This is a genomic window from Pseudomonas gingeri (assembly GCF_013385635.1).
Classification (GTDB): Bacteria; Pseudomonadota; Gammaproteobacteria; order Pseudomonadales; family Pseudomonadaceae; genus Aquipseudomonas; species Aquipseudomonas gingeri_A.
Window position 1 is genome coordinate 282,141 of the sequence record NZ_JACAPR010000008.1, and the last position, 52,182, is coordinate 334,322.

The window sequence follows — 52,182 nt, forward strand, 5'->3', positions numbered from 1 at the left end:
GGCGTCCGACCACCACCATGCTGATGGCGCCACAGATATAGGGAATGGCCGTCAGCAAGCCGATCATCACCGGGCTCTGGGTGCCCGCACTGCGAATCAGCTGCGGCGCCCAGAAATTCAAGCCGTAGGAAGCGACCTGGATCAGGAAGTAGATCAGCCCCAGGGTCAGGAACCCGGGAATGCGCAGCGCCGCCAGCAACGAACTGCCGCCCTGGTGCGGCTCATGCTGGGCGATGCGACTCGACAGCAAGGTTTTCTCCGCCGGCGTCAACCAGTGGGCATCGTCGATACGGTCCTTGAGCAGGGTCAGCACCAGCAAGCCGAGGCCGATACAGGGCAGGCCACCGAGCAGGAACAACCAGTGCCAGCCGCGCATCTGCAACACCCCGTCGAGGTGCTCCAGCACCAGCCCGGAGAACGGCGCGCCCACCAGGCCGGCAAATGCCGAGGCGAGAAACAGCATTGAGGTGATACGCCCGCGATAATGCTGGGGAAACCACAAGGTCAGGTAATACAGCACACCCGGGGCGAAACCGGCCTCCATCGCACCAATGACAAAGCGCAGCGCATAGAACTGCCACTCGCTGTTGACGAAGACCATCGCTGCCGTCGCCAGGCCCCAGGACATCATGATCCGGGCGATCCAGCGGCGGGCGCCGACCTTGTAGAGCATCATGTTGCTGGGCACTTCGAACAGTACATAGCCGACCACGAACAGCCCCGCGCCCAACCCGTAGGCGGTATCGCTGAGGCTCAGGTCAGCCTGCAACTGGAACTTGGCGAAGCTGATATTGATCCGGTCGAAGAAGGCGAACAGGTAACAGACCATGATCAGCGGCATCAGTCGCCAGGCGACCTTGCTGACCAGGGCTTTTTCGGCATTGTGCATAACGGCGGGGCTCGCGCCCGCCTCCAGGACATTAAGGCTCATGGTGTTTCTCCAGGCGGACTGCCCGTGGGTGTCCGATTGTTTTTGTTGTCTGGGAATAGCAGTCTGAAGCGGGTGTTGTTATGACCCGGCGCTGAAGTCCGGCAGCGGATGCAGATCGCAATTGCGCCCGGCCTTGGCCACCTGGCCGGGCAGTTCGTGTCCGAGCAAGGCCGGCAGGCGGCGGGAGATCGCCAGCAGTGCCGGCAGGTCGATACCGGTGTCGATACCCATCTCGTCGCACAGGTTGACCAGGTCCTCGGTGCAGATATTGCCCGAAGCTCCAGGGGCGAAAGGACAGCCGCCGAGCCCGCCGACCGCCGCGTCGAAACGCCGGGCACCGGCTTCATAGGCGGCCAGCACGTTGCACAGGCCCAGGCCACGGGTGTTGTGGAAATGCAAGGTCAACGCCGCGGCCGGCAGGCGGTCGAGCACACGCTTGACCAGCCGCTCGACCTGACGTGGATTGGCCATGCCGGTGGTGTCGGCCAGGGTGATGCCCTGCATGCCCATTTCCAGGTAGGTATCGACGATCTGCAGCACGCGATCTTCGTCGATGGTCCCCTCGAACGGGCAACCGAAGGTGGTGGCGATACTCGCGTTCAGCAGTACCGACTCGCCGCGAACCCGCTCGATGACCGTAGCGAAGGCCGTCAGCGAGGCCTCGCAGCTCATGCGCATATTGGCCCGGTTGTGGCTCTGGCTGGCGGACATCACCAGGTTCAGCTCATCGGCGCCGGCCGCCAGGGCGCGCTCGGCGCCTTTCAGGTTCGGTATCAGCGCCACGTAGATCACACCCGCCTGGCGGCGAATGCCACGGAAGACCTCTTCGCCGTCACGCAGCGCCGGAATCGCCTTGGGCGAGACAAAGGAGCCGCCTTCGATCCGCGAGAAACCGACCAGCGAGAGCTCGTCGATCAAGGCGATCTTGTCGACGGTTTCGACCCAGCTCGGTTCGATCTGCAAACCGTCGCGGGGCGAGACTTCCTGGACCACCAGGCGTTCGGAAAAATCGCGGATCATTGCACCACCCCTTCGGCTTTCAGGCGTTCGATATCGGCCCCGCTCAACCCCAGGCCCTCGAGAATGTCATGGGTATGCTGGCCAAGGCCCGGCCCCTGCCAGTTGACCCCGCCCGGAGTCTCGGAGAGTTTCGGCACGATGCCCGGCATCTTCACCCGGGTTCCGCCGGGCAATTGGGCGTCGAGCAACATGTCCCGCGCCTGGTAATGGGGATCGGCGACGATATCGGCGACGGAATAGATCCGCCCGGCCGGCACCTCGGCGTCCTGCAAGGCCAGCAGCACCTCGTCGATCGGCAGGCTGCTGGTCCAGTGGGTGATCGCCGCATCCAGCAATCCGCTTTGTGCTGCCCGACCATCGTTGTGGGCGAACTGCGGCGCCTCGCCCAGGTCGGGACGGCCGATCACATTCATCAGGCGCTTGTAGATCGGATCGCTGTTGCCGGCGATCACCACATAGGCGCCGTCGGCGGTCAGGTAGGTGTTGGACGGTGCGATGCCTGGCAAGGCACCGCCCGTGCGCTCACGGACATGGCCGAGCAGATCGTATTCCGGCACCAGGCTTTCCATCACATTGAACACGCTTTCGGCCAGGGAGACATCGACCACCTGCCCTTCGCCCTGGCCGGTCTTGACCCGCAACAGCGACATCAGCGCGCCGATGACGCCGTGCAACGAGGCCAGGGAGTCACCGAGGCTGACCCCGACCCGCGCCGGCGGCGATCCGGGCGTGCCGGTGGTGTAGCGAATCCCGCCCATGGCTTCGCCGATGGCGCCGAATCCGGGACGGTCGCGATAGGGACCGGTCTGGCCGTAGCCGGAAATGCGTACCAGGGTCAGCTTGGGATTGAGCGCGTGCAGCACGTCCCAACCGAGGCCGAGTTTTTCCAGGGCGCCGGGGCGCAGGTTTTCGATCAGCACATCGGCGTCGGTCGCCAGTTGCTTGACCAGTTCAATGCCTTGCGCCGACTTGAGGTTCAGCGCCAGGGATTTCTTGTTCCGCGATTGCAGGTACCACCAGAGCGAGGTGCCTTCATGGAGCTTTCGCCACTTGCGAAGCGGATCGCCCTGGCCGATGGATTCGATCTTGATCACCTCGGCGCCGAACTCGCCGAGCATGCGCGCCGCGAAAGGCGCCGCAATCAGCGTGCCGATCTCGATCACCTTGATTCCGCTCAGGGGAGCAGTCATCACCGGTACCTCACTTTCTTGGAATTTGTAACCAAGGCTAGTGGAGCAGCGGGTGCGGAATCCAACCTTCACTCGGCAAGCTTCGTTCGCGAAACGCGAAAGCTCAGCATTACGAAAGCCCGTAACAGGAAAGCTCAGACCGGCGCTTTCAGGTGTTCGAACAGCAGGCGGCTCACCGGCGACAATACCGCCTCGTCGCGGGCGACCAGGATCAGGCTGCGCGCGGACCATTCGTCATTGAGCGGCACGGCGTGCAAACCCAGGGCGCGGCCGAACAGCTCATAGGCTTTCAGCGGCAGGATGCCGATGCCCATGTTCGCCTGGACCATCCGGCACATGGCATCGAAGCCCGGCACATGGATCCGCAGGCGCAGCACCTTGCCTGCCGCACGGGCCGCCGCATGGGTACGCATATTGATCGAACTGGCCGAATGCAGGCCGACATGATCGCTGTCCAGGGTATCGGCGAACGCCAGCTCCCGCCGCTGCGCCAGCGGATGATCGGGCAGCATCAGCACCACCAGCCGGTCGTGCCGGTAGAGCACACTGGGCAGACCCCGTACATCGGTGTCGCAGGAACAGACACCGAGATCGGCCACGCCATCCAGCACGCCCTGTACCACGCCGTTGCTGGGGCGCTCCTCGAGGTCGACCTTCACTTGCGGATGGCGTTCGGAGAAGTCCCGCAGGTCTTCCGGCAGGAACTGGATGATCGCCGAGAGATTGGCCAGCATACGCACATAACCGCGCACGCCCTGGGTGTGTTCACCCAGCTCCAGGCCCATTTTCTCGACGTTGAACAACATCTGCCGGGCGTGGTGCAGCAGGGTTTCCCCCGCTGGCGTCAGCGCCATGCCCTTGGCCTGGCGCACGAACAGACCGATACCCAGCGCCTCTTCCAGCTCCATCAGGCGCTTGCTTGCCGCCGACACGGCGATGGCCTCGCGGGCCGCCGCGCGGGTCAGGGTGCCTTCTTCGTGCACGGCGACAAACAATTGCAGAGTGATCAGGTCCAGGCGACGGATCAGGCTTTTTTGCAGCATGGCGAACTCGGCGGCAGCTCAATCGAAGTACCGAGGATATCGCCCTTTCAGCCCCGTGCTGAGAGTTGATTGATCGCCCGCGGATCGAGGATCGCTTGCGGTGCGCCATGGCGGGCCACCGCCAGCATCGCCCGGCCCACGGTTTCGGTGGTCTGGATGGTGTCCGGCCACAACCGCCGCAGCAGGCTGATCAGCGGTCCGGCAAGGCTGTAGACCGTCTGGTACAACGGGGTCTTGGAGCGCACGCCGTGCAACGGCTGGATCGCTCCGGGGCGCATCAGGTACACCGCTTTGAACGGCAGCCGTTGCAAGGCGTTCTCGGTGCGGCCCTTGACCCGGGCCCACATGCTGCGGCCCTTTTCACTGCTGTCGGTGCCCGCGCCGGTGACATAGACAAACGTCATCTGCGGGTTGAGCCGCGACAAAGTCGCGGCAGCCTCCATCGTCAGGTCGTAGGTCACCCGGGTGTACTGCGCCTCGTCCAGGCCCAGCGCCGAAACACCGAGGCAGAAGAAGCAGGCATCGAACCCCTGTAACTCGGCCTCGATGCCGTGGTAGTCGAACAGGTCGGCATGCACCACCTGGCTGAGTTTGCCATCGACCTGGCTCACCGGCGTACGACCGATGACCCGGACCTGCCGTACATCATCGGCCAGCAGGCATTCACGCAAGACACCCTGACCGACCATGCCGGTCGCACCGAACAACAGAATCTTCATGGATGACCTCTCAGTGGGTGGGAAACGCTGGCAGCTCTGCCGGTGCACTGTAGTCGGCGGCACGGCTGACCTCCAGCCAGCGCTCGCCGGCCTCGGCACGCGCGGTCTCGGCCTGCGTGCAGTACTGCAGCGCGTCGACGCCGATCAACAGGTGCAGCGGCAGTTGTTCGTGATAGGCCAGTTTGAGCAGTATCTGTGCGATACGATCGGGATCGCTCGGCTCGTTGCCGGCATAGGCGCCGAGTAACTCCTTGATCGCGCCGACGCTCGGTGCGTAATCGTCGATGATCGACGGAGTGCCCTGCCCGGCGCGCACCGCCCAGTTGGTACGCATGCCGCCCGGTTCGATGGCACAGACCTTGATCCCCAGCGGCGCCACTTCCTGCGCCACCACCTCGGTGAAACCGCCCACCGCCCACTTCGCCGCCTGATAGGCGCTGAGCCCTGCCATGCCCAGGCGTCCGCCCACGGAGGAAATCTGCAGGATGTGCCCGCTGCGTTGCGCGCGCATCACCGGCAAGGCCGCCCGGGTCACGTTGACCACACCGAAGAAATTGGTCTCGACCTCGGCACGAAAGGCCTCGGCGTCGGTCTGCTCGAAAGGTGCGAGATGCCCGTAGCCGGCATTGTTGACCAGCACATCGAGACGCCCGAACGTATCGACCGCGACCTGCACCGCCGCTTGCGCCGCCGCCGCGTCGGTGACATCCAAGGCCACCAGCCGCACCTGGTCGCCATACCGCGCCACCAGGTCGTCCAGGCGCTGCGGATCGCGCGCCGTCGCCACCAGGCGCTCCCCTGCCGCCAGCACCGCCTCGGCGATATTGCGGCCCAGGCCGCTGGCACTTCCGGTAATCAACCAGACTTTGGACATTATCGTACTCCTGCTCTACGTTGGGATTGATTATGAGTGAGCACTCACTCATTAATTATACAAAGAAAAGCCTGCGCCTACTCCTTGGCGGTGGCACTCCAGAACGCCTGGAAACCGGTCTCGGCATAACGTTCGGCCTGATCGGGTTCGCGGCGGATGAAATCGATGGTGGTATCGGCCAGGGCGCCCATGATCGCCGCGACAAAGGCCGCCGGCTGATCGCGGAACAGACCGCTGGCAATACTCTCCTGCATCATCGCGTTGACCTCGCCGAAGTCCTGCATGCCCAGCAGCTTGCTCTGCTCGGTGACCTGCGCGGACATCCCGAGCAAGGCCACCACCTTGCGCTTGCGCGGCTCGGCCACGCCCCAGTCGACATAACTCTGCCAGGCATGCCGGGCACGCTTCTTCACCGTTTCCGTGCGCGGGTAGCCGGGCATCATCACGTCGCGCAATTCGGCCTTGAGGTGCAGGTAGAGTTCGTTGAGCAACACGTCCTTGGAACTGAAGTAGTTGAACAGCGTGCCTTCGGCGACACCGGCGAGCCGGGCGATCTTCAGCGTCGGACAACCCAGGCCCTGCTCGGCGAACACCTCGATGGCGGCGCTGAGAATGGCATTGCGTTTGTCGGTGCTTTTCGGACGGGCCATGGATCGGAGAACGCTCGGGCAATAAGTGAGTAATCACTCAATTAAGCCTGTGAAGGTTTTTATTTGCAAGTGCCAAAGAGATGAACGGTGTTTGCGCCCGGCAGTGCGCGCACCCAGTCACTGATGCCGGTGGCTGCTAGGGCCTCTTCGCGGGCAAGCCCGCTCCTACAGTTGATCGCGTGCATCAGAGCGATACGATCCCCTGTGGGAGCGGGCTTGCCCGCGAAAAACCTTGCAGGCTAGAACGCGCTACGGAAGATCTCTTCGATCTGCCGCTGATCCGCCGCCCGCGGGTTGGTCAGGCCACAGGCATCCTTCAGGGCATTGGCCGCCAGCAGCGGAATATCCTGCAACTTGGCCCCCAACTCACGCAGACCGGCGGGGATCTCGACATCCCTGGCCAGGCTGCGGATCGCCACGATAGCCGCCTGGGCGCCCTCTTCCGCGCTCAACCCCGCGACATCCGCCCCCAGCGCCCGCGCCACATCGCCCAGCCGTCGCGGACAAACCGCGGCGTTGAAGATCTGCACATGGGGCAACAGCACCGCATTGCAGACACCGTGGGGCAAGTCATAGAAACCGCCCAACTGGTGCGCCATGGCATGGACGAAACCCAGGGAGGCATTGTTGAACGCCATGCCCGCCAGGAACTGTGCATAGGCCATGTTTTCCCGGGCCTTCAGGTCACTGCCGTCACGCACCGCCAGGCGCAGGTTGGCGCTGATCAACTCGATGGCCTTGATCGCACAGGCATCGGTGATCGGCGTGGCCGCCGTCGAGACATAGGCTTCCACCGCATGGGTCAGGGCATCCATGCCGGTGGCCGCGGTCAACCCCTTGGGCATGGCGACCATCAGTGCCGGATCGTTGACCGACAGCAGCGGCGTGACATTGCGGTCGACGATGGCCATTTTCACGTGTCGCGACTCATCGGTGATGATGCAGAAGCGGGTCATTTCGCTGGCCGTACCGGCGGTGGTGTTGATCGCGATCAGCGGCAGTTGCGGCTTGGCCGACTGGTCGACACCTTCGTAGTCGCGGATATGCCCGCCGTTGGTGGCGCACAGGGCGATGCCCTTGGCACAGTCATGGGGCGAACCGCCGCCCAGGGACACGACGAAATCACACTCACCCGCCTTCAAGGCAGCCAGCCCCTTCTCGACGTTATCGATGCTCGGATTGGGCTTGGCGCCGTCGAAGATCAGCGAATCGATGTCCTGCATCGCCAGCAATTCGGCGATCCGCGTCGCCACGCCCGCCTTCGCCAGCCCGGCATCGGTCACGATCAGCGCCTTGCGAAAACCGTAGTTGCGGATGGCATCCATCGCTTCGTCCAGACAGTCGATGCCCATGATATTCACGGCGGGAATGAAAAATGTGCTGCTCATGACGAGTCCTCTTGGCGTTGACGGAGCCTACCTGCCCCACGAAGCCCAGAGCATCGACCGGTTATCCGTGAGCGTTGTTGATCTGGCTCAACGCCAGCTCGTGATAAAGTCGCCGCCTGTCCACCTTCTGCCTTGAGACGACGAATAGCGATTATGGAATTCCAGGAATTTGACGCCGAACTTGAAGACTGGAACGCCCTGCGCGCCGAGATCCCGTTCAGCGGGTTGCTGATCGGCAACGGCGCGAGCCTGGCGGTATGGCCAAAGTTCTCCTACGACTCGCTGTTCGAGAAAGCCCAGAGCACCCGCAACCGTCCCCTGGGCTTGAGTGAACTCGCGGTGTTCAAGGCCCTGGACACCAGCAACTTCGAACAGGTGCTCAGTGCGCTGAAGAGCACTATCAAGGTCAATGCCGCCCTGACCATCAATTCGTCGTCACCGCGCAATCGCTACTTCGCGATCAAGGAAGCGCTGATTCATGCGGTGCGCTCGGTGCACATCCCGTGGAAATTCGTCGAACCCGGCAGCCTCGCGCGGATCAACGCCGAACTGGGCAACTACCAGACGCTCTACTCCACCAACTACGACCTGCTCAACTACTGGGCGATCATGCAGGCACCGCAACCGTTCAAGGACCTGTTCTGGAACGACGACGCAACCTTCGATCTGGGCAATACCCAAACCCAGGGCACGCGCATCCTTTACCTGCACGGCGGCCTGCACCTGGTGAAGAACCTCGATGGCAGCACGCGCAAGCTGTTGTCTTCGGAAAGCACCCTGCTGGGCAGCTTCGCGATCAACACCCTCGGCGATGTGCCGCTGTTCGTCAGCGAAGGCAGTGCCGAAGACAAGCTCAAGGCGATCCGCAACTCGGACTATCTGGCGTATTGCTACGGGCAACTGAGCGAGCACCAGGGCGCCTTGTGCGTGTTCGGCCACGACCTCGGCGAGCAGGACCGGCACATCGTCCAGGCCCTGCACGACGCCCGCATCAAGACCCTGGCGATCTCGATCCATCCGCGCAGCAAGGCGTTCATCCAGCACCAGAAACGGCGCTTCGCGAAACTGTTCGTCGGCCACGATGTGACCTTGCGTTTCTTCGACGCCAAGAGCCACCCGCTGGGCACCCCGGAATTACTGGTCACCCCCGAAGAATAAGGCACACCACGTCCCTCTGTGGTGAGCGGGCTTGCCCGCGCTGGAGCGCGAAGCGGCCCTGAAACCAGCAACCTCATGGTGTCAGGTGGATTGAGTCGCAGGTTTTACGACTGCTTCGCAGCCGAGCGCGGGCAAGCCCGCTCGCCACAGAGCTCGGGGCGATCACAGGATCACTCCTCGGCGCTGTGCACCACCACCAGCAACTCGGCCTGCTGCTCGCCCACCGAGCGCAGGCGATGGGGTTTCTGCGCGTTGAAGTGCAGCGCATCGCCGCGCTCGAGAATCACCCGTTCGGTCATGAAGTCCACCTCGACGCGGCCTTCATGGACGAACAGGAATTCTTCGCCGAGGTGCTCCTTGAAACGCTTGTCGGTGAACTCCCTGGGCGGATAGATGATGAACGGCAGCAAGGTGCGCTCGCTGACCTGATGGGCCAGCACCGCATAACCCGGCGCCCGCGCATCGGTCCCCAGGGACTGGCGCTGCTCACGGCGCACCAGGCTGTAGCTGTCGAGGCTGACGCTGTCCTCGCTGAACAATTCCTCGACCTTGACGTTCAACGCCTTGGCCAGTTTCAACGCGGCCGCAATCGACGGCGTGTTCAAGCCGCGCTCGACCTTCGACAGGTAACTCTTGGTCATGCCGGATTTCGCGGCCAATGCCTCAAGGGTTACACCAAGTTTTTTTCTCAATAATTTCAAACGGATAGACATGCGCAGCGATTAATCCAGCAGAAAGCCAGCGAATTCGTCTTGCTAATGACACTTTGTGTCATATAGCCTCTTAAGTGTCATCCGCATTCCCACCCACCACCTTGCGAGCAACGGAGGGTTGGCGGATCCGACGTCCCCGACACGACACAGGACCCCGATATGGCCAAGACATTAGCACTGCCCAAGGACCAGTTGGTCAAGCAGGCCCTGACCCAGATGCAGAACACCCTGGCGGATAATACGTGGACTGACCGGCAAAAGCTGGCCCTGACCTGCCGCATCCTCTTCGAGAACGGCCACGACTCGGGCCTGGCCGGGCAGATCACCGCGCGCGGGCCGCAGCCCGGCACCTACTACACCCAGCAACTGGGCCTGGGGTTCGATGAGATCAGTGCCAGCAACCTGCTGCTGGTCAACGAAGACCTGGAAGTCCTCGAAGGCCAGGGCATGCCCAACCCGGCCAACCGTTTCCACAGCTGGGTCTACCGCGCCCGGCCGGATGTGAACTGCATCATCCACACCCATCCGACCCACGTCGCCGCGCTGTCGATGCTTGAAGTACCGCTGGCGGTCTCGCATATGGACCTCTGCCCGCTCTACGAGGACTGTGCGTTTCTCGAAGCCTGGCCCGGCGTACCGGTGGGCAACGAGGAAGGTGAAATCATCAGTGCCGCCCTCGGTGACAAACGGGCAATCCTGCTTTCCCACCATGGACAACTCTCCACCGGCGCGAGCATCGAGGAGGCCTGTGTCATCGCCCAACTGATCGAGCGCGCGGCCAGGTTGCAGTTGCTGGCCATGGCCGCCGGCACGATCAAGCCGATCCTCCCGGAACTGGGTCGCGAAGCCCATGACTGGATCTCCCGGCCCAAGCGCCACGCCACGGCCTTCAACTACTACGTGCGGCAGAACCTGCGTCAGCACGCCGACTGCCTGAACTGATCGTCCCTGCCCGATAACCCGCCCTCAATCCCGGAGCCCCACATGACTACCCCTGCTCTCCACGGCATCATCGGCTACCCCGTCACGCCCTTTACCGCCGATGGCGAACACCTCGATCTCGACGCGCTGGGACGTGGCATCGACCGCCTGATCGAAGGCGGCGTACACGCCATCGCCCCCCTGGGCAGCGCCGGTGAAGGCGCCTACCTCAGCGATACCGAGTGGGACGCCGTGGCCGAATTCAGCCTGGCCCATATCGCCGGGCGCGTCCCCAGCGTGGTCAGCGTGTCCGACCTGACCACCGCCAAGGCCGTGCGCCGCGCCCGTTTCGCCGAGGCCAAGGGGGCCGATGCGGTGATGGTGCTGCCGACGTCCTACTGGAAACTCGGCGAAGGGGAAATCCTCGCCCACTACCAGGCCATCGGTGCCCGCATCGGCGTGCCGATCATGCTCTACAACAACCCGGCCACCAGCGGCACCGATATGTCGGTGGAACTGATCCTGCGGATCGTGCGTACGGTGGAGAACGTGACCATGGTCAAGGAGAGCACCGGCGATATCCAGCGCATGCACAAGCTGCAACTGCTCGGCGAAGGCCAGGTGCCGTTCTACAACGGCTGCAATCCGCTGGCGCTGGAAGCCTTCAGCGCCGGCGCGGTGGGCTGGTGCACGGCCGCGGCGAACCTGATCCCGCGGCTCAACGGCGCGCTGTACCAGGCGGTGCTGGACAACGACCTGCAACAGGCCCGTGCCCTGTTCTACCGACAACTGCCGTTGCTGGAGTTCATCCTCAAGGGCGGCTTGCCGGCCACGGTCAAGGCCGGGCTGCGCCTGACCGGGCTGGAAGCGGGCGAGCCACGCCTGCCGGTGGCACCGTTGAATGACGCCGGCCTGCGGTCGTTGCAAGGGATGCTGGAGACCCTGCGCGCCGCCTGAACGACATCGCCAACCGAGACTCCACGCGCCCCCCCTACCCGGTCGTTCCCACGCTACGCGTGGGGATGCCTCACCGGAGTCTCCGCGTCCGCTTTTGTGACGCCGAGCGTCACGGACTGCATTACCACGCGGAGCGTGGGAACGATCAACTTCGCCCGTTCATCGTGACCGGACCCGCATCTATGTCTGCTGGTCGACGGGTTGTGCCGCTGGTGTACGCAGCAAGCCACTGACCAACGCCCAGCCGGCCAGCACCACCAGGGCGAGGAACAGCATCACCGCGCGGTAACCGTGGATAAAGGCACCTTGCACGTCGTCCAGCGGTTGTCCGGAAAAGCCGTGGTAGATGCCCACGCCGACCGCCAGGCCGAGGCCGCCGCCGACATTGTGCAGGGTCATCAGCGACCCCATCGCCACCGACGATACGCCTTGCGGTACCGAGGAGATGCCCAGCACCGTGGACGGACCGAGGATACTGGCCCAGCCCAGCCCCATGATGACGAAGGCCGCCAGCAGGTAAGGCAGCGAGGTCTGGCGATCGAAGCCGGCCTGCAACAGCGCCGACAACAGGAACAACAGCAGGCCGGACTTGATCAGCAGGGCCGGACCCTTGCGGTCCACCAGCCGCCCCACCAGCGGCGACAGCAGCGCCACGCCGAGGGTGGTCGGCAGCAACAGCAGGCCGCTGGCCTGCACGCTTTCACCACGCACCAGCGCCAGGTACAGCGGCATCACGAAGAACGCCACGCAATAGAACACCGCCAGGGTGAAACTGGCGACCACGCCGGCGACAAAGCGTCGATTGGCGAACAGTTGCAGGTCGATGATCGGTGCCGCGACACGTTGCTCCACCCGGACAAAGGCCGTCAGCGCCAGCACCGCCAGCGCAATCAGGCCCAGGGTCAACGGCGCACTCCAGCCCCAGGCGGCGCCCTGGACAATCACCAGTACCAGGCTCGGCAAGCCGACCAGCAGCAGTGCCGCCCCCAGCCAGTCGAGCCGCGCACCCGCCTCTTCCGAGCGCGACTCCTTGACGCTGAAGCTGCAGATTCCCAGGCTCAGCAGGACAAACGGCACATTGATCAGGAAGATCCATTGCCAGCCGAAGGCACTGGTGATCAGTCCGCCCAGCACCGGCCCCGCCGCCAGCCCGACGCCGTTGACGCCGAACAGCACACCAAAGGCCTTGCCCTGTTCGGCACTGTCGAAGGTATTGGCGACAATAGCCCCCGAGGCGGTGTAGAGCACCGCGCAGGCCAGGCCCTGGGCGATCCGGGCGGCGATCAGGGCATCGATGCCGACCGCCAGCCCGGCGCCGAGGGAGGCCAGCCCGAACACGCTCAGGCCGATAAACAGCACGCGCTTGCGCCCATGCAGATCGGCCAGCCGACCGACCAGCACCATGAAACTCGACAGCGCCAGGATAAAACCGTTGATCACCCATTGCAGGCTGTCGACCGACGCACCGAGGTCGGCCTGCAAGGCCGGCAGCGCGGTGTTGACGATGGTGAAATCGACACAGCCGAGAAAACTGGCAATGCTCACCCCGAGCAATGCCCACCATTTGCGTTGCTGTTGCGCAAAAACGCCCATGGGGAAACTCCTTTTTTCAATTGAATATCACTCGTAAGGATCGTTCCCACGCTCCAGCGTGGGAACGCCTCGCTGGACGCTCCGCGTCCGTTTTTTGTGCCGCGGAGCGTCACGGGCTGCGTGCCCACGCGGAGCGTGGGCACGATCACCCATATCGGGGTGGCCGCACTGACCTCTTCGCGGGCAAGCCCGCTCCCACAAATTGTCGGTCGTGTGTGGGAGCGGGCTTGCCCGCGAAAGCGATGCGACAGGCAGCACAAAACCTCAGATGGCAATCGCCCCACTGGACCAGTTCGGATGCACGATGCCCGGCAAGGTGAACGGAATCGGGATCCCGCGCTTCTTGAACTTGAGCGGCAACCAGCGCACCCGGTCCGGGCTGTGGGGGGTGATCAGCAGGTCGCGACTGGTGGCCATCGCGGCCGTCATCTGCTGCGGGTACAGCACATAGTGATAGCCCTCGTCCGCCCACAACGGCAGGATGATCGGGATCTCTTCGAGGATGTATTCCCGGCACTGGGCCGCGGCCTTCTCGATATCGGCGTGTTCATCGCGCAAGCGCAGGCGGTCGGTAAATACCGCGATGGTTTCCTCGATGGCCAGGCGCAGTTCCTCGCGACTCTGGTACACCTCGTTCAATTGCTGGCGCAGTTCGGCATAACGGTCGCTGGCCAGCTCCTGGTTCCAGCGCGTCACGTGGTACGGCACCCGCAGGCCGTCGAGGATCCCCTGGTTGCGCACCAACCAGGCATCGCCATCGCGGATCGACGCCGACAGCGCCTCTCCCGGTGACTTGCCGTGCTTGTTATGGCGTTGCAGGGTGTCAGCCACCACCACCTTCACGTGGCTGAAACCCGACTGGTTGATCAGGTGGATGGTCGAGCGCAGCTTCTGGTCTTCGTGGTACTCCTGGCCGACGCTGACCGCCAGCACCACGCGCTTGCCGTCGAACTCGTGGTCTTCGCCACCCTTGTTGAAATACGCCTTGAGGTTGATCTCTTGCACAGTGCTCATGGGATTAGCTCCAGTAGGCCAAAGGCTGGTGTTCGCCGTAGTAACCGATAAAGACGCCGAGGGTGACGCGGGTGCTGGTGGCCGAAGGGCGCACCGCATGGATCAGTCGCGGGTTGAGCAGGATCAGGTCGCCGGGTTCGGGCTTGATCACGAAGTCCGGCGGCGGCAACAGGTGGCGCTCGATGCCATAGGCCCGTTCGCCACGCAGGCGCTGGTACTCCTGCTCATCGGGTTCGATGCCCCAGATCTCCAGTTCACCGCCGTCGTCGGGGATCTGCAGGTAGATATTGGTCGAGAGCTGGCTCAGCAACTGCCGGCCATGACCGGACGGGGTGTTGCGCTCCAGGTCGTCGGTGTGGGGCGTGAGGTCGACGCCGCTGCCCTGGAAACGGGCGATCCCGACAAAGCACTTCTGCCCTTGCACCTGCAAGAGATGCGCGCCGCTCGGCCAGACCTCGTCCAGCAGCAGGCGCAGTTCGTCGATGGGCGAGGCCAGCGGGCGGAACAGGTTGCGGATCCTGCGGATATTCGGCAACGCCAGCGCGTGGTACTCGGCGCGGCTCTGTTCATCCTGGATCTCGATGTAGGCCTTGCCGACCCGGACGAACTCGCGCTGCTCGCTGAACGCACTCCTGAGGTCCTCCTGATAAAGCTTGTCGCGGGCCAGTTGCAAGGTGTCCGGCGGGCAGAAGCCCTTGAGCTGGACCCCGTAGGAACGTTTCTCCACGACATCGAGGATATGTCGTGCTTCAAGCTGATCGGCAGTGGTCACGGTAAACATGAAAACTCCTTCAATTCCCTGAAAGTGATGGACTGTGCACAGCAGTGTTGAAGCGTTGATCGAAATGCTCGTCGGCCTTGAATACGGCCTGGATGACGCCCTCTTCCCGATACAGGTCGGCGGTGTGTTGCACGTCGTCGATCACCGCCGGCCCGACATCGATGCGATGGGCCAGGGCGAAGCGGTTGGAACGTTCGTGGATTTCCAGCGGCAGGCCGCTGTAGCCGGCCTGGATCGCGGAAAAGGCTGCTTGGTGGGCGTTGGCCCAGTCGTAGGCCCGGGCCAGGCGCCGCAGGAAGTCGTCGATCTGCGCCGGCTTGTCGCGGATCGCCGTGTCGTTGGCCACCAGCAACATATGCCCGGCGAACAGCCCGGCACCGCTGACCAGCACCCGCGTGCCACCCTCCAGCTGGACCATGCTGGTGTACGGGTCCCAGGTCGACCAGGCATCGGCATCGCCGTTGGCCAGCAGGGTTCGCGACTCGCCCGGGGCGAGGAAGATGAACTGCGCATCGTGCCCGTGCAGCCCCACTGAACGCAGTGCCGCCAGGGCCAGGAAATGACCGATGGAACCGCGGGTGGTGGTGATGCGCCGGCCCTTGAGATCGGCGGCCTGCTTGAGCGGTGAATCGTCCTTGACCACGATGGCCACGGCGGTCGGGGTGACATTGACCTTGATCACCCCGACGGTTTTCAGCGGCGCACCGGCGGCCGCGGCAAACACAAAGGGCGCGTCGCCCAGGCTGCCGATGTCCACCGCGCCGGCCGCGAGGGCTTCGGCGGTGGGCGCGGCGGCGGCGAACGAGGCAAACTCGATCGGGTACGGCAGGTTGTCCAGCTCACCGGCGGCCTGCAGGAGGATCTTCAGCGACTGCTTCTGGCTGGAGACCCGCAACGGCTCGGCGGCCTGGGCACTTATGCACAGCAACAACACCAGAAAAACACCGCACCGCTGTAGGAGCCGGCTTGCCGGCGATGACAACCGTTCAGGCGATGCAGGACTCACCGGCCTCATCGCCGGCAAGCCGGCTCCCACACGGACAGGGGTGACATCGATGTGCAGGTTCATCACTCAAAACGCCAGGCTGATGCGGCTGTAGTAGTACCCGCCACCCAGTCCGTACGGCGAGAACATGCCGTACTCATAGGTGCCGGCCCAGGCCTTGAGGCCGATCTTGTCCGGGTACACGTCGAACAGGTTGTTCGCCCCCACCGCCACCGTCAGGTTCTGGGTGACGTCATAGGCCACATCCAGGTCGGTGATCCACTTGGCACTGTAGGTACGGTCGTCGGCCGGGTTGTTGGCGCCCTCGGTGTATTCGCCGAAACGGGTGAACTGCAGATTGGTGGTCCAGTCGCCGATCTTGTAGTTGCCGGACAGGATCCATTTGTCCTTGGGCGTGGCCTTGGTCAGGTCCAGTTGCTGCTGGCGGTCGAACAGCACGTACTGCGAGCCGAGACTGGCCAGCGCCGCCGGGGTGTCGGCGAGGCTGCGGATGGTGGTCTTGTTGCGGTTGTAGGCCACGCTCCATTTCGCCGAGCCGTATTCGCCGAAGGACTGGCTGTAGTCCGCCACCAGGTCGACGCCCTTGGTCCGGGTGTCGGCGGCATTGGCGTAGTACTGCCCGGCCAGGTTCGGCGACAGGCCGTTGTTGACCAGGATCTGCGACACCGCCGGGCCCTTGAGGATGCCGGTCTGGAGGATCCGCTTGTCGATATCGATCAGGTAGAAATCCGCCGTCAGCCGCAACCGCTCCGCCGGTTCGGCGGTAAAGCCGAGGCTGTAGTTGCGCGAGGTTTCCGGTTCCAGGTCCTTGGCGCCCAGGGCTCGCCCCTCGGGCGAATCCGGACGCATCTGCTTGGTCCGCACGTTGGTGGTCGTGCCGCTGGAAAACTGGGTGACGGTGCTGGTGGTGGAGAACACGCTCTGGGCCAGGGACGGCGCCCGGAAGCCGTTGCTGACCGCTGCCCGCACCGCATAGCCGGGGAGGAACTCATAACGGGTGGTGAGCTTGCCGCTGGCCGTCTCGCCCACGCCCAGGTTGTATTTCTCATAACGCGCCGCCGCGCCCACGTACCACTTGGGCGTGACATTCAGGCCCAGGTCGACATAGGCCGCATCGCTGTGGCGCTGCAATGAATAGGCGTCTTCCGGTGTGGTGCCGTTGACCGAAAACAGCCCCGGGTCCGGCACCTTGCCGGCAAACGGCCCGGTGGTCGGCACATAGCTGCCGAAGTTGTAGGAGTTCGGCTCACCGGCTTCCAGGGCGTACTTCTCCCAGCGGTGCTCGACACCGAACGAGGTTTCCAGCGGGCTGCTCCAACCGATATCCAGGGCCCGGCTGAAATCCAGGTTGGTGGTCCACTGGTCGAAGATCAGGTTGCCCAGGTGGAAGTCATGCTGACCGTAGGGACCGTTGGAAATATTCAGGTTGTTGGCTGTGTCGAGAACCGCGCGGTCCTTGCCATAGGTGCTGCTCAGGTCCCAGTCCCAGTTACCGACCAGGCCCTTGGCACCACCGGCGAACTGGAAGTCCACCTCGTGGATCTCGCGCCGGGCCTGGCCGCCATTGGGGTACGGCGCATCGGGAACGCCCGCCAGGCTGGTGATATCGGTGGGCTTGCGATGGCCCAGGTCCTTGTTGCTGTTGCGGTAGCTGAGGGTGGAAAACGAATACAGCTTGAGGTCGTCCTGCAGCGGCAGTTCCAGGTTGTAGGCCAGGCTGCTGGTGCGGTCGCGGCCCAGGCCGTACTCCCCCCCCCAGCCATGCCGGTTGCTTTCGCGGGGATCGGGCGAGCCGTCCGGTTGGTTGAAATACAACTGGCCGCTGGCCGCGGCCGCCCGTTCGTAAGGCTCCTGGACCTTGCCGTCGAAGGAGAGGTTGAAAAAGCCGCCGCTCTCTCCCAGCTTCGAACCCCAGTTGGCCGCTTCGTGTCCGGTGGTGCCGTCGCCGTCATAGTATTGGCCCAGGCTGGTATCGGAGGTCAGGCCCTCGGCATTGCGCTTGAGGATGATATTGATCACCCCGGCAATCGCGTCCGAGCCGTACTGCGCCGCCGCCCCGTCGCGCAGCACCTCGATACGCTCGATGGAAGCCGTGGGAATCAGGTCAAGGTCCACCGGCACCGAGGCGTTGCCGACCCGCGCGCCGTTGTTGATCAACGCCGAATTGTGGCGGCGCTTGCCGTTGACCAGGATCAGCACCTGATCGCCACCGAGGCCGCGCATGCTCACACCACGGACCAGGAACGCGGTGCCGCCGCCGTTGATGGTCGGTACGTTGAACGACGGCAACAGGCGACCGAGCATTTCCTTCAGGCCGTTCTGGCCAATGGTGCGCAACTGCTCGCTGCTGATCACATCGATCGGGGCCGGGCTGTCGGTGACCGTGCGTTGCTGGCTGCCGCGCACACCGGTGACCACCACGGTACCGAGGGTCTCGTCGGCGGCGAACAGCGCCTGGGACGTGGCGAGGCTGAGCAGGGCGGCACTGAACGGGGCCGCGAGCCGGGTATTGCCAAAAGTAGAAGCCATGACTCGAATATCCTTCCTGTGGACCGGCTCAACGCGCCTTGGCGGCAACGGTTTCGACTTCGATCAGGGCGCCGGGCAACACCAGTCCGGCCACCTGCACCGTGGTGCGGGCCGGCTTCAGCGGTTGCTTTTCCGTGCCGAAGAACTCCCGGAAGGCGGTCTGCAGGCCGTCGAAATCCAGCTTGCCGCCCAGCGCCGGATCGCCCACCAGGTAGATGCGCAACTGCACCACATCGCCCAGGCCGAGCCCCTGGCCGGCGAGGATCGTCTCAACCTTGCGCAGCACCGCCCGGGCCTGGGTCTCGGTGTTGCCGACGGCATGCACCTGGTCCTTGGCGGCCTTGGGGTCGACGGGATCGGGCAGCAACCCGGAGAGGTAGGTGACCTCGGCATTGGCCGGCAGGGTCACCGATTGCAGGATCGGCGAATTGGGATAGGTCGACGGCACTCGCTGGATCGAGGCGGCCTGGGCGCTGCTCGCGGCGAAAAGGATCCCCAACCCCAACAGGGTTTTCTTGAAAAACATACGGACACTCCAAGGTTTTTTTATGCCGGCCTCGGATGTCCGCTACCCGGCAAATCGATGTGGCTGTTTTAGTGAGAGCGCGGCTTTTTCAGGCCGTTTGCTTGATGGGCGAGCGTTGGGCCCGCTCGAAGAGATGGCGGACCACACGCCGTGCCGCGCCGGCGGCGGCTTCCTGCCAGATACCGACCCCGCTGTGGGCCAGGCCGTCGCTGGTCAGGTAGACCCGGCCCTGGGCCTGGTTGAGCAGGCTGTAGTCCGGATCGGCCACTTCATGGTTGATCCACGGGCCGAGGTTGTAGGGAATCTTCGCCCAGGCAATCGCCAGCGGCTTGCGCAGTTCATGGCCGTGGCCGGGGTGCAGCAACTCCACCGCCTGGCGTGACAGGGCAATCTGTTCGTCCAGGCTTTTCTCGCCGAAGCGGCGGGCGGTTTCGCCGTTGTTGTAGGCCGCCACCAACACGCCTTCGGCCTGGTTGAAACCGCCGCTGGGGTACCACAGGCCGGAGGCCTCCTGGTTGATGAAGGACAGTCCGCCGTAGATCTGGTAATCGCTTTCCCAGAAGCGCCGAGACTGCCAGGCGACCTTGTTGGCATAGCCGAACTGCACTGCGGCAATCGCCTGCCGCACCGGCTGGGTGAGGTTGTTCTCGACCTTGGCCAGCAACGGCAGCGGCAAGGCGCTGATCACATAGTCGGCGCGCAACGAGTGGCTGTGGCCGCTGCGCCGGTCGAGGTAACCGACCTCGACAAAATCCGCCTGGTTGTCAATCGAACGCACCTCGACACCCAGGCGCAACTCCGCCTTCAGGTGCCGCTCGAACGCCTTGGGGATCCGGTCCATGCCGCCCACCGGCTGGAACATGGTCGGGGAAAACTCCGGGTATTCGTCGATCATCAGCGCCGTGGTCAACGCCGGGTTGAGCAGGGTCTGCAACGGCAAGGGGTCGCGCTTCTGCGCCAATTGATCGCCCGCTCCCGGCCAGACCTTGTAGCCGGAGCGCGCCGAGCCGAGGTATTCGAGCTTGTCCGAGAGGTCGCCCCAGGTCTTGAGGAAACTCAGCAGGTTGCTGCGGTCCGCCGGGCTGAGTTCCTGATCGAGGGCGTGACGATTGACCGCCTTGGCCAGCAGCTCGGAAAAGTGCCCGCGGCTGTCGTTGACCGCCTGGCGGATCTGAATGGTCGGCGCGTTCAGGTCGGGGCGCACCAGGGCATTGCGGCTGGTATTGACCAGCACTTCCAGCTCGACCCCCAGCTCGCGGCAGTAGCCGAGCATCAGTTGATGGTGGCTGGGCAGGCGGCCGGGGCCGGCATTGAGGTAGAAGCCTTTGTCGAAGTCGGCAACCTGCACGCTGCCATCGGTGTACTCGACACGATCGCCGTGGCGCACGGTCCAGTTGCGTCCGCCGACGCGTTCACGGGCTTCGAGCAGGGTTACCTTGAACCCGGCCTTCTTCAGCTCGAAAGCGCTGACCAGGCCACCGATGCCGGCACCGATCACGATCACGCTGGCGCCCTTGCCGACGGCGGCGGTAGGCAAGGCCGCGTAGTTCTCTTCGCCGGCCGTTGCCTGTTGGTTCACACCGAACAGGCCCATCACCGCCGTTGCTGCCTGCAGGCCGCCCACGGCGGCCACACGGGCAATCAGTTGTCTTCTGGTCAACGGCATGCAAGCGCTCCCTGCCTGTGTGGTGGATAGTTCATTCCGTTATAGCCCGATGAAACATTCAGTTACTTCGGTCTATGGATGCCATCCTAGAGAGCGGAACTTAATAAGAGAAATACATTTTAGGTATATGCAAATATTACTTTGTTTCATATTTTATGACGGTGATATTGCATGAAATGCATAACCTATCGATCACCGCCGGCCTGGGCCCGGCCCAGTACCCGCAACAGATTGCCGCCCCAGATATTCTCCAGGTCCCGTTCGCCATAGCCCGCCGCCAGCAGCCGCGTGGTGATCTTCGGCAACTGCGAGACATCCGCCAGCCCCTCGACCCCGCCGCCGCCGTCCCAATCGGCGCCGATGCCGACATGCTCCGGGCCGACCACCGCGAGGATATGCAACAGGTGCTTCATGTAGTCGTCGAGGGTCGCCCTCGGTTCGGGGAAGCGCGCCTCCACCTCGCGAATCCGCGCCGCCAGGTCCGCCACCTGCGCCGGTGCCATGCTCGCGGCCAGGCGAAACTCCTTGTACAGCGGCCCGAGGGCCTTGCTGCGCTCCGGGTTGGGTCGCTGCTCGATCAGATCGCTGGGGAAGCTGTTCACCTGGATCACCCCGCCCTTGGCCGCCAGCGCCCGCAAGCGGCGATCATCGAGGTTGCGCGGATGCGCGGTGATCGCCCGGCTGCCGGAGTGGGACGCGATGACTGGTGCCGTGGACAAGGCCAGCACCTGATCGAAGACCTGGTCGGAGGCATGGGAAACATCCAGCAGGATACCCAGGCGATTGGCCTCGGCCACCAGTTCCCTGCCCCTGGGACTCAGGCCATGCCATTGCGGCAGCGCGCTGGCCGAGTCGGCGAAGTCGTTGTTCGCCGAATGCACCAGGCCGAGCATGCGCAGGCCGAGACGCCGGTAGGTCAGCAGGCGGCCGGGATCGGCCGCCAACGGCTCGGCGTTCTCCATGCTGATAAACACCACCCGCTGGTGCCGCGCGACGATCTTCGGGACATCCTCGGCGCTCAGGGCCAGGGCGAACTGTCGCGGGTGAGCGGCGATCATGTCGCGAATCCGCGTGATCACCGCCAGGCCATGCTCGCTGGCCAGGGTCCGGCCTTCATCGGTCAGCGGCCCCTGGGGCGTGAATACCGCCCAGAAGCCACCGTCCAGGCCGCCCTCTTTCATGCGCGGCAAGTCGACCTGTGACAGGTCGTCTTCATAACGGTGGCGCTGGGTGATATCCCAGCCCGGGCGGGCCAGTTGCATCGGTGTATCGAGGTGGCTGTCGAGGACGGTGAGACGTTGGTGCAGTGTGTCGGCGGCCTCGGCCGATGAGGCGATCAGCAAGGCCAGCGCGAGGGGTTTCCAAAGCATTGAGTCCTCCCTGGGACTTGATCGTTCCCACGCACAGCAAAGGAATGCTTCTCTAGACGTTCTGCGTCCGCTTTGCAGGTGACGCGGAGCGTCACGGGCTGCATTCCCACGCGGAGCGTGGGAACGATCAGTGGATCGTTGCGGCACCTAGCCCCACCTGAAACTACGGTCCCACAACCCTGTCACATCGAGCTTCTGCGGCAGCACCCCGGCCTCGAAGAACAGGTCGGCGACATCCTGTTGCGAGCGCACCGCCGCATCGTCCACCGGTTGCAGGATGCGTGGCCCGCTCTGGGCCTTGTACTGCGCCAGGAACACCTCGCGCGGCATGCCGAGGATCTGCGCGCTCTTGCTCGCCCACTCCTCGGGGTGTGCGGCGATCCATTGCCATGAGCGGTACTCGCGCAGGATGTAGTCGGTGATCGCCGCATGCTTGAGCGGATCGGCAATGCTGTCCTGGTTGGCTGCGATCACGTAGTTGCCGGACAGGTAGCCCTGCCCTGTCTTCAACACCCGCGCCCCGGCCCGCAGCTGCGCCAGCTGGATGAAGTAACCGAAGCAGACCCAGGCATCCACCGCGCCGTTCTGGAACGCGGCAAAGCCATCCTGGGGCGTCAACGCCATGGGCACGATATCGTTGAAACCCAGCCCCTGTTCCTTTAGGGCCTTGAGCAGGAAATAGTGGGAACTGGTGGAGCGGATATAGGCGATGCGCTTGCCCTTGAGCTCGGCCACCGAGCGTACTGTCGACCCCTTGGGCACGATAAAGGCCTGGTTGTTGACGTCACCGGTCAGTACCGCGATCAGCTTCACCGGTGCATGGTTCTTGATGCCGAAGATCGGCGGAATTTCGCTCATCGGCGAAATATCCAGGGTACCGCTGACCAGTGCCTCGAAACTCAGGTTGCCGCCGCTGAACTCGGCGTACTTGACCTGATAGGGCGCCGGGCCGATACCCGCCTCGGGAAAGAAGGCCGGTGCCGCGCCCTTGTAGGTCGCGACATTCAGGGTCACTCCGCTCAGGTCCTGGGCCGCACTCATGCCCGGCATGGCCATACCGAGCCCAGTCAGGGCGCAGAGTTGCAAAAAACGACGACGGTCCATCGGGCTGACTCCTGTCACAGAAAGGCATCCGGTTCGCTACGCAGAACCCGATCCCAATAAGGTTGAAAACTGAACCAGCCACCAAACTCGGTACCGACCTGACGCGCGGTGTGGCGCGCTACCTCCGGCGGAATCAGCCGTGGCGTGCCGGCGGCTTCGGCCAGTAACTGGGCATGGGCGGCGTTGTCCATGGCGATAAAGCGCCAGACCGCCGCCTCGACCGTCTCCCCCACCGTCAGCAGGCCGTGGTTCTGCAGGATCAACGCCTTGTGCCGGCCCAGCGTGCGGGCGATCCGCGCGCCTTCGCGGCTCTCCAGCACCACGCCGGAAAAGCTGTCGAACAGCGCATGCTTTTCGTAGAAGGCACAGGCGTCCTGGGTCAGCGGGTCGAGCAGGCGGCCCAGGCTCGACCAGGCCTTGCCGTGCAGCGAGTGGGCATGGGCCGCCGCCACCACATCCGGCCGGGCTTCGTGCAAGGCCGCATGAATGGCGAAAGCCGCCAGGTTCAGGGCACCCTCGCCTTCGACGACCGCGCCGTGGGGATCGACCAGCAGCAGGTCGGACATGCGGATATGGCCGAAATACACCCCCACCGGATTGACCCAGAAATGATCGTGGCGCTCGGGATCGCGCACGGTGATATGCCCGGCCCCACCCATGTCGAAGCCGAGCCAGGCAAAGACCCTGAACGCCGCCGCCAGACTCTTCTTGCGTTGCAGTCGTTCCAGTTCGAAGGTCGGTTGCTGTGGCGGATGCTCCCAGCGAAACACCGTCTGGCCGTCCCGGGGCAAACCATAGACACGCGGCGCCTGTCTGGGCGATTCAATAGCCACGTTCGACCTCCACGCGGTTTTCCAGGGGCAGGCCCATGGCGTCCCGCTCCAGGTTGCGCAACAACAAGCGGGCAAGATTCAGGTAGACCCGGGGTGAGTTGGCGCTGGTATGCGGTGACAGGCGGATACGCGGATGCCCATAGAAGCCATGGCCCTCGGGCAGCGGTTCGGGGTCGCTGACATCGAGACTGGCCAGGCTCAGTTGCCCGCGCTCCAGCGCCTCCAGCAAGGCCTCCTGGTCGAGCAAGGCGCCACGGGCGATATTGATCAGGTGCAACCCCGGCTTGGCCGAACCAAGGACATCGCGGTCGATGATCCTGTGTGTCCGGGCGGTCAGCGGTACCGCCAGCAGTAGATGATCGGCACGGCCGAACAGCTCGTGCAGATCGGCCACCGCCTGCACGCCGGGAACCTCGAAAGGCGCCGCCGAACGCCGCAGCGCCAGCACCTCCATCCCCAAAGCCAGTGCCTTCGGGGCCAATGCCTGGGCGATGCTGCCGAAACCGAACAGCCCCAGGGTAGCGCCGGCCACCGAGGCCAGCGGGCGTTGCTGCCAGTGCGCCGCGTCCCTGATCCAGACATCCGGCAACTGCTTGGCCGCGCCGAAGATCGCCGCCAGGGCAAACTCGGCGATGCTCTCGGCGGTCACCCCACGGGCACTCGCCACGGGCAAGCTGTCGAACAGCCAGCGAGGAAAATAGTCGAGACCGGACGTCACCAGTTGCACGAAACGCAGGCCGAACGGCCAGCCCGGAGGCGCTTGTGGCGCAGCATGAAATTCGGCATGGGGCGCCGCCAGCAGCACCCGGATATCCGCCGGCAGATCGCGGGGCAGCCCGCGCGGCAGCTCCAGCACGTCCACGCCCCGGGCGCGCAAGCGGGCATTGAAATCGGCGTCCAGCTGACTGGCGATGCGTACGCCGCTCACACCTGGCCTCCACGGGCCGGCAAGGCAAACGCAGCCCGCCCGACCGCGGCAAGAATCGCATCGTTCTGCGGGGTATGAATGCGGCTGCACAACACATCGCGGTAATGCCGCTCAAGCGGATTGCCCCGAGCCAGGCCGGGATTGCCGATGGCTTCGATACCCAGTTCCACGGCACTGATGGCGTTGCCGGTGACCAGGTACTTGATCTGGGTCGCTTCACTCGCGGCGATCCGTCCTTCGGCGGCGGCATCGAGCAGCACGCGGTTGGTCAGCAACAACGAATCGATGCGACCGATCAACTCATGGAAACGCGGCAGGCTCGACAGGGGGGCGCCGAGGTTGGCCGGGGTCCGTTCGGCGAGCCAGGTCACCAGCCAGTCCCGCGCCGAGCGTGCCACGCCGTCATAGATCGACGACAACAGCACCGCCAGCCAGAGCACGCCACTGCTGTCCAGCTCGGAAGGGCGCGGCACACCGGCGGGCTGGATATCCACGGCGAACTCACTGGCGACGAAGACATCCTCGAACACCACATCGTGGCTGCCCGTAGCGCGCATGCCCAGGTGATCCCAGGTCTCCTCGATACGGATGCCCGGGGTATCGCGGTGCACCAGCCAGGTGCCGACCCGCGGTTCGGACTCATCGCTGCGGGCCCAGACCGACAGCCAGGTCAGGCCCGGGATACCGGTGGAGTAGATCTTGCGGCCATCGAGTCGCCAACCGCCTTCGACCCGCCGCGCCACGGTACCGGGCAGGCCGCCCCGGGCCGGAGTACCGAGGTCCGGTTCGACCCGCAGGGCATTGATCAGCGCGCCCTGCTCCACCGCTTCACGGGCCAGCTGCACCCGCAGGTGGCGGGGCCAGGCCTGGTTGCCTTGCAGGCGGGTGTGCTGGAGGTATTGCATCACCAGCACCAGCGCGGTCGAAGGTTCGCCCCGGGCCACCGCGCCGATCACCCGCCGCGCCTGGGCCAGGGTCGCTTCGCTGCCGCCGAGAAATCGCGGTACCGTCAGCGCCAGCAGGCCATGCTCATGCAGGCGATGCAGGTTGGCGTGGGGGAATTCGCTGTGCTTGTCGTAATAGGCCGCGGTGCCGGCGAACTCCTCGCTGAGCTGTTCCAGCAGGTCGGCGAATGCCGGAGAATCCAGGTCCGGGCGCTGTCCGGCGGTGATGGGAGGCGATTGCACGGTGGTCAGGCTCATCGGTGGGCGATCCTGCTGAGGAAGTGAAGGCGACCGTCTTCGACGGCCGGAGGTTGTTCGACCCCGAGCCGTTCCAGCAACCGCGCACGCAGGTTGTGGAAGGCCGGGTTGGCCACCTGGCGCGGACGCGGCAGGCGGATCGGAATCTGTTCGGCGATGCGCCCGTTGGCCAGGACTACCACCCTGTCGGCCAGCAATACCGCCTCGTCGACATCGTGGGTCACCAGCAGCACCGCCGGTTCGTGTACCCGCCACAGGTCGATGATCAACTGGTGCATGCGAATCCGCGTCAGCGCATCGAGGGCGGCGAACGGCTCGTCGAGCAGCAACAGTTGCGGTTCGCGGACCAGCGCCCGGGCCAGCGCCACGCGCTGGGCTTCGCCGCCGGACAAGGTGTGCGGCCAGGCGTCGACCCGATGGGCCAAGCCCACTTCGGCGAGCGCCGCCAGCGCCCGGGCCCTGGGTTCCTCACCGCGCAGGCCGAGGGCGACATTGCGCCAGGCACGTTTCCACGGCATCAACCGCGGCTCCTGAAACACCGCCGCCAGCGGCTCGGGTACCGTCAACCGGCCTTCGTCGATCCGGTCCAGGCCGGCCAGGGCACGGAGCAAGGTGGTCTTGCCCGAGCCGCTGCTGCCGAGCAGGGCGACGAACTCACCGGGGGCGATGTCCAGGTCGAGGCCATCGAGAACCGCCTGGCCAGCGAAACGGCGGCTGACCTGGCGGCACTCGACGGCCGGGCGCGGGGAACGTGAAAGGGGCAGAGTCATGGTCTGTTCCTGATAAAGGACGGGCGCCAGGCCAGGGCGAAGCGCTCCAGCAAACGCACCAGGCTGTCGATGCCCAGGCCCAGCACGCTGTAGATCAGCAGGCAGATCACGATCACATCGGTACGCATGAAGTCCCGGGCATCATTGACCAGGTAACCGATACCGGCGCTGGCGTTGATCTGCTCGACCACCACCAGGCCCAGCCAGCTCAGGCCGAAGGCATAACGCAGGCCGACGAAAAACGCCGGCAAGGCACCGGGCAGGATCACGTGCCAGATCCGCTCCCGGCGGGACAGGCCGAGCAAGGTCGCCGCTTCCAGCAACTTGGGATCGAGGCTGCGGATGCCGGAGAACAGCGTGAGGTAGACAGGAAACGTGGTGCCCAGGGCAATCAGGGCGATCTTGGGTGTCTCGCCGACCCCGAACCAGAGGATGAACAGCGGCACGATGGCGAGAAAAGGCAAGGTGCGCAGCATCTGCACGGGCGAGTCGATCACCAGCTCGCCGCGACGGGACAGGCCGGAAAGCAAGGCCAGCACGGTGCCGATGCTGATGCCGATAGCCAGCCCGCCCAGCGCCCGTTGCAGGGACACCCAGAGGTGACGACCGAGTTCGCCGCTGCCGAGCATTTGCCAGAGGGTACCGCCGATGGTGCTCGGCGCGGCGATGATCCGGGTCGGCAGCCACCCCGTGCGCGAGGCCAGCTCCCAGAGGAGCAACAGCACCAGCGGACTGATCAGGCGTACCGCCAGTTCATGCCAACCCTGCCAGAGGACAAGGGCCCGCAGTCCGGATCGTGGGGAAACAAGGTCTTGCGCGGGCATGCTGACGTCCTGTTCTGTAGCGCGTGGAGGACCATGCTAACTACATAAAAAACGTCCGTGAAATTCGCTTTGGTTCTAATCTAATATACAAAAATTGCATTTATCAAAATTATTATTATGCAAACAACACCTTTTTATCATCCCCTGTGGCGAGCGGGCTTGCCCGCTCGCCACATCGATTGCCGTAGTCTGTTCGGTGCCTCAGCCTTCAAGATTTACCCACCCGCTGCGCCACCATCTCGCCAAACACGCTCACCGGCTCCTGCAGGTTGCCGAGGAAACGCGGGTGGATCAGCCACAGGTCGATCACCGGCTTGAAGTCCGTCACCGGCACGATCTCCAGCTTGTCCCGATGGCTGCTGTTCTCCAGCAACGGCGACGGCACCAGGCCGTAGCCCAGGCCATTGGCGATCAGCCCCAGTTGCAGTTCGGTGCCAAAGGTTTCCAGGTTGATCTGCAACGACAACCCCTGCGCGCTCAAGGCCCGCTGCAGGCCAGCGCGGAAGCCGCAGCCGTCGGGGTTGAGCACCCAGCCGCGCTGGTAGAGATCGGCCAGCTTGTAGGCACGTCGGGTGACCTCGCCCTTCGCCGCGACCACCACCAGGTTCATGCTGCCCAGGGAACGCCCGACCACGCCCTCGGGAAACACCTTGCCCGCCGGAAACAGCGCCGCCACCACATCCAGCTCGCCGTTCTCGACCTTGCCCAGCAAATGGCTGCCCCAGCCCGTGGCGACCGAGGTCTGCAGTTGCGGGTAGCGGTTTTTCAGGTGACTCAGGGCATCGAGCAGCACCACATCGCCGATGGTCTGTGGCACACCGATACGCAGGGCACCGCTCGGCGCACCATCGTTGGCCACCAGTTCGCTCAAGGCATCGATGGTACGCAGCACCTCCAGGCACTGACCGTAGACCCGCAGGCCCATGCTGGTGGGTTTCAGCGGCTTGGTGTTGCGATCCAGCAGTTCCACCCCCAGCGCTTCCTCGAAGTTCTGTACGCGCCGGGTGATGGCCGGCTGGGTCAGTTGCAGCGAATCGGCGGCCTGGCTGATGGTCTGGCAACGGATTACCGCCACGAATGCATTGATATCATCTATCTTCATTCTTTATTCGCATAATAAATAACTGGAAAAATGTCTGGAAAGAATAATACCTTTTAGCTCACTCGTGTAGTTCACATCGTGACTGACTGTCCACGGAGGGCGCTCATGCCCCAGCAAGTCCAGAGCATTGCTTCAACGCAACCGACGCCGAACCTGGGGCGATTGCGCCGGTTCATCCAGCAACTGGCCGATCTGCTGGCCGCTCAACCCGACGAGCCGCACCTGCTGGAACACGGCAGCCGGCTCCTGCGGCAGTTGGTCGAGCACGACGACTGGCTGCCCGAGGACTTCGCCCGACCCGATCCTCAGCGCTACCAGCAGTTCCTGTTGCACGCCGATTCGCGCCAGCAGTTTTCCATCGTCAGTTTTGTCTGGGGACCGGGGCAGCAGACGCCGATCCACGATCATAGGGTCTGGGGCCTGATCGGCATGCTGCGCGGCGCCGAATATTCCCAGGGCTTCACCCGCGACACCGACGGCAGCCTGCGGGAAGCGGGCACGGCGATCCGCCTCGAACCGGGCCAGGTCGAGGCGGTGTCGCCACGTATCGGTGATATCCATCGGGTGTCCAATGCGTTCGACGACCGGGTGTCCATCAGTGTCCATGTCTACGGCGGCAATATCGGCGCGGTGAAACGCGCGGTGTACAGCCTCGACGGCGGTGAAAAAAGCTTTATCTCCGGCTACTCCAACAGCCTGCTACCTAACCTCTGGGACCTGTCGAAGGAGCCCCCGCAATGACCGAACCCCGTACCCGCCGTTACCAGGATATTCGCCAGGCCCTGCTCGCCCGCGAGGAACTGGCCTTGCTCGATGTGCGCGAAGAAGCGCCGTTTGCCGAGTCCCACCCGCTGTTCGCGGCCAATATCGCGCTGTCGAAACTGGAACTGGAGGCTTACGCGCGGATTCCCCGTCGCAACACCCCGGTGACGCTCTATGACAACGGCGAAGGCCTGGCGTCGCGGGCCGCCGAGGTGCTGCGCAACCTGGGCTACAGCGATGTCGCCCTGCTCGACGGTGGGCTGGCCGGCTGGCAGGAGGACGGCGGCGAACTGTTCAAGGACGTCAACGTGCCGAGCAAGTCGTTCGGCGAACTGGTGGAATCCGAGCGCCATACGCCATCGCTGGCCGCCGAAGAGGTCCAGGCCCTGCTGGATGCCGAGGTCGACCTGGTGGTACTCGACGCCCGGCGCTTCGACGAATACCAGACCATGAGCATCCCTGGCGGCATCAGCGTACCCGGTGCCGAACTGGTCCTGCGGATCCGCGAGCTGGCGCCCGATCCCGGCACCCGGGTTATCGTCAATTGCGCCGGGCGCACCCGCAGCATCATCGGCACCCAGTCGCTGGTCAACGCGGGGATTGCCAACCCGGTCGCCGCCCTGCGCAACGGTACCATCGGCTGGACCCTGGCCGGCCAGGCGCTGGAGCACGGGCAGGCGCGACGTTTTGCCGAAGTCGGCACGGACAACCACCAGGCCGCCCGGCAATCGGCCCGCGCCGTGGCCGATCGTGCCGATGTCGGTCGGACCAGCCTCGCCGAATTGCGTCAATGGCAAGCCGAACATGGGCGCACCACCTACCTGTTCGATGTGCGCACCCCGGAAGAATTCGAGGTCGGTCACCTGCCTGGCGCCCGCTCCACCCCGGGTGGGCAACTGGTGCAGGAGACCGATCACTTCGCCAGCGTCCGCGGTGCCCGGCTGGTGCTGGTGGACGACGATGGCGTGCGGGCCAACATGAGCGCTTCGTGGCTGGCACAGATGGGTTGGCAGGTGAAGGTGCTGGACGGCCTGGTGCCGACCGACTTCAGTGAATCAGGTCCCTGGCAGGCACCATTGCCGCCCCGCCCCGAAGCGCCGACGGTGGATGCCGCGACCCTGGCCGGCTGGTTACGGGAGCCCGGCACCCAGGTGCTGGATTTCACCGCCAGTGCCAACCATGTGCAACGGCATATCCCCGGCGCCTGGTGGGCATTGCGCAGCCAACTGGCCGAGGCGCTGAAACGGATTCCCGCGGCGCAACGCTATGTACTGACCTGCGGCAGCAGCCTGCTGGCCGGTTACGCCGTCGCCCAGGTCCAGGCACTGACCGCCCGGCCCGTGTTCCTGCTGGCCGGGGGCACGGCGGCCTGGATCGCCGCCGGTCTGCCGGTGGAAGCCGGTGAACAACGTCTGGCCTCGCCGCGTATCGACCGTTATCGTCGCCCTTATGAAGGCACCGACAATCCGCGTGAAGCCATGCAGGGTTACCTGGACTGGGAATACGGCCTGGTGGCGCAACTGGGGCGGGACGGGACCCACGGTTTCTTTGTGATCTGACCCACCACCACCACCACCCGATCGTTCCCACGCTCCGCGTGGGAATGCCTCACCGGACGCTCCGCGTCCGCTTCAAGGTGACGCAGAGCGTCACGGGCTGCATGCCCACGCAGAGCGTGGGAACGATCGGCCCCAGGTTTATTTCAAACGAGACAAATAGCAATAATTCTCGATATCATTCACGACATCTCCCGTTACCACCCGAAGTCGTGAAGGATCCCCATGTCTCGTCCCAAGCCCGACCCCCTGTCGGCTGAAACCTTTCGCGGGTTCTATGCGGATATCCTGCATTTCCTGCGCAAACGCACGGACAACGCCAGCGACGCGGCGGACATGACCCAGGACGTCTTCACCCAGTGGCTGGACTACGACCACCAGGCCAAGGTCGAGCAGCCACGGGCCTTCCTGTTCCAGATGGCACGCAATCTGCTGCGCGATCACTGGCGCAAGCAGAAGGTCCGGCAAGCGGTGCACAGCGAACAAAGCGACCCGGAGCAGGAGCCCGTGAGCGACGACCGCAATGATCCGTTGGCGGCCACCCAGCGCCTGCAACGACTCGAACAGCTGAAACAGGTACTCGGCGAACTCTCGCCTCGGCGCCGAGAAGCCCTTATGCTTGCCCGTTTCGAGGGCCTTAGCCAGGCCCGGATCGCTGAACGCATGGGGATTTCCGTCAGCATGGTGGAAAAACATATCGCCTTTGCCTTGCTGCACTGCAAGCAGCGACTGGATCAGGACCATGGCAAGGAGCAGCCAGAATGACCCGCGTCACCGATATCGAGTTCGATGAGAACAGCATCGACGCCCAGGCCGCCAGCTGGTTTGCGCGCAATCGCAACGAGCAGGACCAGGCCGCCGACAAGGCCTTCGAGGCGTGGCGGGCAACCCCTGCCCACGCCAGGGCCTATGCCGAATTCGAAGCACTGTGGGCCGACCTCGCCGAACTCCAGCAGTTGAACAAGCCGGTGCCGCTGGCGCCACGCCGCACCAGCCCCTGGCGTCCGGCCCTGGCCGTGGCGGCCGCGCTGGTCTGTGCCGTATTGACCAGCAGCCTCGGTGCGCCGAACACGCCCTACCGTCATCAGGTCGCGGCCCATGCCGAAGGCACCCGTACCCTGAAGCTGCCGGACGGCAGCACCCTATACGTGAATGCCAACACCCGCCTGCGTATCAATTTCCGCGCCCTGCAACGGGATATCTACCTGGACCAGGGCCAGTTGTACCTGGAGGTCGCCGCCGACAAGGAACGCCCGCTCTGGGTGCACGCCGGCAATGCCCGGGTGCGCGTAGTCGGCACCGCATTCGATGTGCGCCGCGGCCAGAAGCAACTGGTGGTCAGCGTCGCCCATGGCCAGGTCGCCTTCGAGCCCGAGGGCGATCCGAACAACGCCACCCTGCTCGAAGCCCGCCAGCGCGGGATCTACGACTATGCCAAAGGCACCGTGCAGCAACAGGCGCTGAGCGCCGAAGAGGTCGCCGACTGGCGCAGCGGCCACCTGACCTTTCGCAACCGCGAACTGGCCAGCCTGATCGACGAACTGAATCTCTACCGCAGCAAGCCGGTGCAACTGGCCGACGGCCCGCTGGCGCACTACAAGGTGTCCGGCAGTCTCGATGCCAAGGACCCCGATGCCCTGCTCAACGCCCTGCCCGCCCTGATCCCGGTGAAAACCGTGGGCCTGGACGACGGCGAAGTCAGGATCGAAAACCGCAAATAACCTCATTTGCGAATATTTTTCATTCGCACATGAGGTTTTATTTCACTGCCGCGTCTTCCTCCCCGATTGCGTTCTGAACGAACGCCTTTTTGGCCTTTGGCCACATCGGGGGATTCAATGTTTCGCGCTGCTCATGAGCTGTTCCACACCTGTTCCCGTCCCACACTGATCGCCGCCTGCCTGACCGTCAGCCTCCAGGCCACGGCCGCCGACTCGGTGATGCTGAACCTGCCGGCCCAGTCCCTGGCGACGTCCCTCAGCCAGGTCGCACAGAAGACCCGCATCCAGTTGCTGTTCGACGAGGAGCAGTTGCGCAGCACCCAGGCCCGTGCGCTGGAAGGTCGGTTCACCGCGCAGGAAGCCATTGTCCTGCTGCTCAAGAACGGCGGCTTCAAACTGATCCAGGTCGGCAACACCTTCGTCGTGCGCAAGATCGAGCTCGAGCCTGAACCCGCTCCCGGCAACAGCGCCATCCAGTTGGGCGCGGTGAGCATCCTCGGCGACGGCAAGGAAGTGAACGCCAGCACCGTCGGTCGTTCGACCCTGACCCAGGACGATATCGAGCGCAACCAGCCCAGCAACATTCCCGCGCTGCTCGGTACCCTGCCCGGCATCAGCATGGGCGGCTCGATGAAACCCGGTGGCCAGACCATCAATATCTGGGGCCTGGGCGATGCCGAAGATGTGCCGCTGACCGTCGATGGCGCCACCAAGAGCAGCTTCGAACGCTATCAGCAGGGCACCATCTTCATCGAGCCGGAGCTGATCAAGAGCATCGAGGTGGAAAAAGGCCCGCACTCGCCGGAGACCGGCAACGGCGGCTTCGGCGGCACCGTGCATATGGAGACCAAGGACGCCCCGGACCTGCTGGAAAAGGGTCGCAACAGCGGCGCCATGGTCAAGTACGGCTACGCCAGCAACAACCACGAGCAGACCTACAGCGGCGCCGCCTATGGCCGCACCGATGACGGCAAGGCCGATGCCCTGGTGTTCCTGACCCAGCGTGACGGCGGCGACATGAAACTGGCCGCCACCCCGCCCGATCCCAACAACCAGTACCCGATCAATCCCAAGCGCCTGCCCAACAGCGCCCAGGACCTGGACGCGATGCTGCTCAAGCTGAACCTGAACATCACCGACGAACAGACCCTCAAGCTGTCCTACTCGCGCTCCCACAGCGAGCGTTGGGCACCCTTTTCATCGCAGAGCTACCCGACGCCGCCCACCGCGTCGAACATCAAGCAGTACGGTTACGAAGGTGCCCTCAAGCGCTTCCTCGCCGACCGCGACACCGTCGACACCACCTGGTCGGGCAAGTATGAATACAAGCCCTCGGACAACCCGTGGGTGGACCTGCAGGTGAAGTACTCCGAGTCCGACACCGACCAGACCGACGAGCGCGACGCTACCGCGTTCTTCCAGCTGGCCACCGGTGGACGCAAGATGGACACCGAGTACAAGGACCGTGAACTGGAGGTGAAGAACACCAGCCTGTTCGACACCGGCGTCCTGCAACACGCCCTGACCGCCGGCGTGCAGATCCGCAAGCACGCCCGGGAAACCGAGATGTGGATGCCCGGCAATACCTACAACACACCGAAGTACAACTACGGGCATTTCCAGCCAGCCTTCATGCCCCACGGCAAGGTCGACGCCAATGCCTTCTTTATCGAGGATGCCGTGACCCTGGGGGACTTCACGCTGACGCCGTCACTGCGTTATGACCACGTGCGCAACCGTGGCGAGGCCAACGATGCGCCTTACTACTCGAACCCCGATCCGGCCATCGGCCATGACTACAGCGACCGCACCTACACCGGCTGGTCGCCACGTCTGGCGGCCTTCTGGCGAGTGACCCCGACCCAGGGCCTGTTCGCCAACTACAGCAAGACCTGGCGCGCCCCGGTGATCGACGAACAATACGAAGTCCAGGGACTGGGCAGCCGTACCGCCACCAGTGTCGACCTTGACCCCGAGCGCATCACCGCGCTGCGCTTCGGCACCATCAGCAACTTCTCCAAGCTGCTGTCGGACAACGACGACCTGATGGTCCGCACGACGTTCCTGCACAACCGGATCGAGGACGAGATCTTCAAGGCCACGGGGGTCGGCTGCGAGAACCAGGCGGTCAACGGCGGCACCATCAGCAGCGCCTGCCCGTCGGGCGCGATGTCCAACTACCGCAATATCGGTGGCATGACCATCAAGGGTTTCGAGGTCGAAAGCTACTACGACTCGGCTTATGTATTCGGGCAGTTGTCCTACAGCTACCTCACCGGCAAGCGCGACAACCCCTACACCAACCCGTGGGGCTCATCGGTCTGGGCCCGGGATATTCCGCCGGCCAAGTGGGTGGTGATGCTCGGTACCAAGATTCCGAGCCTGGATGCGCGGGTCGGCTGGCAGGGCATCTATGTGCGCAAGACCGACCGCCTGCCCAGCGACAAGTACAGCAGCGGCCCGGGCAGCAGTGTCGGCGACGCCTTCTACGACCAGTACGCGAACGACAGCTATGTGGTGCAGAGCCTGTTCGCCCAGTGGAAACCGCAGCAGCGCTACCTGAAGGGCACCGAGGTCAACGTCACGGTGGATAACCTGATGAACCGCAACTATCGCCCGGAACTGAGCGGCGACCGCGCCTACAGCGAGGGGCGCAACCTCAAGGTCAGCCTGACGCGGTTTTTCTGAGGACCGTCAGTTCCGCTACCTGGGCCCTGCGCTGACTCAGGTAACGGGTACAGGCAACCCGCAGGAAGGAGGCGAAATTCACCACCTCGCCGCGATAGTCCATCACTTCTTCGTGGAGCCGGGTGATCATCTGGTTGGTGGTCACACCTTCCGCGTCGGCGATCTCGCTGAGGATGTCCCAGAACTGGTTCTCCAGGCGCAGGGTAGTGACCACACCACCGATGCGCAGCGACCGGGACCGCGACTCGTAGAGAATCGGATCGGCTTTGACGTAGAGCTCGCACATGACCGCAGCCTCGCTTACAAGATGATTTTGGTGCCCAGCAGGCCCAGGAACGCCGCCAGCCAGCTCGGGTGCGCCGGCCAGGCCGGGGCCGTGGCCAGGTTGCCCTGGACATGGGCCTGGGTCACCTCGATATCGATGTAGCGACCGCCGGCCAGGCGCACTTCCGGGGCACAGGCCGGATAGGCACTGCACTCGCGACCGTCGAGGATACCCGCCGCCGCCAGCAATTGCGCGCCATGGCACACCGCGGCGATCGGTTTGCCAGCCTGGTCGAAAGCCTGTACCAGTTGCAGCACCTTGTCGTTCAGGCGCAGGTACTCGGGCGCGCGGCCGCCGGGAATCAGCAAACCATCGTAGTCGGCGGCATCGACCTGGGCGAAATCGAAGTTCAGGGCAAACAGATGACCGGGCTTCTCGCTGTAGGTCTGGTCACCCTCGAAGTCGTGGATCGCGGTGCGTACGGTCTGGCCGGCGATCTTGTCCGGACACACTGCATGCACCTGGTGACCGACCATCAGCAGGGCCTGGAACGGCACCATCACTTCGTAATCTTCGACGTAGTCGCCGACCAGCATCAGAATCTTTTTCGCGGCCATGGGGTGAACTCCTCTGGGTGAACGCTTGGGCAGACAAGAGTAGTCAAGGTAGACCCTCTGCACGCCGGCGGGTAATCGCCGGCTACTACGAACACAACGGGGCGACAAACTGTACGGACAACTTTCTGCCCAGCTGTAACAGCGCGTCGTCGGACCTTTATGGCTAGATGACAGTTCCTGTTTCCCTGAATTCCCGGCCTACTACTTATGTCCTCCCGTGAAAACACCGGCATGCTCCTCGGCCTGCTGGGCGTGGTGATCTTCAGCCTGACCCTGCCCTTCACCCGTATCGTGGTGCAGGAAATCAACCCGCTGCTCAACGGCCTCGGCCGCGCCCTGGTCGCGGCCATCCCGGCGGCGGCCCTGCTGCTGTGGCGCAAGGAAAAGTGGCCGACCTGGAGCCAGTTCAAGGGCCTGTGGCTGGTGATCGCCGGCGTGATCCTCGGTTTTCCGGTGCTTTCGGCCTGGGCCATGCAGACCCTGCCGGCCTCCCACGGCGCCCTGGTCAATGGCCTGCAACCCTTGTGCGTGGCGTTGTACGCAGCCTGGTTGTCTCACGAACGGCCGTCACGGGCCTTCTGGGCCTGCGCCGCCCTGGGCAGCGCGCTGGTGCTGGGTTATGCCTTGATCAGCGGCGCCGGCAGTATCCAGGCCGGCGACCTGTTGATGCTCGGGGCGATCGCCGTCGGCGGCCTCGGTTATGCCGAAGGCGGGCGCCTGGCCCGGGAGATGGGGGGCTGGCAGGTGATCTGCTGGGCGCTGGTGCTGTCGGTGCCGGTGTTGATCGGCCCGGTGCTGTACCTGGCCTGGCAACACCAGGGGCCCATTTCCAGCAAGGCCTGGTGGGCCTTCGGCTACGTGGCGATGTTTTCGCAGTTCCTCGGCTTTTTTGCCTGGTACGCCGGACTTGCCCTGGGCGGTATCGCCCGGGTCAGCCAGATCCAGCTGCTGCAGATTTTCTTCACCATCGCCTTTTCAGCGCTGTTCTTCGGCGAACACGTCGAGCCGATTACCTGGCTGTTTGCCGGGGGCGTGATCGTCACCGTGATCCTCGGGCGCAGGACCAGTGTCCGCCCGGCGCAACCGGGCAGCCTGCCGCCGGGGGTTCAGCTCAAGTAGCCGTCGGCCCGCAGCAGGGTTTCCAGGCAGTGCTCCCGGATGGCGTAGAACGCCTTGAGTTCCTCGATTTTTGCCAGCAGTGGCGCCGGATCCTGCGATTCGGCGCGCTTGACCGCGAGGATCATCTTGTTCTTGTTGGTGTGCTCCAGGGAGATGAACTCGAAGACCTTGGTCTCGTAGCCGCAGGCTTCGAGGAACAGCGCCCGCAGGCTGTCGGTGACCATCTCCGCCTGCTGCCCCAGGTGCAGGCCGTATTGCAGCATCGGCTTGAGCAACGCCGGGCTCTGGATCTGCAGGCGGATCTGCTTGTGGCAGCACGGCGAGCACATGATGATCGCCGCGCCGGAACGGATGCCCGTGTGGATCGCATAGTCGGTGGCGATATCGCAGGCATGCAGGGCGATCATCACGTCCAGCTCGCTCGGTGCCACACTGCGCACATCACCGCACTTGAACAGCAGCCCCGGATGATCCAGGCGTGCGGCGGCCGCGTTGCACAGGGTCACCATGTCCTCACGCAACTCGACACCGGTCACCTGCCCTTCGGCTTCCAGGGTGTTGCACAGGTAGTCATGGATGGCAAAGGTCAGGTAGCCCTTGCCCGAGCCGAAATCCGCCACCCGCACCGGTTGGTCCAGCCTGATCGGTGAACTGCCCAGGGCATGGGAAAACACTTCGATGAACTTGTTGATCTGCTTCCATTTGCGCGACATGGCCGGGATCAACTCGTGCTGCCTGTTGGTCACGCCGAGGTCGGTCAGGAACGGCCGGCTGAGCTCCAGGTAGCGGTTCTTCTCCCGGTTGTGCTCGCTGGACGGCACCTCCCGCGCCTGCTGGGTCTTGCCCTTGAACAGGGTGCTCTTGCCCTTCTTGCTGTATTCGAGCTGCACTTCATCGGTCAGCGACAGCAGGTGGGCGTTCTTGAACGACGCCGGCAATAACCCGGCAATGGCCGCGACACCGTCGGCCAGGGAGAAATTCTTGGTGATATCGCGGGTCTTGTAGCGGTAGACAAAGGACAGGCACGGCTGGTCCTTGACCGTCAGCTGCTTGATGATCAACCGCTGCAGGTCCGCCTCGGTGCCCACGTACCTGGCCAGTACCAGCTTGATAAAGGCGTTTTGCGCCAGGCTGGTTTCGAGCAACTCGATAAAGCGGGCGTGATGGTCCGGCACGGACTGGGCTGGAGTTGCAGTAGCTGACATGGAAAAAGCGCCTCGGGCGTGCGGAAGTCGGATCGGAGGAATGGCGGGCATTTTAGGCGGGATGGGACGCCGGGGCACGGGGTTATTTCGTCATTCATCCGATTCCCGGGCACAGGCGCCCCGCGACAACTTGACGTTGCGCAGAACCGACTAGAATTAACAGCTTCTGGTCATGGACGCTCGGCGCTTCATGGCTTTCGCCCACCGAACCGATAGCGACCTCAGAAGCAGCAAGGGCTACGCAAGTTTCAGACGCGGCATTTTCCCCGGCAGCAAACCTGCTGACTGAGTGGTTTTGAGAAAAAACTGATCAGGTGTCCGTCATGAGCAAAACCGTCCAGCCCCCTGCGTCGTTGAGCAGCAACGCCGCGCGTACCCTGTCGACCACCACCAAATCGATTCCGCAAAGCCAGGAGACCACGACCCGTTGGCTGTTGAACCGGCTGCCCTGGGTCCAGGCGAGCGGGGGTGTCTATCGGGTCACCCGGCGCCGGGTGCTCGCCGACCACGAGGGCCCGACCAACCCGTACGCCGAGGCCCTGATCGAACTGGCCTCCGGAGCCGCCGAAGGCCAGGCGCTGCCCCGGACCTTCGCCGATTACGACCCGACACCGCGCGAGTACGCGCTCAGTTCGACCCAGACCATCCTGCAGATTCCGGTACGCGTCGCCGACCTCTACAACGACCCACAGAACCAGACCGAACAACAGTTGCGGCTGGTCATCGAGGCGATCCGTGAACGCCAGGAGCGCGAACTGCTGCACAACCACGAATTCGGCCTGCTGCACAATGTCGCCGAGTCCCAGCGCCTGGCCACCCGCAGCGGACCGCCAACCCCCGATGACCTGGATGAACTGCTGTGCCGGCGGCGGCAGACCCATTTCCTGCTGGCCTCACCCCAGGCCATCGCCGCCTTCGGCCGCCAATGCAGCCAGCGCGGCCTGTCCCTGGACAGCGTCGAACTCGAAGGCCATCGGGTTCCGGGCTGGCGTGGCGTGCCGCTGCTGCCCTGCACCAAGATGTCGGACGGCGTGAACAAGACCACCTCGATCCTCGCGGTACGCACCGGGGAAGACAATGGCGGGGTCATCGGCCTGCACCAGACCGGTCTGCCGGACGAGTACCAGCCGAGTCTGTCGGTGCGTTTCATGGGCATCAACGACAGTGCGCAGATCGCCTACCTGGTCACCGCGTATTACTCGGTGGCGGTGCTGCTGCCCGATGCGCTGGGTGTGCTCGAAGGGGTCGAGGTCGGCCACTACACCGACTGATCCCGGCCCCTCACGCCCTCCCGAACAGGAGCCCGTCGATGCAACCCTTCGCCCTGCCCGAGTTCTACATGCCCTACGGGGCACGGTTCAATCCCCATGCTGCCAGTGCCCAGCGACACACCCGCGCCTGGGCGCGGCAGATGGGCATGCTCGACAGCCCCGCCGTGGCCAACGGGCCGGTCATCTGGGACCTGGCCGCACTGGACGCCCATGACTATCCGACGATGTGCGCCTATACCCATCCGGACTGCGACAGCCAGGAACTGGAGCTGATTACCGACTGGTATGTCTGGGTGTTCTTCTTCGACGACCATTTTCTCGAAGCCTACAAGCGCAACCGTGACAGTGTGGCGGCCCGCCAGCATCTCGATCGCCTGGCGCAGTTCATGCCCGCCGTCGCCACCGCGTCCCCACCACTGCCGGTCAACGGTGTCGAGCGCGGGCTCGCCGACCTCTGGCCGCGCACCCTACCGGGCATGCCCGAAGACTGGATAAGGCGCTTTCGCGAACACACCCACGACCTGCTGGAAGCCTCGATGTGGGAGTTGATGAATATCAACGAAGGGCGGGTCGCCAATCCCATCGAGTACCTGGAGATGCGCCGCAAGGTCGGCGGCGCGCCCTGGTCGGCCACCCTCGTCGAACACGCCAACCGCACGCCGGTCCCACCACGGATCGCCGAGACCAGAGCGATGCAGGTGCTGCGCGACACTTTTGCCGACGGCGTGCACCTGCGCAACGACCTGTTCTCCTACCAGCGCGAGGTCCAGGAGGAAGGCGAACTGTCGAACTGCGTACTGGTGGCGGAACGCTTCCTGGACATCGACACGCAAAAAGCCGCCGGGATCACCAACGATCTGCTGACCTCGCGCCTGCGACACTTCGAGAAAACCGCGGTGCTGGACCTGCCCCGGCTGTTCGACGACCTCGGCCTTGACCAGGCGGAGCGCGCGGATACGCTGGTCTACACCAAGGGCCTGGTGGACTGGCAGTCCGGCGGGCATGCCTGGCACATGCGCTCCAGCCGCTACATGAAGGCGCATCGCTCGGCACTCGTCCCCGGCAAACCGTCAGGCCTGGGCACCAGCGCGACTCGCCTGGTCGGGCATGCCACGGGCGGGGCCAGGCCTAGGCGCAGCCTCGATGCATTGCACCGGACGGTGATCCCGTGCCAACTGCCGGCGGTCCATATGCCGTTCGAGGTCCGTTGCAGTCCGCATCTGGAAAGCGCGCGCCACGGTTTGCGCGAATGGGCCAGGCAGGTCGGCATCATCGATGCGCGCGCCGGGCTCGGCGTCTGGGACGAACGCCGCTTCGAAGCCGCCGACACCGCCTTGTGCGCCGCCCTGATGTGTCCCGATGCCCCGCTTGCGGAAGTCGACATGGCCGGGCGCTGGCTCAACTGGGGCACCTATGCCGACGATTACTTTCCCGCGGTCTTCGGCCGCAACCGCGACCTGCGGGCGGCCACGGCCCAGGTGAGACGCCTGTGCCAGTGCATGCCGCTGCCGGGCATGACGCCCTTGCAGACCGGCAACCCGCTGGAAGCCGGACTGGCCAGCCTGTGGTCGCTCAGCGCGCCGAACATGTCGGCCCGCCTGTTGCGGGAACTGCGCCGCTACGTCGTGGAAATGCTCGAAAGCTGGTTATGGGAACTGGATAACCAGTTCAACCTGCGCCTGCCCGACCCGATCGACTACATCGAGATGCGGCGACGCACCTTCGGCGGCGACCTGACCACCGGGCTGACCTACCTGAGCCTGCTGGCCCGGGGGCCCGAGCTCGACGAGAAGATTTTCCGCAGCAGCCCGCTGCGCCAGTTGATCCATTGCACCGTCGACAGCGTCACCCTGACCAACGACATCATCTCCTATCGCAAGGAAATCGAGGTCGAAGGCGAGCTGAACAATTTTGTGCTGATCCTCCAGCAGTTCCTCGACCTCGATCTGCAACCGGCCATGGACCGGGTCGGGCAACTCAGGGACGCACGTATCCGCCAGTTCGAGCATATCGTCGCCCTGGAACTGCCGGTGCTCTTCGAAGAGTTCAGCCTGGATGCCGACGGACGCCGGCTGATCCTGGACTACGCACAACGTCTGCAAGACTATATCGCCGGCGTCGTGCAGTGGCATCAGACCGTCAGCCGCTACCGCGACCCACGGCCTTACAACCTGCCGCTGCCAGGCTGGATGCGCACCCGCGCGCCGGCGTTCAAGCCGGCGTCGTCGGAGATCAGCCCAGCAGCACCAGGCGGTTGGGCAACTCGTTGCGCACCTGGGTCACCGGTACGTGGGTCCTGAGCAGTTCGCCACAGGACTGGATGCAGGTGACAAAACCCGCCAGGGTCTGGCCCTGCCTGACCTGCTCGGTGAACGCCTTGACGATGGGGTCCCAGGCACTGTTGTCCAGCCGCCGGGAAATACCCTCGTCCACCAGGATTTCCACATAACGCTCGGCCTCGCTGACAAAGATCAGCACGCCGGTACTGCCGACGGTGTGGTGCAGGTTCTGTTCGAGAAACTGCCGCCGCGCCAGGCCCGACGCCCGCCAGTGCCGCACCGAGCGGGGGATCATCCGGCTGGTGATCGACGGGATGCGAAACAGCAGGCACAGCAGGATAAAGCTGCTCCACTGCACCGCCAGCAGGGTATGGCTGTTGAGCCAGCCGAAAACGAAGTTGACGATCCCCGGTACCAGCAGCGCCAACAGGCTGGCCCACAGCAGCGGGATATAGGCGTAGTCGTCGGCGCGGCTGGCCAGTACCGTCACCAGTTCCGCATCGGTCTGCTGCTCGACCCGCGCAATCGCTTCGGCGACCTGGCGTTGTTCGTATTCACTGAGTAAGGCCATGGTTGTGCATGCTCTCTCGTTATTATGTTTTTTTACCAACTGCCCGATGATCCGCCGCCACCGAAACTGCCGCCGCCACCGCTGAAACCACCACCGGAACGTCCGCCGCCACTGCCGCCGATACCTCCCGAGCCACCGCCCCTGGGGCCATAGCCCATCAGTTGCATGATCGCGCAGATCAGCACGAAGAGAACCATCAGGAAGCCGATCAATACCGGGTGCCGCGAACCGAAATCCCCCGCCGACTCGGTTTTCTGCGCAGGAGGACTGCCGAGCACATCGAGTATCGCGCCGACCCCGGCACTGATGCCGCTGGACACATGGCCGCGCTTGAACTGCGGCACGATCAACTGGTTGATGATCAGCGCGGACCGGGCATCGGTCAGGCGATCCTCCAGGCCATAACCCACTTCAATGCGCACCTTGCGCTCGTCGCGGGCGACGATCAGCAGTGCACCGTTGTTGCGGTCCTTCTGGCCGATTCCCCAATAACGCCCCAACTGGTAGCCGTAGTCCTCGATGGTGGTGCCTTGCAGATTGGGCAAGGTGACCACCACCACCTGCTCGCCCGTGGCCTTTTCATGGGCCTGCAATGCCTGGTTCAAGCTTTCGCGCACCGGCGCGTCGATTATCCGGGCGTTATCGACCACACGCCCGGTCAGTTCGGGAAACTGCAAATCGGCCCTGGCCGTCAGTGCCAGCGCGCAGAGCAACAGCCACAGGGCACCTTTGAAAATACGCATGCCTACCTCGTCCGTGATGACGCAGGGATAAGTCCTGCCACGCACCCGCGCGGCAAGGCCTATCGAGTGATCAGAACTTCACCTGCGGCGCCTTGTCGGCGTCCTGGGCGGTCGCTTCGAAGGTCGGGCGCAGCGGCAGGTCGCTGTACATCAGGCTGTGCCAGAGACGACCGGGAAAGGTGCGGATCTCGGTGTTGTACTTCTCCACGCTGAGGATAAAGTCACGCCGCGCCACGCTGATACGGTTTTCCGTGCCTTCCAGTTGGGACTGCAGGGCGAGGAAGTTCTGGTTCGACTTCAGGTCAGGATAACGCTCCGAGACCACCATCAGCCGGCTGAGGGCGCCGGTCAGCTGGCCCTGGGCCTCCTGGTACTGCTTGAGCTTCTCGGGATTGTCCAGGGTGCTGGCGTCGACCTGGATCGAGGTGGCCCTGGAGCGCGCCTCGATGACCGCGGTCAGGGTTTCCTGCTCCTGTTTCGCATAGCCCTTGACCGTTTCCACCAGGTTCGGGATCAGGTCCGCACGTCGCTGGTACTGGTTCTGCACCTGGGCCCAGTTGGCCTTCACCTGTTCGTCGTAGGTGGGAATATTGTTGATGCCGCAGCCGGCCAGCAAAGTGGCCAGCAAGGCCAGGACGGCGAATCTCCAGCTCGAACGGAAGCCCGGTTGTGCCTGCATGCTCGAAACGCTCCTTGAAACGATAAAAAGGGAGAAATCCTAGGATTTTTCGCACCGGGGGCTGAGGCATAATCCGCCGCTGCCACTGGAATGTATGAAGCCAATCAGCTAAAAGATGCCCAGCGCGAAAAACAGTTCAGAAGTGTGCTGGATTTATGGGCACATAAATAGCCGCTCCCAATAACTAAACAGCCCGGCCGGTGCTCGAACACCTCGCCGTACCGGGCCCCGAGATAATCATTCATGAAGAAGCTGTGTTTGCTGGGCCTCGCTATCGGCCTGGCCAGTCTCCCGGTCGTGGCTGACACAAAGCCTGCACCCATCGCACAAAAGGACGCCTTCATCGCCAACCTGATGAAGCAGATGACCCTCGAGGAAAAGATCGGCCAGTTGCGCCTGATCAGTATCGGCCCGGAAATGCCACGGGAACTGATCCGCAAGGAAATCGCCGCCGGTAACATCGGCGGCACCTTCAACTCCATTTCCCGTCCGGAAAACCGTCCTATGCAGGACGCGGCCATGCGCAGCCGGCTGAAGATCCCGATGTTCTTCGCCTATGACGTGATCCACGGCCACCGGACCATCTTCCCCATCAGCCTGGGCCTGGCTTCCAGCTGGGACATGGACGCCATCGGCCGCTCCGGACGCATCGCCGCCGGGGAGGCCAGCGCCGACAGCCTCGACATCACCTTCGCGCCCATGGTCGATATTTCCCGCGATCCGCGCTGGGGTCGCACCTCCGAAGGTTTCGGCGAGGACACCTACCTGGTCTCGCGCATTGCCAAGGTGATGGTCCAGGCGTATCAGGGCAAGAGCCCGAGCGAGCCGGACAGCATCATGGCCAGCGTCAAGCACTTCGCCCTCTATGGCGCGGTGGAAGGCGGTCGTGACTACAACGTGGTCGACATGAGCCCGGTGAAGATGTACCAGACCTACCTGCCGCCCTATCGCGCCGCCATCGATGCCGGCGCGGGCGGGGTGATGGTCGCCCTGAACTCGATCAACGGCGTACCCGCCACGTCCAATACCTGGCTGATGCAAGACCTGCTACGCAAGGACTGGGGCTTCAAGGGCCTGGCGGTCAGCGATCACGGGGCGATTTTCGAACTGCTCAAGCACGGCGTCGCCAAGGACGGTCGCGAAGCGGCCAAGCTGGCGATCAAGGCCGGCATCGACATGAGCATGAACGATTCGCTCTACGCCAAGGAACTGCCGGGGCTGGTCAAGTCCGGCGAAGTGCCGCAGAGCGACCTCGACAACGCCGTGCGTGAAGTGCTCGGTGCCAAGTACGACATGGGCCTGTTCAAGGACCCGTACCTGCGTATCGGAAAGGCCGAGGACGATCCGGCCGACACCAACGCCGAAAGCCGCCTGCACCGCAGCGATGCCCGGGATATCGCGCGTCGCAGCCTGGTGCTGCTGAAGAACCAGGACCAGACCCTGCCGCTGCAGAAATCGGCGAAGATCGCCCTGGTCGGTCCTTTGGCCAAGGCACCGATCGACATGATGGGCAGTTGGGCCGCCGCCGGCCTGCCCGCGCAATCGGTCACCCTGTATGACGGCATGAGCCGTGCCCTGGGCGACAAGGGCCAGTTGATCTATGCCCGCGGTTCGAACATCACCGCTGACAAGAGGGTCGTCGACTACCTGAACTTCCTCAACTTCGATGCCCCGGAAGTGGTCGACGATCCGCGCCCGGCGCAGCAACTGATTGATGAAGCGGTCAAGGCCGCGCAGCAGGCTGACGTGGTGGTAGCGGCGGTGGGCGAATCGCGGGGCATGTCCCACGAATCGTCGAGCCGTACCGACCTGAACATCCCCGAGAGCCAGCGTGAGCTGATCAAGGCCCTCAAGGCCACCGGCAAGCCGCTGGTGCTGGTGTTGATGAACGGCCGGCCGCTGACCATCGGCCACGAACAGGATCAGGCCGCCGCCGTGCTGGAAACCTGGTTCAGCGGTACCGAAGGCGGCAACGCCATCGCCGATGTACTGTTCGGCGACTACAACCCGTCGGGCAAGCTGCCGATCACCTTCCCGCGCTCGGTCGGCCAGGTGCCGATGTACTACAACCACCTGAGCATCGGCCGGCCGTTTACGCCGGGCAAGCCGGGCAACTACACCTCGCAGTATTTCGACGAGGAAAACACCCCGCTGTACCCCTTCGGCTACGGTTTGAGCTACACCGACTTCAGCCTGAGCAACATGGCCCTGTCCTCGACCACGCTGAACAAGAGCGGCAAGCTCGAGGCCAGCGTCACGGTGAAGAACACCGGCAAGCGTGACGGCGAGACCGTGGTGCAGTTGTATATCCAGGACGTCGCCGGCTCCATGATCCGGCCGGTCAAGGAACTGAAGAACTTCCAGAAGGTGCTGCTCAAGGCCGGTGAAGAGAGAGTCATTCACTTCACCATCGACGAGAACGACCTGAAGTTCTACAACACCCAGCTCAAGTACGCCGCGGAGCCGGGCAAGTTCAACGTGCAGATCGGCCTGGACTCCCAGGATGTGACGCAGCAGAGCTTCGAGTTGTTGTAAGACCAACCAACTGTAGGAGCTGGCTTGCCGGCGATAGTGCCTGGACAGGCACCGCAAGGCTCAAGGGCCTCATCGCTGGCAAGCCAGCTCCTACAGGGTCCGCCTACACCTTCGGCCGGCGTGTTATCTTTCCGGCCCCTCCCCTGCCTGTCGTTGCCCGCATGCCGCCGATCCCCCGTTCCCTGCGTCTGGCGCTCCATACCCTGCTGATTCTCGCCGGCACCGTGCTGGCCGCCGGCTGGGCCGTGCATCGCGCCGGACAACAGGCCCTGGTGGACGATGCCGCGCGCGGGAAGACGCAACTGACGCTGTACGCCAATTCCCTGCATACCCTGATCGAACGCTACCGTGCCCTGCCCGCCGTACTGGCCCTGGACTCGGAACTGCGTGAAGCCCTCGACGCCCCGATCAGCCCGGAACGCCAGGACGCGCTCAACCGCAAGCTGGAACGCATCAACGGCGCCGCACGCTCCTCGACCCTGCAACTGCTCGATCGCAATGGCCTGTCGGTGGCCGCCAGCAACTGGCGCCTGCCCAGCAGCTATGTCGGCCACTACTACGGCTTTCGCCCCTACTTCAACCAGACCCGCAGCGAAGGCAGCGGGCACTTCTACGCGGTCGGCGTGACCAGCGGGATTCCCGGCTACTTCCTCTCCAGCGCGGTGTTCAACGACAAGGGCGAATTTATCGGGGCCATGGTGGTGAAGCTGGAGTTTCCCGAGATCGAGCGCGAGTGGAGCAAAGGCAACGATACCCTGCTGGTCAGCGACTCCCGTGACATCGTATTTATCGCCAACCAGCCGGGCTGGCGTTATCGCCTGTTGCGGCCGTTGTCCGACAGTGACCGCAGCGAGATCGGCCGCACCCGCCAATACGACAAGCAGGCCCTGAGCCCCATCGAGCACCAGACCCTGCGGGTCTTCGGCGACAACAGCTACCTGAGCCTGGTCGACACCCCCGACGGTCGCGTCCAATTGCTCTGGGAATCGCTGCCACTGGACACCGAACACTGGACCCTGCACCTGCTGCGCAAGCCGCAACTGGCCGCCGAGGAACGTCGCAATGCCGGGCTGGCCGGCGCCGGACTGTGGCTGGCACTGGTGTTTCTCGGACTATTCCTCAACCAGCGCTGGCGCCTGGCCCGCCTGCGCCAGCGCAGTCGGGCAGAGCTGGAGCGCCTGGTGGAGGAACGCACCCGCGACCTGCGCACGGCCCAGGACGGCCTGGTGCAATCAGCCAAGCTGGCGGCGCTGGGGCAGATGTCCGCGGCCCTGGCCCATGAGATCAACCAGCCGTTGACCGCCCAGCGCATGCAGTTGGCGACCTTGCGCCTGCTGCTGGATCACGGGCGGATCGAGGCCGCCTATCAGGCCCTGGAACCCCTGGACCAGATGCTGACCCGCATGGCGGCCCTGACCGGGCACCTGAAGACCTACGCCCGGCAAAGCCCCAGCGGCCTGCGCGAGCCCCTGGACCTGGCCGGCGTGGTCGACCAGTCGCTGCAACTGCTCGACCCGCGCCTGCGCGAAGACAACGTCAGCACGGTGCTGCACCTGACCCGCCCGGCCTGGGTCCGTGGCGATGCGATCCGCCTCGAACAGGTGCTGATCAACCTGCTGCGCAATGCCCTTGACGCCATGCACGACAAGCCCCTCAAGCGCCTGGAAATCCGTATCGAGGCCGACCAGCAATTGTGGTTGCTGACCGTCGGTGACAGCGGCGGCGGGATTGCCGAGGAGCACCTGGGCAAGGTTTTCGACCCTTTCTTCACCACCAAGCCGGTCGGGGAAGGCCTCGGGCTGGGACTGGCGGTATCCTATGCCATCGTCCATGAACTGGGCGGCCGCCTGAGCGTCGACAACCAGGCCGGCGGCGCCCTCTTCACCCTGGCCCTGCCGATCGCCCTGGAGGTACACAGCCCATGTTGAACGCGGTGATGGTGGTCGATGACGAAGTCAGCATTCGCAGTGCCGTGGAGCAATGGCTGAGTCTGTCGGGCTTTACGGTCCAGGTCTTCAGCCGTGCCGAGGAGTGCCTGGCCAGGCTGCCGGCGCATTTTCCCGGGGTGATCATCAGCGACGTGCGCATGCCGGGCCTCAGCGGCCTGGAACTGCTGGAGCGGGTACGCACCCTCGACGCCGACCTGCCGGTGATCCTGCTGACCGGCCATGGCGATGTGAAGATGGCGGTCGAGGCGATGCGCGACGGCGCCTACGATTTCCTGGAAAAACCCTTCAGTCCCGAAGCCCTGCTGGGCAGCCTCGGGCGCGCCCTGGAAAAGCGTCGACTGGTCCTGGAAAACCGCCGCCTGCATGAACAGGCCGACAGTCGCTCGCGACTCGATGCCAGCCTGCTCGGGGTTTCCCGCAGCCTGCAGACCCTGCGGCGCCAGGTGCTGGAACTGGCACCGCTGCCGGTCAACGTGCTGATCCGTGGCGAAACCGGCAGCGGCAAGGAACTGGTTGCCCGCTGTCTGCATGACTTCGGTCCGCGCGCTGGCAAGCCCTTCGTGGCCCTCAACTGCGCGGCGATTCCCGAGCCGTTGTTCGAGGCCGAGTTGTTCGGCCATGAAAGCGGGGCCTTTACCGGCGCCCAGGGCAAGCGCATCGGCAAGCTGGAATACGCCGACGGCGGGACACTGTTTCTCGACGAGATAGAAAGCATGCCGCTGGCCCAGCAGGTGAAACTGCTACGGGTCTTGCAGGAGCAGAAGCTCGAACGCCTGGGCTCCAACCAGAGCATCGCTGTCGACCTGCGCATCGTCGCCGCCACCAAACCCGACCTGCTGGAAGAGGCTCGCGCCGGGCGCTTTCGCGAAGACCTGGCGTATCGATTGACGGTGGCCGAATTGCGCCTGCCGCCGTTGCGCGAGCGGCGCGAGGATATTCCGTTGTTGTTCGAACACTTCGCCCAGAGCGCGGCCACGCGCCTGGGACGCGCCACGACAGCGCTCAGCGGACCACAGTTGAGCCGGCTGCTGAGCCATGACTGGCCCGGCAACGTCCGCGAACTGGCCAATGCCGCCGAGCGCTCGGTGCTCGGCCTGGGTGAACCGGAGCCGCAAGGCAGCGATCCGGGCCAGTCCCTGGCGGCCCGGCAGGAGGCGTTCGAAGCACAGTGTCTGCGCTCGGCGCTGACCCGCCACAAGGGCGATATCAAGGCGGTGCTCGAAGAGCTGCAACTGCCACGCCGGACTTTCAATGAAAAGCTGCAGCGCCATGGGTTGGCCCGGGAGATGTTTCTCAAGGAGAACTGACATCCCCTTGTGGCGGGCGGGCTTGCCCGCTCGCCACAAGATATCGGCGACTTTCCGCTTACCGATTGAGCGCCCGTAAGCGGATTTCCGCTTATCAAACTCCGCCAACCCCTCTAGGCCGGTCCTTCTGGCCCTGGCACGGCTCCTGCTATAGCCCTGTCAGGCTGCGCTTGCGCGCGCTCCACAAAAACAATGACTTGAAGGTTCCCTGATGGATAACTCCTCTACCCTACCCCTCGGGTCGGCGGTTGCGCCGGCAAAAGAAAGAAGCACTTCCAGCCGCTTGAAATCGATCTTCAGCGGTTCGGTCGGCAACATGGTCGAGTGGTACGACTGGTACGTCTACGCCGCGTTCTCGTTGTACTTCGCCAAGGTCTTCTTCCCCAAGGGCGACACCACCGCGCAACTGCTCAACACCGCCGCGATCTTTGCCGTGGGCTTCCTGATGCGCCCGATCGGTGGCTGGCTGATGGGCCTGTATGCCGACCGCAAGGGACGCAAGGCCGCACTGATGGCCTCGGTCCTGCTGATGTGCTTCGGTTCTCTGATCATCGCCCTGACCCCTGGTTATGAAACCATCGGCGTCGGCGCACCGATCCTGCTGGTGGTTGCCCGCCTGATGCAGGGCCTGTCGGTCGGTGGCGAATACGGCACCTCGGCCACCTACCTCAGCGAAATGGCGACCAAGGAACGTCGCGGCTTCTTCTCCAGCTTCCAGTACGTGACCCTGATCTCCGGCCAGCTCATCGCCCTGGCGGTGCTGATCGTGCTGCAACAGACCCTGACCACCGAACAACTGCAGGACTGGGGCTGGCGGATTCCGTTCGGCATCGGTGCCCTCTGTGCGATCGTTGCGCTCTACCTGCGTCGCGGCATGGAAGAAACCGAGTCGTTCACCAAGAAGAAGGAAAAGCCGAAAGAAAGCCTGATGCGCACGCTGATGCGTCATCCCAAGGAACTGATGACCGTGGTCGGCCTGACCATGGGCGGCACCCTGGCCTTCTACACCTACACCACCTATATGCAGAAGTACCTGGTGAACACCGTCGGCATGAGCATCTCCGACTCCACCACCATCTCGGCGGCGACGCTGTTCCTGTTCATGTGCCTGCAACCGGTGGTCGGTGCACTGTCGGACAAGGTCGGCCGGCGACCGATCCTGATCGCCTTCGGGATTCTCGGCACCCTCTGCACCGTGCCGATCCTCAGCACCCTGCACACCATCCAGACCTGGTGGGGCGCGTTCTTCCTGATCATGGCCGCGCTGATCATCGTCAGCGGCTACACCTCGATCAACGCCGTGGTGAAGGCCGAACTGTTCCCGACGGAAATCCGTGCGCTGGGCGTGGGCCTGCCCTATGCGTTGACGGTATCGATCTTCGGCGGCACTGCTGAATACATCGCGCTGTGGTTCAAGAGCATCGGCATGGAAACCGGCTACTACTGGTACGTGACCGCCTGCATCGCGGTTTCGCTGCTGGTGTACATCACCATGAAGGACACCCGCAAACACTCGCGGATCGAAACCGACTGAGTACCGACGCCCTGAACCTGTAGGAGCCGGCTTGCCGGCGATGAGGCCTTTGAGCCTTGCAGCGTCCATACGGACGTCATCGCCGGCAAGCCGGCTCCTACAAGGTTCGACGTTGTTTGCAAGACCGTGCCCCTCTCGTTCACCCACGTCCTTACGGGCGATCCCGGCGCATTTCTGCGCAATCGCAAAAGAATTTTCGGAATTAATAGTCAGTTAATTCCCAGCCTCCATTCTGACCCTACGCCAAATCGACTTGCGCACATGCTCTCGGGCATCACGTGACCGCCGCCTGATTGCATTGCCAAACATATCGATTTACACGATTGATTTAAGCGTTTTTTTGCGCTTTTTAATCAAATTAACCAGCGTAATATGACTTCCACACCCACTGAACAAAACGACTACCGACTGGAGCAACTACCATGAAAACCAAACTGATCCTCGCCCTGACCCTTTCCGTACTGGCCGCCAACACCTTTGCCGCCGATGGTTACAGCCACACCCCAGGCGCCTACAGCGTTGCTGCTGATGGCTACGACAAGACCCCAGGTGCCAACGCCGTTGCCGCT

The 52,182-nt window shown here is 64.0% G+C and carries 45 protein-coding genes (1 of these 45 cut by a window edge); 15 read left to right on the top strand and 30 right to left on the bottom strand.

Annotated features, from left to right (window positions below):
• The 8 genes from HX851_RS37695 to yiaY form a co-directional block, all read right to left on the bottom strand.
• Nucleotides 1-931, bottom strand: the 5' portion of a protein-coding gene (locus HX851_RS37695) for an MFS transporter (RefSeq protein ID WP_177057240.1). Its footprint begins 410 nt before the window's first position; the window shows 931 of its 1,341 coding nt (coding positions 1-931); the start codon lies at nt 929-931; its stop codon lies beyond the left edge, outside the window.
• A gap of 78 nt (nt 932-1,009) precedes the next feature.
• Nucleotides 1,010-1,951: a hydroxymethylglutaryl-CoA lyase gene (locus HX851_RS37700; RefSeq protein ID WP_177064694.1), complete on the bottom strand. Its 942-nt coding sequence runs from the start codon at nt 1,949-1,951 to the stop codon at nt 1,010-1,012.
• Nucleotides 1,948-3,141, bottom strand: a complete 1,194-nt coding sequence (locus HX851_RS37705; RefSeq protein ID WP_177057242.1) for a CaiB/BaiF CoA transferase family protein — start codon at nt 3,139-3,141, stop codon at nt 1,948-1,950. The genes HX851_RS37700 and HX851_RS37705 overlap by 4 nt, the downstream gene beginning before the upstream one ends.
• Nucleotides 3,142-3,275: 134 nt before the next feature.
• Complete coding sequence (locus tag HX851_RS37710; RefSeq protein WP_177057243.1) at nt 3,276-4,184, bottom strand: LysR family transcriptional regulator; 909 nt, start codon at nt 4,182-4,184, stop codon at nt 3,276-3,278.
• A 47-nt stretch (nt 4,185-4,231) separates the two neighbouring features.
• Nucleotides 4,232-4,903 carry an NAD(P)H-binding protein gene (locus HX851_RS37715; protein WP_177057244.1) on the bottom strand — a complete coding sequence of 224 codons (672 nt, stop codon included), beginning with the start codon at nt 4,901-4,903 and terminating at the stop codon, nt 4,232-4,234.
• A 10-nt stretch (nt 4,904-4,913) separates the two neighbouring features.
• Nucleotides 4,914-5,777, bottom strand: a complete 864-nt coding sequence (locus HX851_RS37720) for an oxidoreductase (RefSeq protein WP_177057245.1) — start codon at nt 5,775-5,777, stop codon at nt 4,914-4,916.
• Between the two features lie 77 nt (nt 5,778-5,854).
• Nucleotides 5,855-6,427: a TetR/AcrR family transcriptional regulator gene (locus tag HX851_RS37725; protein ID WP_177057246.1), complete on the bottom strand. Its 573-nt coding sequence runs from the start codon at nt 6,425-6,427 to the stop codon at nt 5,855-5,857.
• Between the two features lie 239 nt (nt 6,428-6,666).
• Nucleotides 6,667-7,815, bottom strand: a complete 1,149-nt coding sequence (gene yiaY / locus HX851_RS37730; RefSeq protein ID WP_177064692.1) for an L-threonine dehydrogenase — start codon at nt 7,813-7,815, stop codon at nt 6,667-6,669.
• A gap of 153 nt (nt 7,816-7,968) precedes the next feature.
• Here yiaY and HX851_RS37735 point away from each other — a divergent pair, with 153 nt between their 5' ends.
• On the top strand, nt 7,969-8,973 hold the full coding sequence (locus HX851_RS37735; protein ID WP_177064690.1) for a DUF4917 family protein: 1,005 nt from the start codon (nt 7,969-7,971) through the stop codon (nt 8,971-8,973).
• A gap of 170 nt (nt 8,974-9,143) precedes the next feature.
• On the opposite strand, the gene HX851_RS37740 is transcribed toward HX851_RS37735, so the two are convergent.
• On the bottom strand, nt 9,144-9,686 hold the full coding sequence (locus HX851_RS37740; RefSeq protein WP_177057249.1) for a helix-turn-helix domain-containing protein: 543 nt from the start codon (nt 9,684-9,686) through the stop codon (nt 9,144-9,146).
• A gap of 159 nt (nt 9,687-9,845) precedes the next feature.
• Here HX851_RS37740 and HX851_RS37745 point away from each other — a divergent pair, with 159 nt between their 5' ends.
• The gene (locus tag HX851_RS37745) at nt 9,846-10,628 is read left to right on the top strand and encodes an aldolase (protein WP_177057250.1); all 783 of its coding nucleotides are present in this window, start codon (nt 9,846-9,848) and stop codon (nt 10,626-10,628) included.
• 42 nt (nt 10,629-10,670) lie between these two features.
• Nucleotides 10,671-11,564: a dihydrodipicolinate synthase family protein gene (locus HX851_RS37750; RefSeq protein WP_177064688.1), complete on the top strand. Its 894-nt coding sequence runs from the start codon at nt 10,671-10,673 to the stop codon at nt 11,562-11,564.
• Nucleotides 11,565-11,744: 180 nt separating this feature from the next.
• Here the strand turns inward: HX851_RS37750 and HX851_RS37755 are convergent, their stop codons facing one another.
• From HX851_RS37755 to HX851_RS37825, 15 genes are all read right to left on the bottom strand, one after another.
• Nucleotides 11,745-13,157, bottom strand: a complete 1,413-nt coding sequence (locus tag HX851_RS37755) for an MFS transporter (protein WP_177064686.1) — start codon at nt 13,155-13,157, stop codon at nt 11,745-11,747.
• A gap of 264 nt (nt 13,158-13,421) precedes the next feature.
• Nucleotides 13,422-14,171 carry a tRNA-dependent cyclodipeptide synthase gene (locus HX851_RS37760; protein WP_177064684.1) on the bottom strand — a complete coding sequence of 250 codons (750 nt, stop codon included), beginning with the start codon at nt 14,169-14,171 and terminating at the stop codon, nt 13,422-13,424.
• Between the two features lie 4 nt (nt 14,172-14,175).
• The gene (locus HX851_RS37765) at nt 14,176-14,952 is read right to left on the bottom strand and encodes a 2OG-Fe(II)-dependent halogenase WelO5 family protein (RefSeq protein ID WP_177057254.1); all 777 of its coding nucleotides are present in this window, start codon (nt 14,950-14,952) and stop codon (nt 14,176-14,178) included.
• Between the two features lie 10 nt (nt 14,953-14,962).
• Entirely contained in the window at nt 14,963-15,967 is a 1,005-nt protein-coding gene (locus HX851_RS37770; protein ID WP_256262377.1) for an aliphatic sulfonate ABC transporter substrate-binding protein, read from the bottom strand.
• A 57-nt stretch (nt 15,968-16,024) separates the two neighbouring features.
• Entirely contained in the window at nt 16,025-18,487 is a 2,463-nt protein-coding gene (locus HX851_RS37775; protein WP_177057256.1) for a TonB-dependent receptor plug domain-containing protein, read from the bottom strand.
• Between the two features lie 28 nt (nt 18,488-18,515).
• Nucleotides 18,516-19,013 (bottom strand): RidA family protein, encoded by a 498-nt coding sequence (locus tag HX851_RS37780; protein ID WP_177057257.1) that lies wholly within the window; start codon nt 19,011-19,013, stop codon nt 18,516-18,518.
• Nucleotides 19,014-19,101: 88 nt separating this feature from the next.
• Nucleotides 19,102-20,679 (bottom strand): flavin monoamine oxidase family protein, encoded by a 1,578-nt coding sequence (locus HX851_RS37785; RefSeq protein WP_177057258.1) that lies wholly within the window; start codon nt 20,677-20,679, stop codon nt 19,102-19,104.
• A gap of 185 nt (nt 20,680-20,864) precedes the next feature.
• Nucleotides 20,865-22,049, bottom strand: coding sequence for a dipeptidase (locus tag HX851_RS37790; RefSeq protein WP_177057259.1), 1,185 nt, complete (start codon nt 22,047-22,049; stop codon nt 20,865-20,867).
• 147 nt (nt 22,050-22,196) lie between these two features.
• Complete coding sequence (locus HX851_RS37795; RefSeq protein WP_177057260.1) at nt 22,197-23,153, bottom strand: ABC transporter substrate-binding protein; 957 nt, start codon at nt 23,151-23,153, stop codon at nt 22,197-22,199.
• 14 nt (nt 23,154-23,167) lie between these two features.
• The gene (locus HX851_RS37800) at nt 23,168-23,986 is read right to left on the bottom strand and encodes a class II aldolase/adducin family protein (protein WP_368670250.1); all 819 of its coding nucleotides are present in this window, start codon (nt 23,984-23,986) and stop codon (nt 23,168-23,170) included.
• Nucleotides 23,976-24,914 (bottom strand): D-isomer specific 2-hydroxyacid dehydrogenase family protein, encoded by a 939-nt coding sequence (locus HX851_RS37805; protein WP_177057261.1) that lies wholly within the window; start codon nt 24,912-24,914, stop codon nt 23,976-23,978. The genes HX851_RS37800 and HX851_RS37805 overlap by 11 nt, the downstream gene beginning before the upstream one ends.
• Nucleotides 24,911-26,116, bottom strand: a complete 1,206-nt coding sequence (locus HX851_RS37810; protein ID WP_177057262.1) for an acyl-CoA dehydrogenase family protein — start codon at nt 26,114-26,116, stop codon at nt 24,911-24,913. The genes HX851_RS37805 and HX851_RS37810 overlap by 4 nt, the downstream gene beginning before the upstream one ends.
• Nucleotides 26,113-26,886, bottom strand: coding sequence for an ABC transporter ATP-binding protein (locus tag HX851_RS37815; RefSeq protein ID WP_177057263.1), 774 nt, complete (start codon nt 26,884-26,886; stop codon nt 26,113-26,115). Before HX851_RS37815 ends, HX851_RS37810 begins: the two co-directional genes overlap by 4 nt.
• Nucleotides 26,883-27,710 carry an ABC transporter permease gene (locus tag HX851_RS37820; protein WP_177064678.1) on the bottom strand — a complete coding sequence of 276 codons (828 nt, stop codon included), beginning with the start codon at nt 27,708-27,710 and terminating at the stop codon, nt 26,883-26,885. The genes HX851_RS37815 and HX851_RS37820 overlap by 4 nt, the downstream gene beginning before the upstream one ends.
• Before the next feature lie 208 nt (nt 27,711-27,918).
• Nucleotides 27,919-28,812, bottom strand: coding sequence for a LysR family transcriptional regulator (locus HX851_RS37825; RefSeq protein WP_177057265.1), 894 nt, complete (start codon nt 28,810-28,812; stop codon nt 27,919-27,921).
• Nucleotides 28,813-28,917: 105 nt separating this feature from the next.
• On the opposite strand from HX851_RS37825, the gene HX851_RS37830 reads away from it, so the two are divergent.
• The 5 genes from HX851_RS37830 to HX851_RS37850 all read left to right on the top strand — a co-directional run bounded on the left by HX851_RS37830 (nt 28,918) and on the right by HX851_RS37850 (nt 35,539).
• Complete coding sequence (locus HX851_RS37830) at nt 28,918-29,553, top strand: cysteine dioxygenase family protein (RefSeq protein ID WP_177057266.1); 636 nt, start codon at nt 28,918-28,920, stop codon at nt 29,551-29,553.
• Entirely contained in the window at nt 29,550-31,133 is a 1,584-nt protein-coding gene (locus tag HX851_RS37835) for a rhodanese homology domain-containing protein (protein WP_177057267.1), read from the top strand. The genes HX851_RS37830 and HX851_RS37835 overlap by 4 nt, the downstream gene beginning before the upstream one ends.
• A gap of 222 nt (nt 31,134-31,355) precedes the next feature.
• Complete coding sequence (locus HX851_RS37840) at nt 31,356-31,895, top strand: RNA polymerase sigma factor (RefSeq protein WP_177057268.1); 540 nt, start codon at nt 31,356-31,358, stop codon at nt 31,893-31,895.
• Nucleotides 31,892-32,851 carry a FecR family protein gene (locus HX851_RS37845; RefSeq protein WP_177064676.1) on the top strand — a complete coding sequence of 320 codons (960 nt, stop codon included), beginning with the start codon at nt 31,892-31,894 and terminating at the stop codon, nt 32,849-32,851. The genes HX851_RS37840 and HX851_RS37845 overlap by 4 nt, the downstream gene beginning before the upstream one ends.
• 117 nt (nt 32,852-32,968) lie before the next feature.
• The gene (locus tag HX851_RS37850; protein WP_177064674.1) at nt 32,969-35,539 is read left to right on the top strand and encodes a TonB-dependent receptor; all 2,571 of its coding nucleotides are present in this window, start codon (nt 32,969-32,971) and stop codon (nt 35,537-35,539) included.
• Here HX851_RS37850 and HX851_RS37855 read toward each other — a convergent pair.
• Both HX851_RS37855 and HX851_RS37860 read right to left on the bottom strand, forming a co-directional pair.
• On the bottom strand, nt 35,517-35,825 hold the full coding sequence (locus tag HX851_RS37855; protein WP_177057271.1) for a ribbon-helix-helix domain-containing protein: 309 nt from the start codon (nt 35,823-35,825) through the stop codon (nt 35,517-35,519). The genes HX851_RS37850 and HX851_RS37855 overlap by 23 nt on opposite strands.
• Nucleotides 35,826-35,839: 14 nt before the next feature.
• Nucleotides 35,840-36,421: a DJ-1/PfpI family protein gene (locus HX851_RS37860; RefSeq protein ID WP_017126609.1), complete on the bottom strand. Its 582-nt coding sequence runs from the start codon at nt 36,419-36,421 to the stop codon at nt 35,840-35,842.
• A gap of 207 nt (nt 36,422-36,628) precedes the next feature.
• Between HX851_RS37860 and HX851_RS37865 the strand changes: the two genes are divergently transcribed.
• Nucleotides 36,629-37,540, top strand: a complete 912-nt coding sequence (locus HX851_RS37865) for a DMT family transporter (protein ID WP_177057272.1) — start codon at nt 36,629-36,631, stop codon at nt 37,538-37,540.
• On the opposite strand, the gene HX851_RS37870 is transcribed toward HX851_RS37865, so the two are convergent.
• Nucleotides 37,528-38,745: a class I SAM-dependent methyltransferase gene (locus HX851_RS37870; RefSeq protein WP_177064672.1), complete on the bottom strand. Its 1,218-nt coding sequence runs from the start codon at nt 38,743-38,745 to the stop codon at nt 37,528-37,530. The genes HX851_RS37865 and HX851_RS37870 overlap by 13 nt on opposite strands.
• 323 nt (nt 38,746-39,068) lie before the next feature.
• Here HX851_RS37870 and HX851_RS37875 point away from each other — a divergent pair, with 323 nt between their 5' ends.
• Both HX851_RS37875 and HX851_RS37880 read left to right on the top strand, forming a co-directional pair.
• Nucleotides 39,069-40,016, top strand: coding sequence for a family 2B encapsulin nanocompartment shell protein (locus HX851_RS37875; RefSeq protein WP_177064670.1), 948 nt, complete (start codon nt 39,069-39,071; stop codon nt 40,014-40,016).
• Nucleotides 40,017-40,054: 38 nt separating this feature from the next.
• Nucleotides 40,055-42,316: a terpene synthase family protein gene (locus tag HX851_RS37880; RefSeq protein WP_177064668.1), complete on the top strand. Its 2,262-nt coding sequence runs from the start codon at nt 40,055-40,057 to the stop codon at nt 42,314-42,316.
• Here the strand turns inward: HX851_RS37880 and HX851_RS37885 are convergent.
• The 3 genes from HX851_RS37885 to HX851_RS37895 all read right to left on the bottom strand — a co-directional run bounded on the left by HX851_RS37885 (nt 42,249) and on the right by HX851_RS37895 (nt 44,288).
• Nucleotides 42,249-42,866: a TPM domain-containing protein gene (locus tag HX851_RS37885; protein ID WP_177057276.1), complete on the bottom strand. Its 618-nt coding sequence runs from the start codon at nt 42,864-42,866 to the stop codon at nt 42,249-42,251. The genes HX851_RS37880 and HX851_RS37885 overlap by 68 nt on opposite strands.
• Before the next feature lie 32 nt (nt 42,867-42,898).
• Complete coding sequence (locus tag HX851_RS37890; RefSeq protein WP_177057277.1) at nt 42,899-43,609, bottom strand: TPM domain-containing protein; 711 nt, start codon at nt 43,607-43,609, stop codon at nt 42,899-42,901.
• Nucleotides 43,610-43,679: 70 nt separating this feature from the next.
• A complete protein-coding gene (locus HX851_RS37895) occupies nt 43,680-44,288 on the bottom strand; it encodes a LemA family protein (protein WP_017126617.1) in 609 nt (202 codons plus the stop codon).
• Nucleotides 44,289-44,531: 243 nt separating this feature from the next.
• Here HX851_RS37895 and bglX point away from each other — a divergent pair, with 243 nt between their 5' ends.
• The 4 genes from bglX (at nt 44,532) to HX851_RS37915 (ending at nt 51,613) form a co-directional block, all read left to right on the top strand.
• A complete protein-coding gene (gene bglX / locus HX851_RS37900) occupies nt 44,532-46,823 on the top strand; it encodes a beta-glucosidase BglX (protein ID WP_177057278.1) in 2,292 nt (763 codons plus the stop codon).
• 161 nt (nt 46,824-46,984) lie between these two features.
• A complete protein-coding gene (locus tag HX851_RS37905) occupies nt 46,985-48,751 on the top strand; it encodes a sensor histidine kinase (protein WP_177064665.1) in 1,767 nt (588 codons plus the stop codon).
• Nucleotides 48,745-50,079 (top strand): sigma-54-dependent transcriptional regulator, encoded by a 1,335-nt coding sequence (gene mifR, locus HX851_RS37910; RefSeq protein ID WP_177057280.1) that lies wholly within the window; start codon nt 48,745-48,747, stop codon nt 50,077-50,079. Before HX851_RS37905 ends, mifR begins: the two co-directional genes overlap by 7 nt.
• 211 nt (nt 50,080-50,290) lie before the next feature.
• Nucleotides 50,291-51,613 (top strand): MFS transporter, encoded by a 1,323-nt coding sequence (locus HX851_RS37915; RefSeq protein ID WP_177057281.1) that lies wholly within the window; start codon nt 50,291-50,293, stop codon nt 51,611-51,613.
• Nucleotides 51,614-52,182 lie beyond the last annotated feature (569 nt).

What these genes read in the sequence shown, in the direction of transcription:
- HX851_RS37765 (WP_177057254.1), bottom strand. Translation starts at nt 14,952, where the DNA reads ATGTTTACCGTGACCACTGCCGATCAGCTTGAAGCACGACATATCCTC.
- HX851_RS37715 (WP_177057244.1), bottom strand. Translation starts at nt 4,903, where the DNA reads ATGAAGATTCTGTTGTTCGGTGCGACCGGCATGGTCGGTCAGGGTGTC.
- HX851_RS37790 (WP_177057259.1), bottom strand. Translation starts at nt 22,049, where the DNA reads ATGCTTTGGAAACCCCTCGCGCTGGCCTTGCTGATCGCCTCATCGGCC.
- HX851_RS37810 (WP_177057262.1), bottom strand. Translation starts at nt 26,116, where the DNA reads ATGAGCCTGACCACCGTGCAATCGCCTCCCATCACCGCCGGACAGCGC.
- HX851_RS37870 (WP_177064672.1), bottom strand. Translation starts at nt 38,745, where the DNA reads ATGTCAGCTACTGCAACTCCAGCCCAGTCCGTGCCGGACCATCACGCC.
- HX851_RS37860 (WP_017126609.1), bottom strand. Translation starts at nt 36,421, where the DNA reads ATGGCCGCGAAAAAGATTCTGATGCTGGTCGGCGACTACGTCGAAGAT.
- HX851_RS37895 (WP_017126617.1), bottom strand. Translation starts at nt 44,288, where the DNA reads ATGCAGGCACAACCGGGCTTCCGTTCGAGCTGGAGATTCGCCGTCCTG.
- bglX (WP_177057278.1), top strand. Translation starts at nt 44,532, where the DNA reads ATGAAGAAGCTGTGTTTGCTGGGCCTCGCTATCGGCCTGGCCAGTCTC.
- HX851_RS37705 (WP_177057242.1), bottom strand. Translation starts at nt 3,141, where the DNA reads ATGACTGCTCCCCTGAGCGGAATCAAGGTGATCGAGATCGGCACGCTG.
- HX851_RS37740 (WP_177057249.1), bottom strand. Translation starts at nt 9,686, where the DNA reads ATGTCTATCCGTTTGAAATTATTGAGAAAAAAACTTGGTGTAACCCTT.
- HX851_RS37720 (WP_177057245.1), bottom strand. Translation starts at nt 5,777, where the DNA reads ATGTCCAAAGTCTGGTTGATTACCGGAAGTGCCAGCGGCCTGGGCCGC.
- HX851_RS37850 (WP_177064674.1), top strand. Translation starts at nt 32,969, where the DNA reads ATGTTTCGCGCTGCTCATGAGCTGTTCCACACCTGTTCCCGTCCCACA.
- HX851_RS37855 (WP_177057271.1), bottom strand. Translation starts at nt 35,825, where the DNA reads ATGTGCGAGCTCTACGTCAAAGCCGATCCGATTCTCTACGAGTCGCGG.
- HX851_RS37795 (WP_177057260.1), bottom strand. Translation starts at nt 23,153, where the DNA reads ATGGACCGTCGTCGTTTTTTGCAACTCTGCGCCCTGACTGGGCTCGGT.
- HX851_RS37785 (WP_177057258.1), bottom strand. Translation starts at nt 20,679, where the DNA reads ATGCCGTTGACCAGAAGACAACTGATTGCCCGTGTGGCCGCCGTGGGC.
- HX851_RS37725 (WP_177057246.1), bottom strand. Translation starts at nt 6,427, where the DNA reads ATGGCCCGTCCGAAAAGCACCGACAAACGCAATGCCATTCTCAGCGCC.
- HX851_RS37710 (WP_177057243.1), bottom strand. Translation starts at nt 4,184, where the DNA reads ATGCTGCAAAAAAGCCTGATCCGTCGCCTGGACCTGATCACTCTGCAA.
- HX851_RS37745 (WP_177057250.1), top strand. Translation starts at nt 9,846, where the DNA reads ATGGCCAAGACATTAGCACTGCCCAAGGACCAGTTGGTCAAGCAGGCC.
- HX851_RS37890 (WP_177057277.1), bottom strand. Translation starts at nt 43,609, where the DNA reads ATGCGTATTTTCAAAGGTGCCCTGTGGCTGTTGCTCTGCGCGCTGGCA.
- HX851_RS37915 (WP_177057281.1), top strand. Translation starts at nt 50,291, where the DNA reads ATGGATAACTCCTCTACCCTACCCCTCGGGTCGGCGGTTGCGCCGGCA.
- HX851_RS37755 (WP_177064686.1), bottom strand. Translation starts at nt 13,157, where the DNA reads ATGGGCGTTTTTGCGCAACAGCAACGCAAATGGTGGGCATTGCTCGGG.
- HX851_RS37770 (WP_256262377.1), bottom strand. Translation starts at nt 15,967, where the DNA reads ATGAGGCCGGTGAGTCCTGCATCGCCTGAACGGTTGTCATCGCCGGCA.
- mifR (WP_177057280.1), top strand. Translation starts at nt 48,745, where the DNA reads ATGTTGAACGCGGTGATGGTGGTCGATGACGAAGTCAGCATTCGCAGT.
- HX851_RS37815 (WP_177057263.1), bottom strand. Translation starts at nt 26,886, where the DNA reads ATGACTCTGCCCCTTTCACGTTCCCCGCGCCCGGCCGTCGAGTGCCGC.
- HX851_RS37885 (WP_177057276.1), bottom strand. Translation starts at nt 42,866, where the DNA reads ATGGCCTTACTCAGTGAATACGAACAACGCCAGGTCGCCGAAGCGATT.
- HX851_RS37840 (WP_177057268.1), top strand. Translation starts at nt 31,356, where the DNA reads ATGTCTCGTCCCAAGCCCGACCCCCTGTCGGCTGAAACCTTTCGCGGG.
- HX851_RS37820 (WP_177064678.1), bottom strand. Translation starts at nt 27,710, where the DNA reads ATGCCCGCGCAAGACCTTGTTTCCCCACGATCCGGACTGCGGGCCCTT.
- HX851_RS37735 (WP_177064690.1), top strand. Translation starts at nt 7,969, where the DNA reads ATGGAATTCCAGGAATTTGACGCCGAACTTGAAGACTGGAACGCCCTG.
- HX851_RS37875 (WP_177064670.1), top strand. Translation starts at nt 39,069, where the DNA reads ATGAGCAAAACCGTCCAGCCCCCTGCGTCGTTGAGCAGCAACGCCGCG.
- HX851_RS37905 (WP_177064665.1), top strand. Translation starts at nt 46,985, where the DNA reads ATGCCGCCGATCCCCCGTTCCCTGCGTCTGGCGCTCCATACCCTGCTG.
- HX851_RS37845 (WP_177064676.1), top strand. Translation starts at nt 31,892, where the DNA reads ATGACCCGCGTCACCGATATCGAGTTCGATGAGAACAGCATCGACGCC.
- HX851_RS37780 (WP_177057257.1), bottom strand. Translation starts at nt 19,013, where the DNA reads ATGTTTTTCAAGAAAACCCTGTTGGGGTTGGGGATCCTTTTCGCCGCG.
- HX851_RS37750 (WP_177064688.1), top strand. Translation starts at nt 10,671, where the DNA reads ATGACTACCCCTGCTCTCCACGGCATCATCGGCTACCCCGTCACGCCC.
- HX851_RS37760 (WP_177064684.1), bottom strand. Translation starts at nt 14,171, where the DNA reads ATGAGCACTGTGCAAGAGATCAACCTCAAGGCGTATTTCAACAAGGGT.
- HX851_RS37865 (WP_177057272.1), top strand. Translation starts at nt 36,629, where the DNA reads ATGTCCTCCCGTGAAAACACCGGCATGCTCCTCGGCCTGCTGGGCGTG.
- HX851_RS37835 (WP_177057267.1), top strand. Translation starts at nt 29,550, where the DNA reads ATGACCGAACCCCGTACCCGCCGTTACCAGGATATTCGCCAGGCCCTG.
- yiaY (WP_177064692.1), bottom strand. Translation starts at nt 7,815, where the DNA reads ATGAGCAGCACATTTTTCATTCCCGCCGTGAATATCATGGGCATCGAC.
- HX851_RS37775 (WP_177057256.1), bottom strand. Translation starts at nt 18,487, where the DNA reads ATGGCTTCTACTTTTGGCAATACCCGGCTCGCGGCCCCGTTCAGTGCC.
- HX851_RS37825 (WP_177057265.1), bottom strand. Translation starts at nt 28,812, where the DNA reads ATGAAGATAGATGATATCAATGCATTCGTGGCGGTAATCCGTTGCCAG.
- HX851_RS37880 (WP_177064668.1), top strand. Translation starts at nt 40,055, where the DNA reads ATGCAACCCTTCGCCCTGCCCGAGTTCTACATGCCCTACGGGGCACGG.
- HX851_RS37830 (WP_177057266.1), top strand. Translation starts at nt 28,918, where the DNA reads ATGCCCCAGCAAGTCCAGAGCATTGCTTCAACGCAACCGACGCCGAAC.
- HX851_RS37700 (WP_177064694.1), bottom strand. Translation starts at nt 1,951, where the DNA reads ATGATCCGCGATTTTTCCGAACGCCTGGTGGTCCAGGAAGTCTCGCCC.